The sequence below is a fragment of the Aquibacillus sediminis genome (assembly GCF_005870085.1).
Lineage (GTDB): Bacteria > Bacillota > Bacilli > Bacillales > Amphibacillaceae > Aquibacillus_E > Aquibacillus_E sediminis.
In genome coordinates, this window is sequence record NZ_SZNM01000016.1 from 1 (window position 1) to 57,671 (window position 57,671).

At 37.2% G+C, this 57,671-nt stretch carries 53 protein-coding genes and 1 rRNA gene (1 of these 54 running past the window's edge); 17 read left to right on the top strand and 37 right to left on the bottom strand.

Annotation, left to right across the window (positions count from 1 at the left end; genetic code table 11):
- From FCI53_RS14320 to FCI53_RS14335, 4 genes are all read right to left on the bottom strand, one after another.
- Nucleotides 1–204, bottom strand: a 16S ribosomal RNA gene (locus FCI53_RS14320); the annotation flags it as partial.
- Between the two features lie 408 nt (nt 205–612).
- A complete protein-coding gene (locus tag FCI53_RS14325) occupies nt 613–2,082 on the bottom strand; it encodes a DUF4153 domain-containing protein (protein ID WP_138419738.1) in 1,470 nt (489 codons plus the stop codon).
- 108 nt (nt 2,083–2,190) lie between these two features.
- The gene (locus FCI53_RS14330) at nt 2,191–2,826 is read right to left on the bottom strand and encodes an HAAS signaling domain-containing protein (RefSeq protein WP_138419739.1); all 636 of its coding nucleotides are present in this window, start codon (nt 2,824–2,826) and stop codon (nt 2,191–2,193) included.
- Nucleotides 2,823–3,155, bottom strand: coding sequence for a PadR family transcriptional regulator (locus FCI53_RS14335; RefSeq protein WP_138419740.1), 333 nt, complete (start codon nt 3,153–3,155; stop codon nt 2,823–2,825). Before FCI53_RS14335 ends, FCI53_RS14330 begins: the two co-directional genes overlap by 4 nt.
- Before the next feature lie 133 nt (nt 3,156–3,288).
- Between FCI53_RS14335 and FCI53_RS14340 the strand changes: the two genes are divergently transcribed.
- Complete coding sequence (locus FCI53_RS14340; RefSeq protein ID WP_138419741.1) at nt 3,289–3,621, top strand: hypothetical protein; 333 nt, start codon at nt 3,289–3,291, stop codon at nt 3,619–3,621.
- Between the two features lie 131 nt (nt 3,622–3,752).
- On the opposite strand, the gene FCI53_RS14345 is transcribed toward FCI53_RS14340, so the two are convergent.
- The 5 genes from FCI53_RS14345 to addB all read right to left on the bottom strand — a co-directional run bounded on the left by FCI53_RS14345 (nt 3,753) and on the right by addB (nt 12,564).
- On the bottom strand, nt 3,753–4,052 hold the full coding sequence (locus FCI53_RS14345) for a hypothetical protein (protein WP_138419742.1): 300 nt from the start codon (nt 4,050–4,052) through the stop codon (nt 3,753–3,755).
- Nucleotides 4,053–4,263: 211 nt separating this feature from the next.
- Entirely contained in the window at nt 4,264–4,575 is a 312-nt protein-coding gene (locus FCI53_RS14350; protein ID WP_138419743.1) for a DMT family transporter, read from the bottom strand.
- The gene (locus FCI53_RS14355) at nt 4,575–4,922 is read right to left on the bottom strand and encodes a DMT family transporter (RefSeq protein WP_138419744.1); all 348 of its coding nucleotides are present in this window, start codon (nt 4,920–4,922) and stop codon (nt 4,575–4,577) included. Before FCI53_RS14355 ends, FCI53_RS14350 begins: the two co-directional genes overlap by 1 nt.
- 413 nt (nt 4,923–5,335) lie before the next feature.
- Nucleotides 5,336–9,067 (bottom strand): helicase-exonuclease AddAB subunit AddA, encoded by a 3,732-nt coding sequence (gene addA / locus FCI53_RS14360; RefSeq protein WP_138419745.1) that lies wholly within the window; start codon nt 9,065–9,067, stop codon nt 5,336–5,338.
- Complete coding sequence (gene addB / locus FCI53_RS14365; protein WP_138419746.1) at nt 9,067–12,564, bottom strand: helicase-exonuclease AddAB subunit AddB; 3,498 nt, start codon at nt 12,562–12,564, stop codon at nt 9,067–9,069. The genes addA and addB overlap by 1 nt, the downstream gene beginning before the upstream one ends.
- A 78-nt stretch (nt 12,565–12,642) precedes the next feature.
- Here addB and FCI53_RS14370 point away from each other — a divergent pair, with 78 nt between their 5' ends.
- Entirely contained in the window at nt 12,643–13,782 is a 1,140-nt protein-coding gene (locus FCI53_RS14370) for an MFS transporter (protein WP_138419747.1), read from the top strand.
- 446 nt (nt 13,783–14,228) lie between these two features.
- On the opposite strand, the gene lepB is transcribed toward FCI53_RS14370, so the two are convergent.
- Complete coding sequence (gene lepB, locus FCI53_RS14375; protein ID WP_138419748.1) at nt 14,229–14,771, bottom strand: signal peptidase I; 543 nt, start codon at nt 14,769–14,771, stop codon at nt 14,229–14,231.
- Between the two features lie 403 nt (nt 14,772–15,174).
- On the bottom strand, nt 15,175–15,849 hold the full coding sequence (locus FCI53_RS14380) for a TVP38/TMEM64 family protein (RefSeq protein WP_138419749.1): 675 nt from the start codon (nt 15,847–15,849) through the stop codon (nt 15,175–15,177).
- A 501-nt stretch (nt 15,850–16,350) separates the two neighbouring features.
- Between FCI53_RS14380 and FCI53_RS14385 the strand changes: the two genes are divergently transcribed.
- Nucleotides 16,351–16,728 (top strand): YhjD family protein, encoded by a 378-nt coding sequence (locus FCI53_RS14385; RefSeq protein ID WP_138419750.1) that lies wholly within the window; start codon nt 16,351–16,353, stop codon nt 16,726–16,728.
- Between the two features lie 46 nt (nt 16,729–16,774).
- On the opposite strand, the gene FCI53_RS14390 is transcribed toward FCI53_RS14385, so the two are convergent.
- Nucleotides 16,775–17,203 carry a hypothetical protein gene (locus tag FCI53_RS14390; protein WP_138419751.1) on the bottom strand — a complete coding sequence of 143 codons (429 nt, stop codon included), beginning with the start codon at nt 17,201–17,203 and terminating at the stop codon, nt 16,775–16,777.
- 223 nt (nt 17,204–17,426) lie between these two features.
- Entirely contained in the window at nt 17,427–17,942 is a 516-nt protein-coding gene (locus FCI53_RS14395) for a competence protein ComK (RefSeq protein ID WP_138419752.1), read from the bottom strand.
- Nucleotides 17,943–18,232: 290 nt separating this feature from the next.
- On the opposite strand from FCI53_RS14395, the gene FCI53_RS14400 reads away from it, so the two are divergent.
- Complete coding sequence (locus FCI53_RS14400) at nt 18,233–18,700, top strand: DUF3939 domain-containing protein (protein WP_138419753.1); 468 nt, start codon at nt 18,233–18,235, stop codon at nt 18,698–18,700.
- A 148-nt stretch (nt 18,701–18,848) separates the two neighbouring features.
- On the opposite strand, the gene FCI53_RS14405 is transcribed toward FCI53_RS14400, so the two are convergent.
- The 3 genes from FCI53_RS14405 to FCI53_RS14415 form a co-directional block, all read right to left on the bottom strand.
- Nucleotides 18,849–20,060, bottom strand: a complete 1,212-nt coding sequence (locus tag FCI53_RS14405) for a M48 family metalloprotease (protein WP_171038194.1) — start codon at nt 20,058–20,060, stop codon at nt 18,849–18,851.
- A 780-nt stretch (nt 20,061–20,840) separates the two neighbouring features.
- The gene (gene lplA, locus FCI53_RS14410) at nt 20,841–21,836 is read right to left on the bottom strand and encodes a lipoate--protein ligase (RefSeq protein WP_138419755.1); all 996 of its coding nucleotides are present in this window, start codon (nt 21,834–21,836) and stop codon (nt 20,841–20,843) included.
- A 109-nt stretch (nt 21,837–21,945) separates the two neighbouring features.
- Nucleotides 21,946–22,683 carry an MBL fold metallo-hydrolase gene (locus tag FCI53_RS14415; RefSeq protein ID WP_138419756.1) on the bottom strand — a complete coding sequence of 246 codons (738 nt, stop codon included), beginning with the start codon at nt 22,681–22,683 and terminating at the stop codon, nt 21,946–21,948.
- Nucleotides 22,684–22,792: 109 nt separating this feature from the next.
- On the opposite strand from FCI53_RS14415, the gene yhfH reads away from it, so the two are divergent.
- Together yhfH and mnmH are read left to right on the top strand one after the other, a co-directional pair.
- Nucleotides 22,793–22,921, top strand: a complete 129-nt coding sequence (gene yhfH, locus FCI53_RS14420; RefSeq protein WP_138419757.1) for a protein YhfH — start codon at nt 22,793–22,795, stop codon at nt 22,919–22,921.
- Between the two features lie 211 nt (nt 22,922–23,132).
- Nucleotides 23,133–24,185: a tRNA 2-selenouridine(34) synthase MnmH gene (mnmH, locus tag FCI53_RS14425; RefSeq protein ID WP_138419758.1), complete on the top strand. Its 1,053-nt coding sequence runs from the start codon at nt 23,133–23,135 to the stop codon at nt 24,183–24,185.
- Between the two features lie 340 nt (nt 24,186–24,525).
- On the opposite strand, the gene hemH is transcribed toward mnmH, so the two are convergent.
- From hemH to FCI53_RS14440, 3 genes are all read right to left on the bottom strand, one after another.
- Nucleotides 24,526–25,458: a ferrochelatase gene (hemH, locus tag FCI53_RS14430; RefSeq protein ID WP_138419759.1), complete on the bottom strand. Its 933-nt coding sequence runs from the start codon at nt 25,456–25,458 to the stop codon at nt 24,526–24,528.
- A gap of 15 nt (nt 25,459–25,473) precedes the next feature.
- Nucleotides 25,474–26,511 (bottom strand): uroporphyrinogen decarboxylase, encoded by a 1,038-nt coding sequence (hemE, locus tag FCI53_RS14435; protein ID WP_138419760.1) that lies wholly within the window; start codon nt 26,509–26,511, stop codon nt 25,474–25,476.
- Between the two features lie 219 nt (nt 26,512–26,730).
- Nucleotides 26,731–28,908, bottom strand: coding sequence for a transglycosylase domain-containing protein (locus FCI53_RS14440; RefSeq protein WP_138419761.1), 2,178 nt, complete (start codon nt 28,906–28,908; stop codon nt 26,731–26,733).
- A 225-nt stretch (nt 28,909–29,133) separates the two neighbouring features.
- On the opposite strand from FCI53_RS14440, the gene FCI53_RS14445 reads away from it, so the two are divergent.
- Nucleotides 29,134–29,643: an antibiotic biosynthesis monooxygenase family protein gene (locus FCI53_RS14445; protein WP_138419762.1), complete on the top strand. Its 510-nt coding sequence runs from the start codon at nt 29,134–29,136 to the stop codon at nt 29,641–29,643.
- A 612-nt stretch (nt 29,644–30,255) separates the two neighbouring features.
- Here FCI53_RS14445 and FCI53_RS14450 read toward each other — a convergent pair.
- The gene (locus FCI53_RS14450) at nt 30,256–30,744 is read right to left on the bottom strand and encodes a thioredoxin family protein (RefSeq protein WP_138419763.1); all 489 of its coding nucleotides are present in this window, start codon (nt 30,742–30,744) and stop codon (nt 30,256–30,258) included.
- On the bottom strand, nt 30,741–31,172 hold the full coding sequence (locus tag FCI53_RS14455; RefSeq protein WP_138419764.1) for a disulfide oxidoreductase: 432 nt from the start codon (nt 31,170–31,172) through the stop codon (nt 30,741–30,743). The genes FCI53_RS14450 and FCI53_RS14455 overlap by 4 nt, the downstream gene beginning before the upstream one ends.
- A gap of 631 nt (nt 31,173–31,803) precedes the next feature.
- Between FCI53_RS14455 and FCI53_RS14460 the strand changes: the two genes are divergently transcribed.
- Complete coding sequence (locus FCI53_RS14460; protein WP_138419765.1) at nt 31,804–32,982, top strand: M20 metallopeptidase family protein; 1,179 nt, start codon at nt 31,804–31,806, stop codon at nt 32,980–32,982.
- Nucleotides 32,983–33,258: 276 nt separating this feature from the next.
- On the opposite strand, the gene FCI53_RS14465 is transcribed toward FCI53_RS14460, so the two are convergent.
- Together FCI53_RS14465 and FCI53_RS14470 are read right to left on the bottom strand one after the other, a co-directional pair.
- Nucleotides 33,259–34,446, bottom strand: a complete 1,188-nt coding sequence (locus tag FCI53_RS14465; RefSeq protein WP_138419766.1) for an MFS transporter — start codon at nt 34,444–34,446, stop codon at nt 33,259–33,261.
- Between the two features lie 63 nt (nt 34,447–34,509).
- On the bottom strand, nt 34,510–35,064 hold the full coding sequence (locus tag FCI53_RS14470) for a TetR/AcrR family transcriptional regulator (protein ID WP_138419767.1): 555 nt from the start codon (nt 35,062–35,064) through the stop codon (nt 34,510–34,512).
- Nucleotides 35,065–35,333: 269 nt separating this feature from the next.
- On the opposite strand from FCI53_RS14470, the gene FCI53_RS14475 reads away from it, so the two are divergent.
- Complete coding sequence (locus FCI53_RS14475; RefSeq protein ID WP_246050121.1) at nt 35,334–36,182, top strand: glycine betaine ABC transporter substrate-binding protein; 849 nt, start codon at nt 35,334–35,336, stop codon at nt 36,180–36,182.
- A gap of 107 nt (nt 36,183–36,289) precedes the next feature.
- Here FCI53_RS14475 and FCI53_RS14480 read toward each other — a convergent pair whose 3' ends face one another.
- The 3 genes from FCI53_RS14480 to FCI53_RS14490 are packed head-to-tail and all read right to left on the bottom strand — an operon-like array spanning nt 36,290 to nt 38,960.
- Nucleotides 36,290–37,000 (bottom strand): EcsC family protein, encoded by a 711-nt coding sequence (locus FCI53_RS14480; protein ID WP_138419768.1) that lies wholly within the window; start codon nt 36,998–37,000, stop codon nt 36,290–36,292.
- A gap of 12 nt (nt 37,001–37,012) precedes the next feature.
- Entirely contained in the window at nt 37,013–38,224 is a 1,212-nt protein-coding gene (locus FCI53_RS14485; protein WP_138419769.1) for an ABC transporter permease, read from the bottom strand.
- Complete coding sequence (locus FCI53_RS14490; RefSeq protein WP_138419770.1) at nt 38,217–38,960, bottom strand: ABC transporter ATP-binding protein; 744 nt, start codon at nt 38,958–38,960, stop codon at nt 38,217–38,219. The genes FCI53_RS14485 and FCI53_RS14490 overlap by 8 nt, the downstream gene beginning before the upstream one ends.
- Before the next feature lie 1,488 nt (nt 38,961–40,448).
- On the opposite strand from FCI53_RS14490, the gene FCI53_RS14500 reads away from it, so the two are divergent.
- From FCI53_RS14500 to FCI53_RS14510, 3 genes are all read left to right on the top strand, one after another.
- A complete protein-coding gene (locus tag FCI53_RS14500) occupies nt 40,449–40,883 on the top strand; it encodes an HIT family protein (RefSeq protein ID WP_138419772.1) in 435 nt (144 codons plus the stop codon).
- A 184-nt stretch (nt 40,884–41,067) separates the two neighbouring features.
- A complete protein-coding gene (locus FCI53_RS14505) occupies nt 41,068–41,583 on the top strand; it encodes a tryptophan transporter (protein WP_138419773.1) in 516 nt (171 codons plus the stop codon).
- 395 nt (nt 41,584–41,978) lie between these two features.
- Complete coding sequence (locus tag FCI53_RS14510) at nt 41,979–42,347, top strand: YtxH domain-containing protein (RefSeq protein WP_138419774.1); 369 nt, start codon at nt 41,979–41,981, stop codon at nt 42,345–42,347.
- Between the two features lie 178 nt (nt 42,348–42,525).
- Here FCI53_RS14510 and FCI53_RS14515 read toward each other — a convergent pair whose 3' ends face one another.
- From FCI53_RS14515 to FCI53_RS14530, 4 genes are all read right to left on the bottom strand, one after another.
- On the bottom strand, nt 42,526–43,464 hold the full coding sequence (locus FCI53_RS14515) for a glycine betaine ABC transporter substrate-binding protein (RefSeq protein WP_138419775.1): 939 nt from the start codon (nt 43,462–43,464) through the stop codon (nt 42,526–42,528).
- An 86-nt stretch (nt 43,465–43,550) separates the two neighbouring features.
- Entirely contained in the window at nt 43,551–44,489 is a 939-nt protein-coding gene (locus FCI53_RS14520) for a glycine betaine ABC transporter substrate-binding protein (protein ID WP_138419776.1), read from the bottom strand.
- A gap of 65 nt (nt 44,490–44,554) precedes the next feature.
- Nucleotides 44,555–45,400 carry an ABC transporter permease gene (locus FCI53_RS14525; protein ID WP_138419777.1) on the bottom strand — a complete coding sequence of 282 codons (846 nt, stop codon included), beginning with the start codon at nt 45,398–45,400 and terminating at the stop codon, nt 44,555–44,557.
- A complete protein-coding gene (locus FCI53_RS14530) occupies nt 45,393–46,592 on the bottom strand; it encodes a quaternary amine ABC transporter ATP-binding protein (protein WP_138419778.1) in 1,200 nt (399 codons plus the stop codon). The genes FCI53_RS14525 and FCI53_RS14530 overlap by 8 nt, the downstream gene beginning before the upstream one ends.
- 330 nt (nt 46,593–46,922) lie before the next feature.
- On the opposite strand from FCI53_RS14530, the gene FCI53_RS14535 reads away from it, so the two are divergent.
- Nucleotides 46,923–47,426 carry a GbsR/MarR family transcriptional regulator gene (locus FCI53_RS14535; RefSeq protein ID WP_138419779.1) on the top strand — a complete coding sequence of 168 codons (504 nt, stop codon included), beginning with the start codon at nt 46,923–46,925 and terminating at the stop codon, nt 47,424–47,426.
- 3 nt (nt 47,427–47,429) lie between these two features.
- Here the strand turns inward: FCI53_RS14535 and FCI53_RS14540 are convergent, their stop codons facing one another.
- Nucleotides 47,430–47,771, bottom strand: a complete 342-nt coding sequence (locus FCI53_RS14540) for a DUF1878 family protein (RefSeq protein WP_138419780.1) — start codon at nt 47,769–47,771, stop codon at nt 47,430–47,432.
- A gap of 188 nt (nt 47,772–47,959) precedes the next feature.
- Here FCI53_RS14540 and FCI53_RS14545 point away from each other — a divergent pair, with 188 nt between their 5' ends.
- Both FCI53_RS14545 and FCI53_RS14550 read left to right on the top strand, forming a co-directional pair.
- Nucleotides 47,960–48,496, top strand: a complete 537-nt coding sequence (locus FCI53_RS14545) for a DUF3267 domain-containing protein (RefSeq protein WP_246050122.1) — start codon at nt 47,960–47,962, stop codon at nt 48,494–48,496.
- 114 nt (nt 48,497–48,610) lie between these two features.
- Nucleotides 48,611–48,790 (top strand): hypothetical protein, encoded by a 180-nt coding sequence (locus FCI53_RS14550; RefSeq protein WP_138419782.1) that lies wholly within the window; start codon nt 48,611–48,613, stop codon nt 48,788–48,790.
- Between the two features lie 164 nt (nt 48,791–48,954).
- Here FCI53_RS14550 and FCI53_RS14555 read toward each other — a convergent pair whose 3' ends face one another.
- Nucleotides 48,955–49,038, bottom strand: a complete 84-nt coding sequence (locus FCI53_RS14555; RefSeq protein WP_138419820.1) for a YjcZ family sporulation protein — start codon at nt 49,036–49,038, stop codon at nt 48,955–48,957.
- 189 nt (nt 49,039–49,227) lie between these two features.
- Here FCI53_RS14555 and FCI53_RS14560 point away from each other — a divergent pair, with 189 nt between their 5' ends.
- Nucleotides 49,228–50,112, top strand: a complete 885-nt coding sequence (locus FCI53_RS14560) for a peptidylprolyl isomerase (RefSeq protein ID WP_138419783.1) — start codon at nt 49,228–49,230, stop codon at nt 50,110–50,112.
- Between the two features lie 55 nt (nt 50,113–50,167).
- On the opposite strand, the gene FCI53_RS14565 is transcribed toward FCI53_RS14560, so the two are convergent.
- Entirely contained in the window at nt 50,168–50,374 is a 207-nt protein-coding gene (locus FCI53_RS14565; RefSeq protein ID WP_138419784.1) for a sporulation YhaL family protein, read from the bottom strand.
- 170 nt (nt 50,375–50,544) lie between these two features.
- Between FCI53_RS14565 and FCI53_RS14570 the strand changes: the two genes are divergently transcribed.
- Nucleotides 50,545–51,774: an HD domain-containing protein gene (locus FCI53_RS14570; protein WP_138419785.1), complete on the top strand. Its 1,230-nt coding sequence runs from the start codon at nt 50,545–50,547 to the stop codon at nt 51,772–51,774.
- Between the two features lie 238 nt (nt 51,775–52,012).
- Here FCI53_RS14570 and FCI53_RS14575 read toward each other — a convergent pair whose 3' ends face one another.
- From FCI53_RS14575 to FCI53_RS14590, 4 genes are all read right to left on the bottom strand, one after another.
- Entirely contained in the window at nt 52,013–52,579 is a 567-nt protein-coding gene (locus FCI53_RS14575) for a GbsR/MarR family transcriptional regulator (protein ID WP_138419786.1), read from the bottom strand.
- Between the two features lie 88 nt (nt 52,580–52,667).
- Nucleotides 52,668–55,616 carry an ATP-binding protein gene (locus tag FCI53_RS14580; RefSeq protein WP_138419787.1) on the bottom strand — a complete coding sequence of 983 codons (2,949 nt, stop codon included), beginning with the start codon at nt 55,614–55,616 and terminating at the stop codon, nt 52,668–52,670.
- Entirely contained in the window at nt 55,613–56,851 is a 1,239-nt protein-coding gene (locus tag FCI53_RS14585; RefSeq protein ID WP_138419788.1) for a metallophosphoesterase family protein, read from the bottom strand. Before FCI53_RS14585 ends, FCI53_RS14580 begins: the two co-directional genes overlap by 4 nt.
- Before the next feature lie 202 nt (nt 56,852–57,053).
- Nucleotides 57,054–57,671, bottom strand: the 3' portion of a protein-coding gene (locus tag FCI53_RS14590) for an ABC transporter permease (RefSeq protein WP_138419789.1). Its footprint extends 654 nt past the window's final position; the window shows 618 of its 1,272 coding nt (coding positions 655–1,272); its start codon lies beyond the right edge, outside the window — the gene reads right to left on this strand; the stop codon is at nt 57,054–57,056.

Sequence of the window (57,671 nt, forward strand, 5' to 3'; positions counted from 1 at the left end):
ATAAAAGTATTATCCGGTATTAGCTCACGTTTCCGCGAGTTATCCCAATCTTACAGGCAGGTTGCCCACGTGTTACTCACCCGTCCGCCGCTCGTTCCACAAGCGCACACCCCGAAGGGTGATTGCTAGCTTCCCGCGCTCGACTTGCATGTATTAGGCACGCCGCCAGCGTTCGTCCTGAGCCAAGATCAAACTCTCCATAATAGAAAGAGTATCTTTCACTCATACAAAAACTAGCTTTCAAAAATTGATTCAAGGTTAATCGTTTCAATTAGATGAAACGTCTTACCCAATCTGTTTCATACTGGTTGTTTTGTTCAGTTTTCAAAGATCAAATCCCGCTGCCGTTTTGGCGACAGAATTAATTATACCAATTTGAGCATTACTTGTCAATAACTTTTTTCGATAATCATAATCCGCTTTGTCCTTGTCGTTTTAAGCAACTCTAATAATATATCGCATGATCAAAAAAATGTCAACAACTTTTTCGTTTTCTTTTTTTCATCAACGAAGGGATTAATAATATATCACCTATTTATATTTTTATCTAGGAAAAGCACTATCTACTTTTTGCCAGTCTAAAAAACATCCCCATTTACTCTTACACTTACTTTACTTATCGAATTGTAAATCCATAAGCCTTTCTTTTACTCTCTGTTCACTTATATTATAAGACTGCCAATTCGATTTTTGCTTTGTAAGAGATTGTTGCTGATGTTCTAACAGTTGTTTCAATCTTGGATAATCTGGCTTGTCGTGATACAAATCTATCAGACCATCGACACCCGCGTATGAAAGTCTGTTTAAATATTCAATGTCGATCCGCCCTGTTTGGTGATAGCGTTCCATATTATTCGTTACAATGATCCGCTCTAAAGGAATGACATTTAAAGCTGTATAAAACAACAGACTTGTTATGAAATAAAAATGTAGTAACGATAACTTTTCAAGCCATATTCGTATGAAAGTATACGCAAAAATCACTACTAAAAAGATCATAAAGGCATGTGCTAGAATTCGATCAAACGTAAACCCATAGGCAGTCTCATATAAACTCAACCTCTGATAAGCTGAAGCAAGCATGATCGTACTAACTATCACTAAAATAGAATACATTATGTTTAGTGTCCGTTTCAATCGTAGACCCTGCGTTCTCACTTTCGTCAAACATGTAATTAGTATTGCCCAATTCATCAACGTAACAACAATTAGCTCAAAGAACCCTTTCCGAGCATACTCTGCATAAGTATACCCTTCCTCTAATCCATCCCCAAAGAAATAGGTGAATTGTACAACAGTAAACAAGAGATATATCGTATTTAGAAGTAACAGAATAGTAAGGGTAACGACCCCATCAAAATTCTTTTGGTCATTTGCTTGTTCCGTCAACTGTTTGGCAGACTGTCTTGGCTCGGTCAGCACTTGAAATAAACCAAAGAAACCAAATAAATAGAAGATCACAATCATGGATCGAATTAGTTGTTCTTGAAAATCTAATTGTAAAATAAACCGTGGTACCGCCCCAATAAATTCCTCAAACACCGCATCAGCAGACATAAGTAAAGAAGTTACGACGATTAATAATGGTATACCAATCACTAATCCAATTAGTATTCGTTTTACCGTGTTCGCTACTTGTTCATCCATTTTCTTAAACACTTGCTTGAAACAACGATTCAAAAAAACTAAGTTATATCGAAATCCAGTAGCTATTTTTTCCAATAATAATTGGACCATCTTTGGCCGATACCATTGTAATTGTTTTGCTGAAGTTACTAGAATGATATGAAAGATGATAAGTGTTGGAATGACTAGAATATTTAACAGATTAAAAAACGTACTGTCATATATTAAATAGCTTGCAGATAATAACCATATTGATACCATCACTAACAAGCCAATCCGTCGATGTGTGAATGTTACCTTACGAAATCGTAAAAAGAACACAACATAAAACCCAGTAATAAACACTAAATAAGACACTCCTATTTCTCCGTGAAAGAAACTCCATTCAGCAAGCAGCGCTAAACCTAAGCAAACAATTAAAAACCACACTTCATTCTTCTTTACATATTGAACCATTTTAATCCTCCACCTTTAAAGAATATCTACGTACATAGTTTTTCTATGTATTTGATTAAAAAAATATTCACGGAGATACCACTTCAATTTTCAAACAGTATCTCCTCTTTAAACCGATAATTTCTTCCCCCATCGATATCCCAGTAAACAGACAGGATACAAAAAAGCTGTACAAACGATACACGCTAAAATAAATGGAATACTTAATAACGGCTGAAACCAAGAAGTTGGAATCAATTGAAAAACAGTTAAATTCATCAAAACAAGATTCGGTATAATCGAAATGAAGAAGGTCTTACGCAAAAACCTTTTTCCCTGCGATCCGAACTCCTTACCAATTTCATAGCCCAACAAGCCCCAGAACACGAAATAAACCATAATGATGAGGTTCGGAATGTCGGTCATGTTTACCCAAATAATTTCCACCCAGCTCCAATTAAAATAATTATATAAAAAAGTTAGCACAGCTCCGCCTATAAATAAACAGACATTGAACCCAACAAACAACCACTGCGTTCGTTTTGGTGTAATGGACACTTCCTGGGACCATACTTTCGCGATCTCTTCAGGTGAGCCAAGTCGCTGTTCAATTTGCTTATACTTTACCGAATCATCTTGTTTTCCGATTTCTAGGGAAATTTCATGGACATGCGTTTCATATTCCATCAATATTTCTTGTTTATTCGGATAATTGCCTAGCGATTGATCTAACTGTTTCAGAAAGTCGTGTTCCGCAACACTCATGATTCATTTCTCCTGATCAAGTTATTCATCACTTGAACATATCGGTGCCACTCACTCGTTTTTTCTTCTAAGATTTCTTGCCCCTCAGCCGTGATTCGATAGTATTTACGTGCAGGGCCTTTTGGTTGTTCCTGCCAATAAAATTCGATATACGCTTGTTTTTGTAACTTATGTAATGCTGGATAAAGGGTCCCTTCTTTAATTTGAAAATGATGGTCACTTCGTTTATCCATTTCTTTCACAAGTTCATATCCATACATATCTCGCTCATTCAATAATTGCAACACAAGTAACGAGGTACTGCCTTTGACTAATTCACGATTAAACAATATTTTCACCTACCTAGAATTAAAAGGTATAGTGTTAGCATATAGGATTTTCTTTTCGTTTGCAAGCACTGTCAATAATTTTCTGATAATATAAGGATTATAGGAAGAATTGTAAAGCAAAGGAGTGATACATATGTCAACTAACAAATCCGTCTATTGTGAGAAGTGCCACGGAGAAATAACTTTTCGTGGTGATTTAGTAACTGCCACGTTTTTATTAGAAGTTCTCCCCTATCATGTCGATTGTTATGCCAAGGATTTAAAAGGTGCAAAAACACTATTTTTAGATAACCAACCACTTAACGGGTTTTCTGGTACGTTTTTAGCAATCGTCAGTTTGCTCGTAGCGATTGGTTGGAGCATCGTTGCAGATGGGGCCTTTAAATGGGGTGCTTTGTTGGCGTTGATTCCTGTTGGATACCGACTATATTCCTATCTTACTTATGAAAGGTTTTTAGAAAGATAGGATTTTTCCAAAAAGAAAACGAAATTAAAGTTTATACGGACATGCTAAATTCTTAAAGAAACATCTAGCATAGCTAACCAAAAAAGCGTATGGTCATCATGATCATGTGCTTTTCTGTTGCTAATAAACAGTTATTTCACAAGGCGTTTGAATTGTGGTGCATGTTCCATTGCAAACCGAATGATTTGATTGTATGTTTCTGGTGCAAAGTCTTTTTTGGATGGCGTATAAATTTGCGCTGTTGCCTCGTCAATGATTTTCACAATTGCTCCACCACGTACATACAAGGTTACGTATAAAAATGGCTGCTCAAGTTGATTCTTTACTAAAAATTCTTTCGGAAAATCTGCGGTGAGTAGCAGACGGTCCTCTACATGGTTCAACGATAATTTACTAAAAAACTGTAGGTTCTTTACTTCGTTAATAAACAAAGCTAACACTCTCCTCATGGTCTAGTTTCTTATAAAAGGGGAACTTCATGCAGTGAATTTCACAACACTCCCTATCATCATTTCACTATAGCATATCCTCCACTTTTAGTTGAAGTGGAGGATTAACAAAAGGTAATTACTATTATAATTGATCATAACAAATCATACTCTTATTCCCGTGCTAATATGCATGATATTTGTTCGTTTCTTCTTACGTAATCAACCTCAACCCCACTGCCGAGGCAAGGATCATGGAAATAAACAACAATCTTTTCCAGTCTCTCGGTTCTCCGTAGAGCATCATTCCCATTATTGTTGATCCTGCTGTACCGATTCCAGTCCAAACACCATAGACAGTACCCATTGGCAACGTCTGCATCGCATATGATAGAAGGGCAAGACTTGATCCAAATGTAACAATCAGAATAACGAGGGCATCCCATTTTTTCATTGCCAACCGCTTAATATTCATAACACCAATCACTTCAAAAACACCCGCTACTAATACTGCTAACCAAGCCATTACGTCACTTCCTTACGTTCACTTTTAGCGGGTTCATTTGATACCATTTTTAATCCAATTACCCCAATTAAAAGTGTACTAATCAAAAATACTTTCATAAATTGAAACGGTTCACCATAAACAACAATTTCAACAATTACCGTTCCCGCTGTACCTAAACCGGCAAACACGGCATAAACTGTACCGATTGGAAGGTACTTTGCAGCAACAGGTAATAAGAAAAATGTAGCAGTGATCGCTACTATTGTTATGCCCCACTCTAGAATGCTCTCCGAGTGTTTCAAACCCGCAACCCAATAGATCTCAAATAATGCGGCCAATATAACATAAAACCAATACTTGTTCATATTACTCTCCTTTGATGAATTTCCATTATAAAGACTCATTTTTAAAAGATTGTTGCTGCACAGAAGCTTTATACTGTTCAGTATCTCTTGTTTACACTAATTGAAAAGAACGCTATGAAGTCACTTAGGCAGAACACTCCATCTCGTATGGGCCAAGGCCTAAGCCCCTGGATCTGCTCTGAATCGTGAAGGCAGTAAACGATTACGCTCTAAACATGCCCTGGATTTGCTCCAAACCATAAAACCAGAAGAAGTTACTGCGTAGTATATAGCTAATGCGTAATAAAAAACAACAAAGATTGCAAAAAGAGCGATTATAAAAACCCTTCAGATTTGTTGCAACAAATACACTTTATACATGTGTAAATAAACACATGACTTCCAACTGAAGCCATGTGCTTTTCACCTTATTTTTATTGCACTTCCACCATTAATGCTTGATCAAAGAAATATAAATACTTCTGTTTGATTGGTTGTTTCCAAATATCCTCTAACGCTCTAGTATATAAATCTAATTGTACTTGATACCTTTGTTTTAATTGTTGTTCAAGTTCAGGTGTCATGTCAGAAGGGACGGTGTCTGTCTTATAATCTAATAAAATCCAGCCGTTTTCTACCGGGATTAAACAATCTACTACCCCTTGAATAAATACTCTTTCGTCTGTCTCATCTTCCCAGTTTGTATATACCTCATTTGCTTCCAATGTAAAACTAAAAGGCACTTCGCGGTGGACCTCATTTGATTGAATCATGAGCTGACCTATTTCTGTCTCAAAAAATTGCGTAATTGCCGTTACATCCACCACATCTGCTTCTTCTTGCGTTAAAATTTCTTTGGTCACCATGTGTTGGACATGTTCGTTAATTTCCGTACTCGACCATTTTTTCGTTAATGGTAAATGTTGCATCACAGTGTGCATGACCGTCCCTTTTTCGGCTGCGGTCATTTTCTTTTCTTTTTGCATAAATGCCGGCCTTTTGACAATTGGTGCTTGATATGGTTGTACAAGCGTGAGATCACTATATTCATCTTTCACTTCTCGCTGACGTTTGATCTCGGTAACCGTTTGTTTGGCACGATAAATCGATGCATGATAGTGTGGATACGTATAATTTAGACGCTTTTCCACCTCTTCATCTAAAGTAGCATCTGCATTCTCCATTGGTGTCCACTCTTGAATCGTTTGTTGCATTGCTTGTTCTTCTCGTTCTTGTTCCTCATCCATATTCGTATAGTGACTGCCATGGATAAGCTGCACTCGCCACTTCGACGAATCTTCACGAATATCTTCAGGAACTTGCACATTAACATCAATCGTACGCAATGCATTATTTTGTTGATGTCGAATCAAAGCCGGTCCAACCCAATCTAAATACGTCTTCGCATCTAGACGGTGGTGTGGTGGTAACACCCAATCATGATGGTCAATTACTTGGTTCCACTTCTCCTGTTTCTTTTCAAATGAGGCAACATTTCCTACCATCACCAGTTTTTCTTTTGCTCGGGTCATCGCCACATATAGCACTCGCATTTCTTCTGCCCATAATTCTCGCTGCTTCGCCTGTTTTAATGCATGATAAGCAAGCGTTGGATACATGATCCGCTTGTTCGGGTCAATATATTTACTCCCAAACCCTAAATCCTTATGAAGTAAATATTTCTGGCGAAGATCTTGTTGGTTAAACTGTTTATCCATTGCTCCTAAAATGACAACAGGGAACTCAAGCCCTTTACTTTTGTGAATCGTCATAATCCGAACAACATCTTCTTGTTCACCAAGTGCTCTTGCTGCCCCAAGATCATCACCGTTTTCTTCCATCCGTTCAATAAAACGCAAGAAGCGGAACAAGCCACGGAATGAGGTTGCTTCATAACTACGCGCACGGTCATATAGTGCTCGCAGGTTCGCTTGGCGCTGTCTACCACCTGGAATGCCTCCGACAAAGTCGTAGTAACCTGTTTCCCGGTAAATATGCCAAATCAATTCCGACAGAGAACCTTGACGAGCTCGCAGGCGCCAGTCTTTTACTTGTGTTAAAAACTGTTCCACTTGTCGCTTCTTTTCTTCATTTTCTGTTTGCTTAGCAAAGGTTGTTAACGCTTCGTAATACGACGTACGTTTTTTAGCTAAACGAATTTGTGCTAAATCTTCTTCATCAAGACCAACAATTGGCGAGCGTAATACGGAAGCTAAGGCGATATCTTGCTTTGGATTGTCCAATACTTTCAATAAACTAATCATGATTTTAATTTCAATCGCCTCAAGGTAACCACTAGACAATTCCGCATACACAGGAATCCCTTGTTGCTTTAACTCTTCTGTGATCGTTGGTGCCCATGTCATCGAACGAAGCAAAATCACAATATCACGATACTGCAAGTCACGTTGTGTATCGGTTCCTTTATCGACTACTTGCATCGGTGCTTCTTGATCATGGCCAATCCACTTGCGAATCATCTTACTGTATGCACGAGCTTCAATTTGTGCTTTCTCTAAATCTTCAAAGCTTTCTTCACCACTTGCTTCTTCTTGTGACTCTTCCTCAGTTGTTTCCCGATCAATAATTAACAGCTCAGCATCAGTATCATCTAATGTTAATTGATCGTAAATCGTATTGGAATAAATAAGTTCCGCGTCTTTCTCATAATTCATTTCTCCAACTTCTTCATTTAAGAGCTGACGGAAAATGTAGTTGGTTGCAGAAAGCACCTGTTCACGACTTCTAAAATTACGAGCTAAATCAATTCGTTTAGCAGGAACATCCTCAGATGAGAATTGTTTGTATTTGTTTATAAATAATGATGGTTCGGCATGACGAAAACGATAAATACTTTGCTTCACATCCCCTACCATAAAACGATTGCCGTTTCCTTGCTGGTCTGCAAGTAATGAAATCAATGTCTCTTGCACAAGGTTGGTGTCTTGGTATTCATCCACTAAAATCTCCGAGAACCGTTTTTGCAATTCTTGCGCAACATCGGACGGAATCAGATTTGTATCAGTTGACTTATCATCTAGTAAAATCTCTAACGCATGGTGCTCTAAATCGGAAAAGTCAACTAACGCTTTTTCTTTTTTCTGCTGTCCATAACGTCGTTTAAACTCTTTTACGAGTATCGTTAATTGTTTAATCGTTGGATAAAGAGCGCGCATGTCTTCCAAATAAGAAGAAAGTTTTCTTGAGAACCAGTCTTTCGTTAGATCCTCCCAACGTTTTTTATATTTCTTACGCAAGTCTTTCACTTGTTCCTTTTTCGCTTCGTCACACTCCACTTTTTTACGAGACAATGCTTTAAATTTGCCATTTGTAAACACTTCTTGTACATCATCCCACGACATTGTTAACTTGGCACTCGCTTCATCTATCATGGCAAAATCAGCATCAATTGCCTCAGCATAGTGATACGGACCATCCGGCTCTCTTGTCACTTCAAGCGCTGCCTCTGCTTCTGCTCGAATTGCTTGTAATTGGCTGGTAACTTCCCGTTTTAAAAGCTTTAACCATTCAATCGATGATTCGTCAATATCTTCTGGGATTGCATACATGTCAGCCATTTGCTCTAACCATTGATTAGGCCAAGGATTTTGGGTGGCAAAATCATATAGTTGTAAAATGAGTTCTTCTACTTCCAGATCACTTCGGTCATTCGAAAACCGATCCACCACCGCAAAAAATGCTTGTTGTTCTTCCCCTTCTTTTCCGTACCATTCTTCAAATAAATCTTCTAACACTTCCTGACGAATCATATCGGCTTCAATGTCATCGGCAATTCGAAAGCCTGGGTCGATATCCAATAAATAAGCATACCTTCTTACTAAATCCATGCAAAACGAATGTAATGTAGAAATTGATGCGCGTTGCAATAAGGACAACTGTTTTTTCAAATGAGTGGAAGAAGGGTTCGCCTCTAACGCAGCCTCTAATGCTTGTCCAACACGATTTCGCATTTCTTGGGCTGCAGCATTGGTAAAGGTAACGACTAATAAGGAATCGATATCAACTGGATTATCTCGATTTAACAGTTTTTGAATAATTCGTTCAACCAAAACAGCCGTCTTACCTGATCCTGCCGCTGCCGCTACTAAAATGTCCGACCCACTTGTATAAATTGCCTGTTCTTGTTCTTTTGTCCACTGAGGCATCAGCCTTCCTCCTTTCTTCTTTTAATGGCATCTAACACGTCTTCATCTTTCATCGGTTGTAATTTACGATAATTATTTTCTTCTAGTGTTGGGTCAAACTGACAGACAGACCGGAACGGACAATACGTACATGCGACTTGTTGGTTCTGTTGATATGGATTCAAATGAACCGCACCACTTGTCATATCCATCCCCGCACGAACCATTAAGTCGCGGATATAGCCTTGCAATTCTGTAAATGTTTCTTGTCCTGCTGTTTTCGAGCTTTTCGTAAAGTCACCATCTCTTTTAAGTCCTGCTGGAATCATTTGACTGGTGCCAGTATCAAGACTTGTATCCATCATTTTCACAATTTGTTCATCTTCCATTAACAACCCTTGCATCTTGAACTTTTTAAACATTTCTTTTTCAATTTCTAAGTCATCAAGCTTTTTATTCTCAGAGATCATTGGGTTGTGCACATGGAAATAGAGCACCCCTGCTGGTGTTGCGTTCAACCCTAACCAACTCTCCGAATTGGATAAAACAACATCTAAATAAGCAAGCATTTGTAACGCTAGCCCATAATAGACTTCTACCAAGTTTAATCCTTTCGCACTAGACTTGTAATCAATGATTCGTAAAAATAGTTGGTCATCTGTCTGTGCTCGATCGACACGATCAATACGTCCTCGTAACATCAATTCAAAACCATTTGGAAGCTGTAGGGTTGTTGGTTTGAGTTCACCTTGACCAAAGCCAAACCCTAATTCTAACCCTACAGGTGAAAACTTACTTTTACGGGATTGTTCACTTAACACATACGCCGCTCGTGCAATGATTTCTTGTAGTTTTTGTTGAATATATTGATAACGATTCGAACTGTGCAAGATTTGATGCTGCAATACTGGTGCTAAGTTTTGAACCGCTCTCCCGGTATATTGTTGCGCATCTTGTTTATTCACATCAGCAAAATCTCTACCTTCTTGTTGAATCCATTCGGTAATTTGTTTTAATGCTTCATGGAACAATTGACCAATATCTGGTGCATCCAATTTATAGGTACGACGTTCTTCTAATCCTAAACTATAGCGCGCAAAATGTTGATAGGAACAACGATGGTACATTTCCAGTCGTGATACACTCGCTTTAATTTGTTTTGGATAAATTTGATCAACCGTATCCTCAGAAAGATCTTTTGGTTCATTTTTATAAAATAAACTTTGTAAAATTTTATTAGTCGTACCACGCTTCTCCTCATGGTGAATATACCAGTTTAGCACATTCCACCAAATGTCATCGACAGGATAATTCCGTAGTTTTCTTGCTAATTGTGAAGTTAGGGCTGATCTTGTTTTCGCTGGTGTCGTCACAAAACGTTTGGCATCGACCATTTCCTCTGGGTCTTGTAACAACAATTGATCCTTACAAGCAGGGAATAAATCTTCGATACGCTTAATGAGCTGTGAGGCCACTTTTGACTTTCCTGCTTCATCACTTAATGGGTAACTAATCCACAACCTATCTTGTGCTGATGTAAATGCTAAATAAATATAAAACCAATCATCAAGAAGTTGGCGCGTACTACCTTCTGCAAGCTTCATGCCATGTTCTGCCAACAATTCTCTTTCTTCTTCCGAAATTAAGCCATCAGCACCTGGTTTCATCGGCCATATACCTTCATTGACCCCTAACAAGAATGAACACTTAATCCCACTAATTCTCGAACGGTCAATCGTCGCCGTTACGACATGATCCATACTTGGAGGAACATGGGCAAAGGTTAACGATTCAAACCCTGTCTCGATGGTTGTTTGGAATACTTGCAAGGACATCCGCTCATCACCAGCAACTTCCACCATCTCATCAAGCAGTTGAATGACTGCATCCCATACTTGTTCTTGTTCACGGCCGCGTTCAATTCGCCCTTGTTCATCCAATAACGCACGCATGTCTTCTAGTTGTCCTGAAGCATTAATCGATTCAAGCCATTCAAATAGCACCGTTGCCTTGGCACGGATTGTTTCTGCTTGTCTAATGTCTTCATCAAAAGATTGTAAAGCACGAACCACTTGCGCGCGATAGCGATTGATTCGTTGTTGCATGTCTTTTTCTTGGTCGGTTTGGGAGGCTTGCTCAAAACCACGGAATCGCTGAAAAATCCATTGTTTTTCTCCAAACCAACGACTGCGACCACGAATCCCATATTCTAATACATAGTTTTCTAAATCATCAATCGCATCTTCATCAAGCGGAAAACGCGAATCACTAGTTGGGATAAAACCTGTTTTCAACAGACGAAAGACCGCGTCATAGCGCCAGTTTCCTTCGACTACATCTAAAGCAGACCGAATCAATTCGATCAATGGGTGGTTCATCATTGTCCGTTTTTCATCAATAAACACAGGAATCCCGTAATCACGAAAAACCGTATCGATCAAATCATGATACACATCTGTTTCTCGTATTAACACTGCGATGTCGCGATACCGATAATCTCTATCTCGTACTAACGAAAGAATCTCTTGAGCGACACCTTCCACCTCTGCTCTTGGGTGGACGGCTTGTGCAATTTGAATCGGTACATCGCCATCATAGGTTGGTGCTGGTCTTTTATCAAAATAAGTTTCGAGATGATGAAAATATGGTCGGTCATGAAAAATGCCATCAGCTGGATTGAGCACCTTTGTTTCATCGACTGGTACTTGATTGGCATCTGCTATGTCTAGAAGGCTTTGATACGTTTCTTTCGTTTGGTTAAATAAATCTAATTCCGATACTTCTCTTTGTTCTGGTTCATCAAGCGTTAATGTTACCGTTACTTGTTTCGTTTTGTTCATCAATGCCTCTACCACTAATAGTTCTTGTGGGGTGAAACGGTGGAAACCATCAAGGTAAATTTCTGCATCACTTAAAAAGTCCGCTTCCTCTATTTTATCTGCCAACTGTTGCAGTTGATCTTCACTATCAATGTAGTTATCTTTCAACTGGTCGACTAGTCGCTCATAGACATAACTTAAATCTTCTAACTTATTTTTTAGTGCAACTTCACCGTTGTATTTATGTTGAAACTGATCCATTTCCGTTATTTGTAAGGCTAGCATCTCAGGTGTTATCCGGTACCGTTTAAACTCGGTAATCATCGACTCTAATTGTTCCATAAAGCCCTGTTTCTCAATCGCCTTTTGAAATACATTCCAATCCGATTTTCGTTCTTCTGCTATTTTACGAAGCATCATTTGAATACCAGTTGAGCTAATAAACTTTCTTGTTCCCCCACCAGTTTCTTGCAATACACGCCAAGCTAGCCGTGAAAAACTAAACACTTGAGCACGAATTGTTCCATTTAACTGCTCATCTTGCAGTAACGCATATTCTTGTTGAAACGTCATTTGATCTGGCACGATATAAATAATCGGCGAACCTTGAGGGTTATCTATTAACTTTTGCTTCATTTCTTGTAAACATTGGTCCCCTTTATTCGTACCGGCTTTTCCTAGTAAAAATCGAATCCCCATAAGGCTCCTCCTTCTGATCTTTCACATCATTTTTTTCATTTCATATAGTACAATAGTTTACTATGTCGAGGTGAGTTGATGACAAAGCAAATCACTACCGCTAGCGTATTGGTTTATTGTTCAATCTTTGTTGCAAGCAGCATTTATGTGATGATCCCACTACAACCGTTGCTAGCTGATATCCATCAGGTCTCGCTAAACTATGTTTCCTTAGCAAGCACCCTGTTTGTGCTTCCATATGCGTTCGGTTTACTATTCTTTGGGATTCTAGCCGATCACTTTCCACCCCGAACGATTTTATTAGTCGGTATGACGATATTAACGGCTGTTACCGGCCTGCTAACTTTCGCGGATTCCATCAATAGCTTAATTGCTCTGCGTGTAGTCCAAGGAATTGTAGCGGCCAGTTTTGCTCCTGTATCGTATGCGTATTGTTTTGCCTATTTCAAAAGTTCTTTACAAGCACTTGTCATTGCCTTAATTAACACAGGTTTTTTATTTGCCGGTGTATTTGGGCAAATGATTGCAGCTTTTTTCGCTAATTCCTTTCACTATCAAGCTGTTTTTATCGCATTTTTTTGTTTTTATGTGACCTGTTTGATAGGTATGCTGTTACATTTGCGTCCAACAACGTTTCAATCACATACTCGCTCGAAAAACATATTCTCTTCTATTTTATCATGTTTTAAGCATCCCGCATTGCAAAAGCTTTATATTATTGCCTTTTTCCTATTATTAACCGTGATGGTTTTTTATGGCTCATTTGAAATTTTTATTTATAATAACTGGAACGACTTCCCTTTCTCTGTCCAATTATTTAGAATGATTAGCTTAATTGGTATCTTCCCTGCTTTTTTCTCCAAGCGATTGATCCAACGTTTTGGAGCGATTCAAGTCTTGAGGGTTCAGTTAGGGGTAATGGTGATTGGGTTTGGACCAACACTAATTTCGCTAAATGTTGCAACGATTTTGTTCGCTTCCTTTATGATGATTGTGTCGACCTCACTGACGATTCCAATGGTTGTGCTACTTGTAGGGCAGAACGCTGTGGGCACATATAAATCAACAGCTATTGCACTATATTCTTTTGTCCTATTAACTGGCGCTAGTTTCGGATCTACATTGGCAACTTACCTTCCGTTTACTACTGTACTTGTGATAATTCCAATTGGATTTCTTGCGCTATCACTTTTTACTAAATGGTTACCTAGTGAATGAGTGATGGCTTGTATCGATAGCTCATATTTGATAGAAACTCCGACGTAACTAATTTTTGTAAAATTACTTTTCCTGATTTTAATTGAGTGCTAAACGATCGCTTCGGTAGAATACTCCGCTGTAGTGGTGTTCTGATTAACGTCAGATAAGATACCTAAAGCAATAGCTGAGTCTGAGTACATTGTTACTTACGAGAAAATTGATTCTGTGTCATAAAATCAAGCAAAAAGCTATAAAATTACGATACACACACCAAAGCGTAGTGTATTTCAGCAGCGACAATAACACCACTCATTTTATTAAGAATAGAAGGAATCGTGATAAAGTTACGTCAGATTCTATAGTTATTACGACGCAAGCAGAAATCTCTAAATCAGACAAATAAAATGTGCTCACACCAAGGTAAACGCTTACAATTGTGCAGGCACATTTTTTTGTTTTCTTATTTAGTTAGGCAGTGCAATATTTGTTGCAGGCCAATAGATAACATCCACTTTCCCTACAACATTCTCTTCATCTATAAATCCAAAATATCTACTGTCCAAGCTTTTATTACGGTTATCACCTAGCACGAATAATTTCCCTTCAGGAACTTGATCCGTTCCATCTGTTACTTCTTCTAATGTAAAATCCTTCGTTAAGAGTTCACCTTCTGATCGGAATGGTTCTAGGTAATCTTCCTCTACTTTGTCCCCATTAATATATAGCTGATCGTCTTGATACGCAATATGATCTCCAGGTTCTCCGATCACTCTTTTTACATAGTCTTCTTGTTCATTAGCATGAAAAACAATTACATCAAACCGCTGAATGTCTGTAAAATCATAAATAACCTTATTAACCATTAACAAATTACCATCATGCAATGTTGGTTCCATCGATTTTCCATCAACTACATAACTAGCAAACAAATAGGAACGAAAAAATATCGCCAATACAAACGCAACAACAATTGCACGGACCACAAAACTTACTTTTAATTTTTTCATTCACTTTCCCCCAAAGTTCTATGTTAGAAAATTGCGAATTCTCCCGAAACAGGAGTTCAATACACGAACCCTCATTATAAAAACCCCTTCATGTACTTTACTTTACGCATTTTAAATACGTTCCTACATAAAGTAAAACTTCGCTCAGTGGGGACTTTTGCACTTCCTCCACTGAGTATTAGCATGCACCAATCGAATGTTGGTGTCCGTTAACTCCCGCGAAAACACCTTCGTTTCATTTCATGTTTTGAAGCGTGAATCTTACGAACGGTTGCCTCATGCTAAATGTTTAACAAACGAGCCTTCCCCCAAAGACTTCATTTGCGTATTATTATACTTATCCTATTCAAAAACTCAACAAATTAGCACTTCTCAGTATCATAATGCCCATATTTCTTTGCTTTTAATCATTTCCGCCATCTTCCGTTTCTTGACCATTTGTTTTATTTTGTAACCGTTGTTCTACATATTTTCCAATGATCCAAAACAAGGAGATCCCAACCCCCACGATAATTGTTTTCACCGGATTTTGTGCAAACGACACAATACTATCCCCAACAAAGGAAATGGTAAAAATCATTACTGTTTTTCCTAATAACACTGCCAGTACAAACTGTTGAAACTTGATCTTTGATAAGCCTGCAACAATATTAATGACTGCAGATGGTGAAAAAGGAAAACACATTAATAAAAATAAAGGACCAAACCCATGTCGTTCTAGCCATGCAGTTACACGTCTCACTTGTTTATTTTTTCGGATCCAACGAAAAAAACGTTTTTGCCCTAACCTTCTAATAATCCAAAATACACAAATCGCCCCCGCACTTGCTCCAATCCATGACAAAAGAAAACCCTCTAGTAAACCATATGCTGCTGCATTGGTCATTACAAAGACTACTAATGGCAAAAAAGGTAAAAATGCCTCAATCAACGGAAGCAACACACCCGGTAATGGCCCCAAGCTTTCATATGTTCGTAACAATTGTTCAATTAAATCATCAAAACGATTATGTTCAATTAACTCTCTAATTTCATCTATATCAATATTTTCTAAATTTTGCAGATTAAATATATACATCTATTTCCATACCCCTCATAAATAACCGACATATGACTATATATATATCTTTCCTAATTATATTTTAAAGTAAACAATCTAAAATTCCTAGAAATCAATTTTTTTAAGCAGATTTGGTAAAGTTCATATTCGAGCTTCTCGCCAAATCTTTATTAGATTAGTGCAAAAATAATGCTGTAAAAAAATTTTACACTTTCGCGGCTGATTCATGGTTTTAAATTTGCTCAGTCTACCCTGATAAGGCAGCTCTCGACAGTTACGAGACCTAATCTTTCCTCAAACTGTCGTGACAACGCCTCTCTCGACAGTTCGAACTCTTAATTCTGCTGTCCCCATTACATCCAATTCAGATGAGGGAAGGTACCTCATCTAAAACTTACGTCGGAGTTTATATTTATCACGACAAAAACAACAATATGAAAAAAATTTAAGTATTAATTGTTTTCAAATGGCATATACTTAGGGTACAATAGAACAAACGTTCGTGTTAGGAGGGGGAACATGCGTTATCTCAGCGAAAAAGAATTTGAGTTAGCATCACGTTTTTTATTCCTTTCCATGGCAATTGTGGTGATTCAGCAAGACATACAAAGCATCCAGAAAGGAACTACTTTTAAAATTAATGAGCCATATATCGAACTTTTAAAGCGGATGGAACAGAAAGCACTAACGGAACGTCAAGAGTTGCGTAAGCATATGGCAGACCAACAGTTACAAGTCGTATCACTAAATAAGAATGACTCTTTCTCTTCTTATCTATTTATTTGTAAGGGAAGAGAGGAAAAGCGAAATTACTTTAATCCCGCCATCCGTAAAAAGGTAGAAAACATCATAAGTGACCTTATGCCTAAAGCACTAGCAACATCAACTACAGAATAATCTTTATCATGTCTGAATACAAAAATAGAGCGCTTATTCATGCGCTCTATTCCCATTCTTCTACTAATTTTTTATCATCTTCATTTAATTGATCTAACAGTTCATTTAACTGTTCCTCATGTCCAACGCGGTCAAGTAATTCATCGAGCTTATATGTTTTATTATTTAATTCAACCACCGTATCACCATTTTCTTGTTGAATCAAAAAGTCGTCATCTAGTAATTGTTCAACTAAAAATGGTTTAACATTTTCCTCCAAAACTTCTGTTCCAATACCCGCTAAACTTTTTCCTTTATCCACCACTTCTTGGGATTCAAAGTCAAAAAAAACAACCATAACCAGTCCTATCACTGCAACTACCATTACAAGGCGAAGCAATGATTTTACTAAGCCAATAATAAAAAAAATGCCAATAGCAGCTATAGCTAAACTAACAAAAGAATGATCGCCTAAGAAATTTACCAGTGTATCCACAACTCTGCTCCTTTCTTGATCGTCTCCTTTATGTAGACTTCATTTTGTTAGTTTGCTTCGTTTGTGCCAGTTTTAAACAAAAAAATTGATCTCTCCCGCCTTAACTACTCCAATACATGATTTAAGATAAACGAAAAAGCGATCGTAGTCATAATAAACAGTTTACAAACTCAAGAATTCGGTCTTTTACTTCATTTTAGTGAAAAAAATCACAAAAAAATCATTAATTAGATTCTGCAACCATATCCGCATTATTGGTTTGCATTAAATACTTGATCCGTTTGTCAAGTAAATAACGATATTGAGCCGTTCGTTGAATTTGATTTAACAAAGAACCGTGAGAAATAGCTAAGACAATGGACTGTCCATTTTTAAACGTAATTTGAGTCGATTGGCTTCGTAACTTTTTAATTTGATCAATATGGGAATGAGCAACCCAGGAGCAATTTGCGTTTTGAGGCGATGATGTAGGAAAAAAATACATTCCACTTGAAGGATCAATACAGATAGGGACTTTATTAGAAAAGTTACACATATCCTTCACTCCGTCTTGTCTACCTTTTAAACTACTACCGAAAAATTTACATGCGAGATCCATTACTTTACTTGGAGACTTCTTAATATAATAATATTCACGATCTTCTAAAAGCTGTGTCACATACCTACCATCTATCTTATTGGATATTAAAGCAAGTGTATTTGGAGTCACTTCATACATTGAAAAATTTTCATTTACCATCTTCATCATCCCTTCAATTTAGGTAAAAACGTCATAATCCAGCCTTGCACATAAAAAATATTTACTATCACATAATGAAAGCAAAAGACCTATTATAAATGTATCAAAAAACCATTTTTTTTTATATAAAACGATGATTATTCCAAAAATTTGTCACAATTCGCCCTATCCGTAGATTAAATTTGGTATAATTATAATAAGAAAATATAATCATGTTCTACTTAGCTACTGATATCCTCACGAACCTTCACATTTATGAATTTAATAAAAGAACAGAAAGGAGGGTTAGTATGTGGGGGAAACTACTTTCTAAAAAAAAGAAACCAGAAAAAAAAGCACATTGTCCCATCAAAGACGTCTCCTTATCTGAACTAAAACAAGCGATACGTGAATACAGTTCTCAACTACCAAATGACATTCCGTTAAGTGTTCTAATCAACGATGATTTAAGTATTAATTATCAGTTATTATCTCCTATACTAAAAGCAATCCCAGAAAAAGACTATTACATGTCTCGTGAAACATATGAAGTGTTTGAAGAACAAGATTATCAACTCGCTATTGAGCTAGACAGAGTTCAAAAAGCAGTAGATCAATATGTTGAACAAAAAGGGGAATTACCCGTTATTTATGGCGACCCATATAAAAAGGTTAGCTTTCATAAGTTAGAACAACTCCAATTAATCGACGAACGACCAAAATATGAATTTTATATTACAGACGACGAATATTTAATTACCTATAAAAAACCTTCTTAACTACAAAGTTGTTCGCAAGCCTAATGACCTTTAATCAAATAAAGAAAAGTGGCTAGCGTTTACGTGTAAACACTAGCCACTTTTCTTTGTTGAACTTTAACAGGCGGTGACAACCACTTGTTTCTCATTAGTTAACTTTTTCTGTTTATCACGGACTGAATGGTGTCTTTTTTTCACGTTTTTCAATCTCATCTTTCACCATTTCAATCCTATCTTTCATTGGTGGATGACTAAAACGAAATGCCTTTACCCAAAAGACTGGATCAATATCGCCCTTCGACTGTTTCGCCATTCGTTGATAGCCTTCGATTGCTGGTTCCAAGTTTGCGGTATGTTCAATTGCATAGGCATCAGCGGATAATTCAATTTGTCTTGACACATACATTGAGACTGGTTGTGACAAAGTGAGCAGTAGCGAAAGTATGAGCAACAAGATAGGCACTGCCCGTAAATCATGAATGGAATGAAACTTCTGTTGAAATCGCTTTGTTTGCGTAATCCGTTTATAAATCTGTGCTGCTATAAACAACAATACAAAGCTCAATACTAGATAGCCCACTACCCCAAGGTATACATGATGTTTAACATAATGACCTATTTCATGTGCCAATATAAATAGAATTTCCTCTTGTTCCATCCCTTCTAATGTTGTATCCCACATAACAATCCGTGCATTCCCCATGATACCTGTCACATAAGCATTAAATGTTGTTACTTTTTCACTCATATTTACCTGTAGTAATGTTGCATCCTCTAATCCCACCGAGGTAGTAAAATCTTCAATAGCAGTTCGTAACGGCCCTTCTTCCATTTCTGTGAAATCTTCATACAATGGATCAATCCAAACTGGTTGAATATAGACGACAAATAATGCAATTGGTAAAGCCAATAGCCAGACAACGAACCACCACATTCGCTTAAATTTTGCAAGAATCATACGTCCTAGATAAATTCCAATCGAAAGAACGATCCAATAAAATAACAAATCCAACCCCATTTCAAACAACCAATCGTTTGCAGGTTGGTGGCTGGTACCTTCACTGTGCGTGATTCGGAACCAGAGCAGGTTAAATGGAAATCGAATTAGCCCGTAGAAAAATACTAACAAAAAGGCATAACAAGCTGTTCTGATCCATTCCCACTTGGTGAATTTTTCGATAAACCTCACCCAACGAGACGACCAGTCTTGTTTAATCAGAGCATAGAGAAGGATCCACTCCAATGGAAGTTTTGAAAAGTAAACGGCATGTGCAAGTGCCCCATAATTGGAATCCGCCAATGTTTCCAACGGATAAAAGTAGATGAAATAACCCCAAATAATGACAAGATAAATGAAATAAGAAATAATCACCTTTTTCATAGCACCCCTCCTTATGTACATTTTCTTACTCTTTTATGACGTATTTGCTGTATTATGTGACATAACGTTGCTTTCTTTCGCTCTGATTGAAACGAGTGTTGAATTCTCGCTACGGCAGAATACTACGCTTTCCACGGTAGAGTAGAGAACTGATTTCAAAGGGATAGTTTACACTATCTCTTTTACTTTCAGCTCCCCCTCATCAAACCGTTAACGGCTTGCTAGGCACGCGGCACGGCTTCAGCTAACTCAGAAAAAGATCGCTTCTGAGTGGATCTTCAGCTCGTGCTGTTCCCGTAGGAGTCTACGTATTCTGCCTTCGCTGGTATAATTTTTCTGATTAGTAATAGATGAAATACTTTATAAAAATAACAAATAACGGATCTAACGCAAGATTGTGTTACAACATGCCAACATAAAAAGCACATTTTATGATTTGTTATAAGCAATGTACTATAAAGCTTCAAAGTACTACAAAAAGCGGAGGAAATACACGGAGACTCCCGTGGGACTAGTGGCATCGGTGAGACCCCGCAATGAGGGACGAATGAGGAGGCTCACCAGCCCCCCACAGGAAAGCGTAGTGTATTTCCGCAGCGGCGACTTTTAGCACTCTTTCTTTAGAGGAAGCTGCAACGTTATGTCACATAATATAGCTTATATGCAAGTGAAAAACAGTCATTAAACATAAGAAATCTCCTTCAAAAAGCAATCCCTTGCCAGGAATAGCAAGGGATTATGTATATGTTCATATTTAAAGTATTAACTTTTATATCCTGATTAATAAAGCAATTGCACAAAATCTTCTTTTGATATTTTACCTAGATAATGAGGAACATCAATATCACTTAACGCATCATCAATTGCTTGACGTTCATAACGAATGCCTGTCAGTGCTTGTTCAATAATACTGACATCTCCAATCCCAAAGAAGTCCCCAAAAATCTTACAGTTTTCAATCATTCCTTTATTAACGTCCAATCGCACATCCACTAGACCGGCATCAAATTTATGGGATTGTTTAACATTAAACTTAGGTGATTTACCAAAATTCCAATCCCATTTTTGGTAGCGTTCTTTTGATAGCTGATGGATGTTTTCCCAATCTTGTTCCGTTAATTTATACTGGGGTACGTCACCTGCATCTTCCACATCAAAGATTGAACGTAAAATATAATCTTTAAATTCCGCCATCGTCATTTTTTCATCCATGAAGTCGATAATGTTTCCGACACGACTACGAATCGATTTGATTCCTTTTGATTTAATTTTCTCTTTATTCACATTTAATGCTGACACGACATGTTCAATTTCCGAATCAAACATTAATGTACCGTGACTAAACATACGGCCACGTGTAGTAAATTGAGCATTCCCTGAGATTTTCTTTCCATCAGCAGCTAGATCATTTCGTCCACTTAATTCAGCTGGAACCCCCAATTTATTCAAAGCATCCACAACTGGTTGTGTGAACTTAGCAAAATTTTGGAAACTTTTCCCATCATCTTTCGTAATAAAACTGAAATTCAAGTTTCCTTGGTCATGGTAAACAGCACCACCACCAGATAATCGACGAACAACATGAATTCCTTGTTCTTCTACATAGTCTGTATTAATTTCTTCTACAGAATTTTGGTTTTTTCCGATTATAATAGATGGTTCGTTAATATAAAATAACAAATAAGTATCTTCTTCACCAAAGTTATTTAAAATATATTCCTCTATCGCTAAATTAATGCGTGGATCTGTGATGCCTTCATTACTAATAAACTTCACGCTTGTTACACTCCTTTTATGTTCACGAAAATATATACAATAAATTTAACAACCCAACTTTTATTATAAAAGAAACAGAATTGAATGGCAATTTATGGCTACCTATTTCCTATTCTGCATGACCAAATGACAACCCCTCATGTGCTAAATGAATGTTACCTGTAAAGTATTTCTTTGCTTGTGTTTCAAGTAGATCACGATTGCCAAAATGTGGATGGTGGCTTAACACCAACTGTTTAACATTTGCTTTACTAGCTACTATCGCACCCTCTTTACTTGTCATGTGACCAGCTTTCGTACCATCTTGTTCTTCGTAAAAACTACAATCGGTAATCAACAAATCCGCATCCTGACTAAAGGCTACTAATTGTTCTGTATAACTAGTATCTGCTGTGTAAACAATGATTTTTTCCCCATCGGTAATCCGCATCGCGTAACAAGGAACAGGATGAGCTGTTTTTAAAAACGTTATCGTAAATGGGCCCAATTGTAATGGCTTTTGTGGATCGTAAGCAACCCCTTTTGTAAATCGGTGTGTTAATTTCGAGAAAGCTTCCCAGTCCTCGGAATGTCCATAAATTGGTAATACTTGTTCTGTGTTATGTAGTGTGTTTTGTACTAACCAACTGTATTGCAACACACCGAGGTCTGCGACATGATCATTATGATAATGGGATAATACTACCGCATTTAAATCCATCACATCTTTAAACCGTTGTAATCGAGATAATGCACCACTACCACAGTCTAACAAGCAAGTAAATCCATTCTTTTCCAATAAATACGTTGATGTTGCACTTTCTGGTTCAGGGTAAGCCCCCCAGTAACCAATGATCGTAATTTTCATACTTTCACTCCTTTTTAAACTTTTTACTTTGTTATATTACAGGGTGTTGATTTTAAATGTTTGTTGTAATACAATAGAGATACACTAAAACAATATGGAGGTTTTCAAAATGATTAATGTTCTTGAATTTTTCCGAAATCTACCACGAAAAAAGTGTTCCAAGTGCGGTGAAGAAATAAACGAGAAAGCGGACTGTTACCACAATATTTGTGACAACTGCGATCACCCAGCCCTATAAAATATGAACTCATCTCTAATCATTTATCTCTGGCAGCTTTTTCTATAAAAGCTGTTTTTTTTGTATTATAACAGAAAACGATAGACTGAGATAAATAGGAACAAGTGAAAGATTAGCTAATAAGCGTTAAAAAACGTATAATAGAAATGAAACAGTTTACATATTTAATATACATGTTTATTAGTGAAATGATACACAAGGAGATGAAACCATGTTTCATGATGTAAGTCTCGAGCAAGTATTAAAGTGGAGACAACAGCAACGATTAACATTTATTGATGTTCGTTCACCTTCTGAATTCAATCACTCAACTATCCCAGGTAGTATCAATATACCAGTTTTTACGGATGAAGAACGAGCAGAAGTCGGCACTATTTATAAACAGGTTAGCCAACAGGCTGCCAAAGATCGCGGGCTTGAAATTTTTTCAGCAAAATTACCTGTTTTTGTAAAGCAATTCGCAGCCATCGAGCAACCAATTATCACTTACTGTTGGCGTGGGGGAATGCGAAGCAAATCTGCTGCCACTATGGTTGAATTAATGGGTATTCCTGTTTACCGACTTGAAGGTGGCATCAGAAGCTATCGACAGTGGGTAGTGAATATGCTGGAATCCTACCAAATGAAGCAAACAACTTATGCGCTTAACGGATATACCGGAACTGGAAAGACTATGATTCTACACCAATTAGCACAGCAAGACTATCCTGTGATTGATTTAGAAGGAATTGCAGCACACCGTGGATCGATTTTTGGTCAAATTGGTCTTGAACCAAATAATCAAACAACATTTGATTATTTGCTTCTTGAAGATTTATTACGTTTACAATCCTCTGATTTTATCTTGATCGAGGCAGAAAGTAGACGAATTGGAAAAGTGCTTTTACCCGATTTCCTGTTAGAAAAGAAGCAAAATGGAATCCAAATTTTCATTGATATACCAATAGAAGAACGAGTTTTAAATATTCTTGAAGACTATCAACCATGGAAATATTATCAGGAGTTTTTGGAAGCATTTCGAATGATTAAACGCCGGATCCACACACCGATTGCGAAACAAATAGAGAAAGACTTAATAGCTGAGAATTATACTTCAGCATTCCACTTGTTACTAGAGTATTATTATGATCCAATGTATGAGTATTCACGTAGACAGTATCCTGAAGGACGCAGTTATACGATTTATGCTAGTAATGTGCAAGAAGCAACTTGGAAGTTGAAAACATTGCTTGAAACGACATCTGCAAAGCAAATGCAGGGTTAAGCTTATATATGAAATAACGGAATAAGGATCCGCTTCGATGTTTGGTGCGTTTCCTCATTCCGTTATTTTACAAAAAACACCTTTTTTGGCTTTGTTTCGGTTCCTCATTCCGCTATTGGCTATTTTTCTAGTGATTTCGAACACTTTTCACCCTAATAGCGAACTCACGAACCGCTTCCTTCCTATTTCAGGCACATTTTTACCAATTAGCGGAACCACGAACCCCTTCACCTTTCGAAACGGTCCCTCATTCCGTTATTGGTTGAATTCACTCGTTTTCATTGCTTATTTCACACAAAAAAGCCCATGTGCACACTCATCACATAGGCTATTTTTTATATTATTTTTTCCACGCATCTAATACAACATCAGCCAATGTTTCAATAAATTTAGGCTCTGCATTCGGCATTGGTGGACGATAGTAGTTAGCACCAAGTTCTTCACATACGACTTTACACTCATAGTCATTGTCGTAAAGAACTTCTAGGTGATCTGCTACAAACCCGACCGGCGCATAAATAAAGGAACGATACCCTTCCTTTTCATATAAATCCCTTGTCAGATCCTGCACGTCAGGTCCTAGCCATGGATCAGGCGTGTTTCCTTCACTTTGCCAACCTAGGGCAACATTTTTTATCCCAGTTGCTTCAGAAATAAGGTCAGCTGTTTTTTTCAATTGGTCTGGATATGGGTCACCATCTTTAAGAATCTTCTCCGGTAGACTGTGTGCTGAAACGACTAGACATGCTTTTTCTTGTTCTTGCTCGTCCATTTTTGCATATTCCCCTTTAATCGCTTCTGCCCAATAGTCAATAAACCCTGGTGCATCGTACCAACTTTCTACAGAAGTAATCGTTGGTTTGCCTTGCTTGTCCGCTTCTGCTTGAGCACGACCATTATAGGATTTAACACTAAATGTTGAGTAGTGTGGTGCTAATACTAGGGATACCGCTTCTTCAATGCCATCTTCTGCCATTTGTTTCACAGCATCTTCAATAAATGGTTCAATATGCTTTAAGCCTAAGTAATGAACAAATTCCACGTCGTCTTGCACACTGTTCAATTTATCTTCTAGCGCATTTGCTTGTTGTTGGGTGATCTTGGCTAACGGCGAAATCCCACCAATTGCTTTATATCGATCGGTTAGATCTTCGAGCATCTCTGGTGTAGGTTTGTGTCCGTGTCGAATATCTGTATAGTATCGTTCAATATCTTCTTCTTTATATGGTGTGCCATATGCCATCACAAGTAAACCAACTTTTTTCTTTGCCATGTCCTACATCTCCTTTTAAATAGTTCGTGAGTAAGTATGAATCAATTCTGTTAACTTCTTCAATGTGGCTGGTTTTATTTCAGGGGTTACCCCATGACCTAAATTGAAGATATGACTAGGGTTTGCTCTACCTTCATCAAGGATCTCTTTTGTCCGTGCTTCAATCGTTTGCCAGTCCGATAGTAATATGGCCGGATCTAAGTTTCCTTGCAATGTTTTCGTGATCCCTTTATTTCTTGCTTCTTTAATTGATATTCTCCAATCAAGCCCGATCACATCGACAGGCAAATCATTCCACTCCATCATTAAATGACGCGCACCGACACCAAATAAAATGAGTGGTACTTCTTCTTTCTTCAATTCTGTGAAAATTCGATTCATCACTGGTTTAATATAATAGCGGTAATCTGCTGCATTTAAGGCGCCAACCCATGAATCAAAAATTTGAATCGCCTTGGCACCAGCGTTCACTTGTGCCCTTACATAGGTTATTGTCATATCCGCAAGCTTGTCCATTAACGCAAACCAGGTAGTCGGATCGCTGTACATCATTGCTTTTGTTTTATGATAATTTTTCGAAGGTCCACCTTCAATCATATAACTTGCTAATGTAAACGGTGCTCCACTAAATCCAATTAACGGCACATCTAATTGTTCCTCTGTGAGCAAACGAATCGTATCTAGCACATAAGGAACATCAGATTCTGGATCAATCGTACCGAGCTTTTCTACATCGCGTAAACTTTGAATCGGTTGATCAATAACAGGGCCAATCCCCGATTTAATCTCCACATCGACACCAATTGCCGGTAATGGGGACATAATGTCTTTATATAATATTGCTGCATCCACACCATAATGTTCGACTGGTAATCTTGTCACGTAGGCACAAAGTTCAGGCTGATGCGTAATTTCAAATAAAGAGTATTTTTCTTTCAACTCTCGATATTCTTTTTGCGACCTACCAGCTTGTCGCATATACCAAACAGGGGTATAATCTGTTTTCTCCCCTTTAAATGCTTTTAAAATCGTATCATTTATTATTTTGGACATGTCACTTCACCCTTTTATATGAGATCAATCCTATTAAAGACAACTGAAGTCATCTGAATCCAAATAACCAATCACTTGATTGATTACTTGGATCCTTAGACAACATTCGCCATTATTCTAACTATACTACTACTATACCGATATCATGCTCATCTGTATAGCAAATCAATCCAACTGTCACTAATTTGTAATTATTATTAATAAATATATATTTTAATATCATCTTGACCGAAAATCAAATGTTAAGGTTGCTTGGTTCGACCGCTTCCCTTGCTGCTTTGTTACTGGATCATATGGAACAACATAAAAGTTTGTATCCGAAAATAGTTTAACACGATCTACAGAAAACTTGCCAACACCTTCTACTTCTCCAATTTTTCGATCACCATTCTCAGTTACTTGATACACTTGATAAATAATGCGAGAATCTTCGGAAGCGGTCCATGTTAGCTCACCTTGAACCAGTGACACCCCACCTAGCTTCAATTGCGCTTGTAGGTCATTGATTTGTGGCAATCGAATCGGCTCGGGTAATTCCTTTACATCGCTTGGTCTTTCAAATTTATTAGCCAATGGCTGTTCCTTATTTAACTCGGACAAAATACTTTTCGTTAGCACTGTTGGAGCAACACTTCCTTTGGTTAAATAGTGGTCCTCATCAGAATGGTCATAACCCATCCATAAACTTGTGACATATTCTGGCGTTACCCCGACAAACCATGCATCTTTCACTTGTCCGTCCGCTTGAGGATGCTGAGTCGAACCCGTTTTTCCTGCTAAAGCTTGTTCAAACTCTCCCGCGCTTGCTGTGCCGCTGTCGACAACTGCCTCCAACATCCGCACCATATCCCAGGCAACTTGCGGAGAAAATACGTCCTGTTTTATAACATCTGGTGCAGCAATCACTTCATCATCTTTATCATAAATTTTGTCAATCGTAGAAGATTCCATCCATTCTCCGCCATGAATAAACGTCCGATAGCCTTCAACAAGTTGAACCGGTGTAACTCCTTGCTCGAGGCCACCTAATGCAATGGCTAATCCATTATCAGAAATTGGCATATTCATTTTCTCTAAATAAGATTTGCTCTCCTTCACACCAATTTGGTCTAACAACCAAACGGCCGGAACATTTTTCGATTGATTAATGGCGTCATACATCGTTACTTCACCGCTATAGCTTCCATCTACATTCGAGACAGTATAACCGTCATAGCTATGTTTTTCATCAGATAGTAAGCTATAGGCATGATAATTGTCTGCATGCATCAGTGCCGGCCCATAAACAGCTAATGGCTTGAAGGTCGAGCCAGGTTGTCTGGGGATAAGAGCGCGATGAAGGTTACCTGCTTGATAATCGCGCCCACCAAGCACTGCTTCTATCTGTGCCTTTTCTTGATTCATCAACACAAACGATCCTTGTACATCTTCTGTAGAACCATAGAAATAGGAACCATCTTGAAAGTTTTCATATGCAATCCGTTGCGCTTCTTGATTAAGATGGACGACAATCGTATAGCCACCTCTACGAAGTTCTGATCGTGTTAATTGAAACTTTTCCTCTGCTTCTCGTATTACTAGATCAATATAATCATCATTCCATGGATGATTACTAGATTGGGGCTGGTTAATTCCTAACGTTTTGCCTTGCATGGCAAGCATTTCCTCTGTTTCAATCATATCTAAACGTTCCATTTGTTGTAAGACTACATCCCGTCTTTGCTTGGCTTTTTCAGGGTTATTTAACGGGGAATACGTATTTGGTGCCTTTGATAATGCTGCCAACATCGCACCTTCAATTACGGTTAGTTCTTCAACAGGTTTATTAAAATAAAACTGTGCTGCAGCCCCTACCCCATAAACACCATGGGCAAAATAAATTTCATTTAAATATAATTCCAATATGTTATTTTTACTAAAATTTCGTTCTAAATAAATCGATGCCATGACTTCCTTCGTCTTACGCATCCATGTCTTATCATTGTGTAAAAATAGATTTTTTGCTAATTGCTGGGTAATCGTACTTCCACCTTCGACCTTTTGTCTAGCAATAATATCACGATACACTGCTCGCATGACCGAAGTAAAATCAACTCCAGCATGACTAAAGAAACGTTGATCCTCTATCGCCACAAAGGCATCTTCCACATGGTCAGGTATCTGTTCAATCGAGACAAGTTTTCGATTTTCTTCATAAAGTTCTGTTATCGTCGTACCGTCTTTGGTTACAATGGTGGTAGTTGCCGGTAAAATTAAATCTTTTTCATCAACAACAAACCGACCACCAAATAATATAATTAAATATCCGACTATTCCTAATAAGATCGTTATACTAACGACAATAATGGGCCATTTTAAACGTACCGTCCAACTAGGGATTTGATTGCGTATGTTCATGGTGTATCACCTCTATATGATCTACATGATTAAAAGTTTTTGTGTTATAGCCACGTAAAGCTAAGACACTTCTGATTTTGCTAAAACACAATATTATAATTATACGATAGTTTACTAGCAACATAAAGAAAGTAACGAAACTGTAATAGAATGTTTGCTGTTCTCATTGTTTTGTGCTATGGATAGTGTAAGACAATTTAAGATTAGGTGGAAGGATGGATAAAAATGAACGCTTATATGACAAGTGGCACACTAGATTTCTTAACAAAAATCTGCGAAAAACACCCTCGTCTTTCTTTTTATTTCATGCATGATCAAGACACCACCCATGCCTACTATGAAGATACGGTGAAAACCGTTTTTGCTACAGCAAGAGAATTTGAAATTATCGTAGCAACTGGTAAATTACAAGAGGATGGTTTCGTTGTGATGAATAACATTCCTGTTACCGATGAAGGAAAACCTATTTTTGAAAGCCAATTCAAACAACGAGCAGGTATGATCAACGATACACCAGGCTTTTATGCACTCCGGGTATTGCGACCATTTCACGGAAACACCTATATCGTGATGGTGCAATGGGATAATCAAGAAAGCTATGAAAAATGGAAGAATTCGGAAGCATTTGCTAAATCACATAAGAAGCCTAAAGACGCCAAGGCAAAACCACCTTATGCCGCCGGCCCTTCCTATGTGACTACTTATCAGATGGTTGATTTTGAAGAAGAAGAATAAGCTGAACTATCCCAATAATTATAAGAGCATAGAAAAACACTCAGAATAAGATGTCTCTGAGCGTTTTTCTATGTTAAAGTTCGTTCAATTAAACCAAAAACGTTACCCCAAAGACATTCTTTCTATTTTACATATCCATTTATAGTACTTTAAAACAATAAATAGTAGAAATGGATAACAAATTGCTGAATACCCTATTTTCCACCATCCATAATTGAAATATCCCCAAGGCTCTGGTAGTAACGTAATGCCTTCATATAGTAGGATTAAAATAGTCCAATAAAAAACATACAATAAACGTTTTGATAATGAAGCATAAAGTGGATACCAATTTAAAAATAGTATATTTACTGGTGGAATTAAGACAGTAACTGCAGGAAGTGTTAACCAATCAGCTTCCTTATAGAAATACCAATAACCTTGGTATTTTAAGTCAAGATAAAACTTTGCTTAACATTACCTTGTCAAAACGAGTGTTATTATTGTTGCAAGTTTTCTAACTTATTTACTATAGAGCTGTTAAAGCAAAATAATAAGCAGTCCACTCTATATGGACTGCTTATTTTTTGCTTTTATTATTTTATAAGCTTTTACCAAACTTGAAAAGTGATCCTACTCCTCTAGTACATTATCTTCAAAAAAAGCTTCAAACTCAGCTTGTCTTTCTAAGTCAGCACCTATTCCACCACGAATTCTTGCTGCTTCTTGTCCATCTTCAAAATGAACAATCGTTGGGGTTGCTTCAATTTGATACGTATTCCAAGCATCTTCAAATTCTAATACATTTAATTTTTTCAACTCAACCCCTAAATCGTCCGTCATTGGTACCACTTCAGGTGTCGTTTGTTGACAGTGTGGACATGTAGGATCATAAAAATAAACAGTTATCGCTTCTCCACTTGCAATTTTTTCATCGAGCTCATCAGGTAAAATTTGATTTTGATAATTCGGATCATCCAACTGGTCAATCGTAGCAGAATGTAAGGAATCTTTTCCATATGGATTTCCCTCAGATTGTTGCTGGTTTTGATAGTTGACAACAAAGCCAAGCGCCCCAAACAGTACGATCAATATAACTGCAAAAATAATCATTTTTTTCACTTCATTCGTCTCCTTTGCTGGAAAAGTAGTAACATATGCAATGTAAATATAATAATAAATGCCGTTAACGCCATCAATGGTATCGTAATGAAACCAAAGTAGTTCACATATTCTGTCGTACATGGTACAAGCCCACACGAATCGCCTGCGTTAGGAAATAGGTTTGTTTTCTGAATGAGATAGTGATATAAAGATACAAACACACCAATTCCACTCAGTATTAGACCTGGAAGAGACATATTCCAATCCTTTTTAACAAGGGAGACCCCATAAATAATCACTAACGGATACATGAGAATACGCTGATACCAACATAATTCACATGGAGTAAATCTCATCACCTCAGAAAAAAATAAGCTACCGAGCGTAGCAACAACACTTTGAGCCCAAATGACAAACATGATTTGTTCTTTCGTTTGTTTTGACATACAGCATACCTCTCTATTGTTCTTTAGCCTATACTTTGTTTAACACAAAATGAACTACTAGTCTAGTATTTAATATTAACCTTTTGTGCATAGTTGCTGTATTATACGACATAACTGCATATGTCTTCTATCCATCCTTAATAAGATGAGAGGTGATCGGCGCTGCGGAAATACACCTACGCTTAATTATAGTACTCTGAAGTTTTTTAATACTTGGCATGTTATAACACAACATTGCAGTAAATTCTTATTTTTTATTTGAAAAGTATTACATCTACCACTAATCAGAAAACTTATATCAGCGAAGGCAGAATACGGAGACTATGGGAACAGCACGAGCTGAAGATCCACTTGGTAAAGGAACGTAGGCTAAGATCTTCACGTCCTGTGACAACGCCTGCGTGACCAACATCCTGTTGGCCCGAGGCCGTGCCCATGGAAAGCGTAGTATTCTGCCGTAGCGATGGGATATCACTTATTTAAATCAGAATAGTTGAGAGTACAATCACGAAGGTTATGTCGTATAATATAGCTTCTACGCAACAACATTTCTTTTAAAAAGGCTTTTTATCAAGAGTGTAACTGATCGATATGATATACTGGTGAAAACAAATTTGGGAGAGGATTTCATTTGTGGACTGATTTAATCAACTTTATTGATCACCATTATGAGGAAATGGTTGACTTACGCAGATACTTACATCAACACCCAGAACTATCCTTTCAAGAGGAACACACAGCTAGATTAATTGCCGATACATATGAACAACTAGGAATACCTTACCAATCAAAAGTAGGAGGTAATGGTGTTGTTGCAACATTACAAGGAGGAAAACCCGGTAAAAAGATTGCCTTGAGAGCAGACTTCGACGCACTGCCAATTCAAGATGAAAAAGAGGTTCCATATAAATCAAAAGTAGATGGGGTGATGCATGCCTGTGCTCATGACGGCCATACAACAACCTTATTAACCGTTGCTAAAGCAATGAAACAATTCCAAGAACAGATTCCTGGAACAGTGGTCTTTGTTCATCAACATGCGGAAGAGTTAACTCCAGGTGGAGCAAAATCAATTGTAGAATCGGGTGTGCTAGACGATGTTGATGCGGTTTTTGGGACACATTTATGGACAAGTACGCCATACGGTCACGTCCAAACTGCACCAAAGGAATTTATGGCAGGAGCTGATCAGTTCTCCCTTACGATTAAAGGGAAAGGTGGACACGGCGCAATGCCGCATCAAACGAAGGATGCGATTGCCATTGGATCACAGCTAGTAGCTAACTTACAACAAATTGTTAGTCGTAGAGTGGATCCGCTTGGTACAGCGGTCATTACCATTGGCACATTTCATGCAGGATCGACCTTTAATATTATTGCTGATACCGCAACGATTACTGGAACCGTCCGTACCTTTGAACCAGCGCTTCAAGATTTTATCATTGGTGAGATGGAAAAAATTATTAAAGGAACATGTATCTCCTATGGTGCGGACTATGATTTTAACTACGTTAAAGGCTATCCGCCAGTGGTGAATCACCCTGATGAAGCCGCTCTTGTCCTGCAAGCAGCAAACCAAGTGGAAGATGTGGAGCGTGTTGAAGAAGTTGTACCAAGTATGACTGGGGAAGATTTCTCTTACTACTTACTTAAAAAACCTGGTGCTTTCTTCTTCACTGGTGCACAGAAACAAACAGATAATTACCCGCACCATCACCCTAAATTTGATATTGATGAACGGGCAATGGCTGTTGCTGCTAAAACATTTATTACAATCGTTAAAGAATACAACAATGAAACAAGTTGTTAAGATTTAACGAAACGAAACGATACGAACGTACAGTGAAACTATAATCAGTGGGGTTTTTGCTCATTCTCCACTGATTGTTTGCTGAACTAATCGTGTGAAAAAATATTACTCCTGCCTAATCATCTCGGTATGATTTCATGCTTTAAAATGGGAGCCTTACAGATAGTTTATCGGGATCAAATATACATCATTTCGTTCAAGCAATTTAACTGGAATCTGTCAAAGTCCCTCTTACGTTTTATAGTTTATGCTACAAGTTACACAAACACTTCTTTTTCACTGCATATTATTCATTATTTCTTGGTTCATATTAATAGGAGCTTCACTGATTTTCCTACTTTTTTTCGGACCTATAAGAGTAGCCGTTATACCAACTATTCCGTAAAGGATGAATGTGGCAGCATATCCCCAAGTACTAATAAACATTCCAGCTAGCGATGCGCCTATCACTTGCCCCATTGCCAAAAGCAAAAATGGAATACCTATACCTAATGATGCATTCGTAATAAAGACACGAATTCCCCACACAAGCAGCACTCCGGTCAAAAATATATAAGAACTACCGAACAGCCCAGCCGATACGTAAGACAAGAACCAACTTCCAGATGTAATAGAAAGAATAATGGATGCTGAGGCAATTGACAAACTTCCTAATTTATAAGTAAAAGATAGCCCCCACCTGTCAATTAAAGAGCCAGAAAAGCCTCCTAACACACCAAAGAGCCCAATGACAACCCAAAATCCAGAAAGTTGCCACTCACTATAATTACCGACTACTTCAATAAAGGATCTAGAAAATGTCCAAAAAGGAGCTGTGGAGATACCTAAAATTAGTGATGCCAAAATTAGTGGGACCGACCCTTTTATACCTCTTATTGAAAGATTCCCTTTATCAAATTGCACGTTGGAATTCATCCCATCTCTTGGAATTGCTCGAAAATTCCACACCAATACCAAAAATGTCAAGACAGCATAAATCAAATAGGTCATTCTCCAATCACTTGTTAAAAAATGTGCTCCAACACCAGACAAGACGATACCAAAACTTGTTCCAGAATTAATCCATGTATTTGCCTTCCCTTGTTTCGTTTCTTTTATCCAAAGGGCTATCGCTGCGCCATAAGGCGGAGATACCAATCCCGTGCTCCCACCAGCCAATAACACTCCTAACGCAAGTATCCACACATTTGGAGTACTACTCATTAACAGCAAGCCAACAGAAGCTGACAATCCGGCTAGGAGGATCATACTTCTTGGTCCTTCTTTAGTAGTGATTACAGTGGATACAATGATCGTGATGCAATAAGCTAAATAAAATAATGAAGAAATCATCCCTGAAACCGTCTCGGACATTTGAAGTGATTGATTGATGTCAGGAAGAAGCAAGCCAAAACTAAACCTCGCCAATCCATAAGTAACAGCAATTAGACTAACCCCTGGCAAAACTATTTTAGAAAATTTCATGATTTTTTCCCTCCTGACCGTTAAATTATATAGAACGACCTTTCTATTTTATCTGTAAAAAAATTACGATGTATGTTGGACAATTGTCCGCGCCATCGCAATAGAGTATTCCGTTGCCTTCTCTGCACCGATCAATGTCGTCATGGAAGTAGTTCCTTCCAGCAACAATGTAAATTGATTAGCCAAGTTTAATTCGTTATCTTTCCCTTTCCTTTGAGCTAATAATTGAAAATAGGTAAGCAATTTAGCTTTATGTCCTCTAGCAATGTTTTCAATTTCATTATCCGTACCTGCATAATCTTCAATCGCTCTTAAAAACATATCGCCTTTGTAAGATTGTTCTTTTAACCAACGGCCATGAGCTTCGACAGCAAGGATGAAAGGGGAATCTGAATCCATTTCTACATGGGAATCCAAATAGGACCAATAGCGTTCTTCCCGCTGCTTCAGCACCTCTTCGACCAAATTATCTTTGGAAGAAAAATGATTATAAAGCGTCATTGTTGCTACATTTGCTTCACTGATAATTTGCTTCAATCCAACCCCACGAAATCCATGCTCATAAAACAACTGTTCCGCTACTTCTAGTAATGTATCTTTTTTCTTAGAACGACTCATATAAAATTACTTCTCCTTAATTATATAGAACACTCTTTATATCTATTTTCAGAGTATCAATTTAGTGCTTCTGCTGTCAACTTGAAATTGAAAGAAGAACAATTGTTTCACTCGTGGATTGAAACTGGTAGGCTTATTGTCAGTTTCATGCGTGGTACAAGGTTAAATATCCTTCACAGTTGATTATTAAATAATTCTATGATAAAAATTAGAATGAACGTTCTATACAAAAAGTGAAAGAAATTATTATTCTAAAGGAGTGCATAAGGATGATTATTGTGAAAAAATTAGGGCTAATGGCTAGTTTATTTATAATTCTTCTTTTAACAGTTGGTTGCGGACAAGATAACCGAAGTGATGCTTCTGAGAATTCTACAAATGTGAGTGAAGCAGTCGAGCACACAATTATCGGAATTGAGCCTGGAGCCGGAATTACGCAAGCAACTGAAAACGCTTTGTCTGACTACGAAAACCTCAACAACTGGGAACTTGAAACGTCCTCAGCGGCTGCCATTTTAACAGAGTTAGGTAATGCTATTGACAATCAAGAGCCAATTGTTGTTACGGGTTGGTCTCCTCATTATAAATTTGCAAAATGGGATCTTAAGTACTTAGATGATCCAAATGGTGTATATGGTGAAGAGGAATACATTACAACAATCGCAAGAGAAGGTTTAAAAGAAGAAAAGCCTAATGCTTATACGATTCTTAATAAAATTCAATTAGAACTATCAGACATGGAAGAAGCATTGCTAAATGCTCAAGAAATGGAACTTGATGAGGTAGCTCAACAATGGGTGGAACAACATTCAGAAGTAGTTGCTAAATGGACAGAAGGAGTAGAACATGCAGATGGAACTCAATTAGAGTTAGCATTAACTTCTTGGGATGATGTGCGTTTTTTAACAAATGTCGCTCGAATTGTCCTAGATCAACAAGGTTTTGATGTTACGCTAACCCCAGTTGATCCAGCTATATTGTTTGAGGCTATATCAGCTGGGGATGCTGATGCTTCCCTTGCTCCTTGGATGCCATCAACACATGGTGCCTTTTATGAAGAGCACGAAGGACAATTTGAAGATTTAGGACCGAACTTAGAAGGGCTAGAATCGGATTAGCTGTCCCCACCTATATGGACATCGATTCGATAGAGGATCTTGAACCTACACAGTAATAGGAAAGAGGGACAGGTCCACCGTCCCTCTTTCCCATCACCAATCAAAAATTACGTCAGCCTCCGCAGCCGATACATATTCATTGACGTCTCGCCAAGTTGTTCGAGAAACTGCTTATTCGCTAGTGCCCCAACAATTGCTCCAAAACCTGGAACAAGTTGCAGCATCTTCGCAAAATCAATCGTATCCCGATACTCTAACTGTAATGATTTCCAATCGACTTCTTGCCACACACGTTTTTGATGATCCCAGTCCTCCAAAGTCTTCCACACATTTTTTCTTTTTTCATCACTAGAAAAAGCCAACATAAACACATGAAGTAAATACATGCGCTCTTCATACTTTTTTACATCATAGCCATATATTTGACCAACATCAAATAAAAATTTCATTTTAATGCTTAACAATAGCGGAAAATCAGCCATCCCTAATAAAATACCACCAGCACCAGTGCCAGCCCCTTCAATCATCGCCGTTTGTTTGTATTGTTTTAATCGCTGTTTAATAAAGTTTTCCCGTTCCACCAAGGTCCACGACTCATCTACCTTAATTGGATAAATATACTCAGAAGACGTTAAAGCTAACTTCACCATTGTCTTAATACTTTCGGTCACCACTCCATGAACCTTATCAGGAATTTTATCATTTATTTGTGTCTGGACTTTTTTAGATGTGCGTTGAATAATGGAAGACTTCTTTTCTAGCGATCGCACATAACGTTGTGCTTCTTTAATCGCTCGTTGTTCATACACGTCGGACATTCGTCTACTCCTTTACGTCAATCGTTTATTTACGTAACCGTATATAAACAGATAGTTAAATAACATACCACCAATCAATACGATGAACACTCCAGTAAGGTTTCCTAACCAAACAAAAATCGCTGTGAAAATAATTGTCTGTGCGATCATTAACTGCATCAACCACTTTGTTAATGCCTTCCGACGCCATTCTTTTTTTGTCGGATATAAATCTAACCAAGCAACGGTGCGATGATGTTGCCATAGAGTCATCATCTGGAAAGCACTTAAGTAAAGAAATAAGAAACTAAAAGCTACCTTCACCCACAGGTTTGGCACAAAGTAAATCGCCACAGCCCCTATGATCAATAAACGGAGATACATACCTAAATAGTCTCCACTACGAATCGTGGTAATACGGTATAAATAATCAAACGTTTTTTCTTGCTTAAATGGCACACCACTTGTCAACCATCGCACAAGCCAATGTCTCTTCTTTATTTGTGTCTTCAAGTGCGGGACATCTGTAAACAAGTTAGCAAATCGATAAAACGTGTGCATTCTTTGCCGATCTTTTTCCACTAATAAATCCCATACAATCGCACGATGTTGTTTGGATAAATAATAATCATAAACAAAAATGACAAATAATAAAACCGTCGTTAAGCCTGCAAATATCCATTCTCCTTTAATGACGAAATAAAAGATAAAGAAATTGAGCAGAAAACGAATGGCATGATCGATTTGTCGACTTCTTGGGTCACGAACTTTTAACATCCACCAGTTCGCGAGTAAATTCCATACTTTAAGAATGAGCAACACAATCATAATCCATATATAAGGATTGCCTGTTTCTGCATAGGTAGCTGCATAAAGTGGCCCAAGTGCAGCTGCAACAAGTAAGATTAGGTATAATTGAACAACAAAACTATAGATTAACGTGCTACGAAAGTACGGTCCCATTTTACTTTCTGCTGGTAATAAAAATACTAAGTCAGGTTCTTTTAACAGTGTTCTCACAGGGCTATAACTAGCAACAATACCGAATAATCCCGCTATAACTATGGCGGTAGGAAATTCGTCCGGAATGGTTGCTAACCATTGTTGATAGTAGTAAGCTAGTGCCGAAACAAAAAACAGTAACGCGATCACAATGTGTCCTGTTAAAATATAGCGTAAATAACGGCTTGTCTCCTTCATATGGGAAGAAAAACGTTCCTTAAAAAACTCCCTTGCATCAAACATGGCTATCTTCCTTTGTTAATTGCACATACAGATCATCCAATGTCGCTTCAGGCATGTTAAAATCTTTTCTTAGTTCTGCTAACGTCCCCTTAGCTTTTACTTTTCCATCATGTAAGATAACAAACCGATCACAGTACCTTTCAGCTGTGGCTAATATATGGGTCGACATTAACACACCCGCCCCTTTTTCTTTCATATCATTCATCCACTGTAAATAAGATTGAATACCTAATGGGTCCAATCCAACAAATGGTTCATCGACAATATAAAGTGATGGTTCAATTAAAAAGGCACACATAATCATTACTTTTTGGCGCATTCCTTTGGAAAAATGAATCGGAAACCACTTTAACTTTTTTTCTAGTCTAAATTCCTTTAACAATGGATCTAACCGCTGTTTAAACGTTTCCTCCGGGATGTTATATGCTTGGGCCGTTAACCGCAAATGTTCATACAATGTTAATTCATCATATAAAAGTGGCATCTCAGGTATATAGGCAAAATGACTGCGATAGGTTTCAGGTGATTGTTGAAATGTGTTACCTTGAACTTCTACTTTTCCTTGTTTGGCTTGCATAAGACCGATAATATGTTTGATTGTTGTACTTTTGCCAGCACCATTTAAACCAATAAGGCCAACAATTTCATTTGGATAAACATCGAAGGAGATGCCGTGTAACACATTTTTATGTGTGTAGCCTCCCTCCAATTGATCAATATGTAATAAAGGATTCATTAAATTGCCTCCTAGTTATTCAACGTTTGTTACTGTTAAAAATTTTACCATTTTACTGCTCAATTGCCAAAATATCACTCCCTGCATTAATTATGGTGATAAAATGACTGTCGTTAAATAGGATTGTTGTTAATGCATATAAGCTGTATTATACGACATAATATTGCAGCTTCCTCTAAAGAAAGAGTGCTAAAAGTCGCCGCTGCGGAAATACACTACGCTTTCCTGTGGGGGGCTGGTGAGCTCGGGCCAACACGATGTTGGTCACGTAGGCGTTGCCACAGGACGTGGCGATCTTAGCCTTCGCTCCTTACCAATCATTGCGGGGTCTCACCGATGGTTCTTAAGGATTACAGGCTAAAACCGTCCTTGTCGGACAACGCCTGCATAACCCTTGCCGGGCCTCGGGAGTCTCCGTGTATTTCCTCCGCTATTTCCAGTGTTCTGAAGTTTTATAGTGCTTTACTTAATACAATAAATACTTTTTTATGTAGATTAGCATCTTGTAACATAACATTGCAGTAAATTCTTTATTTTATTAATTTATAAAGTATTACATCTATCACTAATCAGAAAACTTATAACAGTGGAGGCAGAATACGGAGACTCCTCGAAAATAAAGACCGATTTTCTTCGTGCGAAGTATCGCTGCCGAAGCCTTCCTTGTCCTATGGGAATAGCACGAGCTGAAGATCCCATGTGTAAAGGATCGTAGGCTAAGATCGCCACGTCCTGTGGCAACGCCTGCGTGACCAACATCCTGTTGGCCCGAGGCCGTGCCCATGGAAAGCGGAGTATTCTGCCGGAACGTGGTATATCACTTATTTCAATCAGAATGGTTGAGAGCAAAATTGCGAAGGTTATGTCGCATAATACAGCTTATGCGCATTAAAACAAGCAATGAACTTTAGCAAAAGTGTTTATCAAACAATTTAAATTTTATTTACTCCTCTTTGCAATACGATTGATTACATAAAGATAAGCAAAAAAAATAAAAAAACAGGTATATGACCACAGCATCCTGTCCACAATATGTAGTGAAGGAGTTGGATGACTTCACGGCAACAATGAGTGGGTAATACCACGAAATGAGGTGTCGGTGAAAGACAATTAGGCAGAAACGAACCTTTTCCATGAGGCAACAACTCTATAAGACAAATGAGGTGTTGACGAAAGGTTTATAACTTGGTAATTCACGAATCATTCCCCTGGTTCCTTAAAAATTACAAGTGACACTGGTTAATATAGGATCCTTCTCCTTCAAACAACGGGTTGTCCCTCACAGAAAAGTCCCCCAATGACTAAAACTGTGACGGGATCAACCCGTTTGTTTTTTGTACATAAAGATCCTCTTACTTTACATATCCTAACCCCCATCGCTACAATATAATAAAGTGAAATCTCCATCAGGCCTACACTGATGGTTAGCTTAAACGAATGGACATCTGCCTGTTAGGTGGATCAAAGTATGAATAAAGGAGTGTTTTCATGAGTCAAACGAAAGATGATTGCTTATTCTGTAAAATTGCTGCTGGAGAAATTCCATCTGCTAAAGTTTATGAGGATGAGGATGTATATGCATTCTTGGACATTAGCCAAGTAACAAAAGGTCACACTTTAGTAATTCCTAAAACACATGCTAAAAACATTTATGAAACACCTGATGATGTTGCGGAAAAATTATTTAAGCAAGTACCAAAGCTAGCTCAAGCTATTAAGGATACATATCAACCAGAAGGGTTAAACATTTTAAATAACAACGAAGAACCAGCAGGACAGTCTGTCTTCCATTTACACTTACACTTAATCCCTCGATATGGTAAAGGAGATGGATTTGGAGCCGTTTGGAAAACACACGAAGACAAGTACAACCAAGATGATCTACAAACAATTGCAACGGAAATTAATCAACAAATCAAGTAATACATGTACTCTCGTTCCTTTCTATAATGGAACGAGTTTTATTTGTTTGAAAATTCCAATTACTATAACCTCTACCTTTTTCTATAAGACATTATCTGTTATAATAATTACAACCTTCGCAGTCGGCACGAGCGCACGTCTGGAGGGGGAAGTTTAGTATAGCTTAGAAGAGGAGAGATTAGGTATGAAGACTAGAGTTTTAATTATTTTGGCATTGTTTATTGGGATTGGAGCAGTACTGCATGCCATTGCACCACCAATTTTATTTGGAATGCGACCAGATATTATGTTACCAATGATGTTTTTAGGTATCTTGTTGTTCCCAAAAGCATCTTACGTATTAGTGTTATCTATTGCGACAGGTGCAATTTCTGCTTTAACTACTACAATGCCCGGCGGTCAAATTTCTAACATGATTGATAAACCGATTACTGCATTTATCTTTTTTGGATTATTTCTACTGGTACGCAACTTGATGAACCAGAACATTTCTGCGCCAATACTAGCAGCAATAGGCACGATTGTAAGTGGATCAGTTTTCTTAGGTATGGTAAATGTACTTGGCCTGTTACCTGACGCTTTCGCCGTACTATTTATTGGTGTTGTATTGCCTGCAACATTGTTCAACGTTGTTTTCATCATCGTGCTGTACCCAATCCTGCAAAATATCATGAAAAGATCCCAGCCGATCGCCTTATAAACGTGAAAAAGATGCCCTCCGACATAGGAGACGGCATCTTTTTTAGTTTAAGACCAGTACGTCGTAGTTGTAGAAATTCCTTCGTAACCTGAAGAAATGGCTGGTGCATCTAAGACCGCTGTGGGATATACACACCTCAAGCTTCGGTGATACTTGACTTAACTGCCACTGCCATGCGCTGATCAATTGTACGATTGAGGATAATTATGAGATCGGACATGTCGAAAGAGCCCCTGTCATGCCAGGTTTAGCACCATTTTGAACTCGAATGTATTGCGACGAAACTATTTTAAAAATACTCTCAAATAAAAAACAAATTATTTTTATTTTTTCCATGTTTTATCCCAACGCAATACGATAAAATAGTATAATAAGGGAAGAAGGGAGTGTAAGCAATGACAAATGGTAAATCATTACTACTTGGTTTTTTAGTTGGTGGAGTGATTAGTTCAGCTGCAACATTACTTAGTACTCCAAAGTCAGGTAAAGAACTTCGCAATCAAGCAAAATTACGTGGAGAAGATGTCATTCAAACATTTGATAAACTAAAAGAAGAAGGTTCACAGTTAACCACACAAATTGCTCAAACCTCCAAGGAAGGTGCATCCTTAATCAAAGATTTATCTTTTGAAATGAAAGATTCCATTGAGAGCTGGAAAAAAACAATTGAACCACATCAAAAAAATATCCAAAAGTATCTAACTCAAATCGAAGAAAGTTTAAAAGAACTTGAGGAAAAAACACAAAATAAAGATATAAGTTAAACTAGGATCTCTATCACAAGAAATGGATCATTACTTATATTTGAATATTTCATATGTGTAACCAGCTTGTATTCAAACATTTGTTTTTCTATTCAGAAAAATGCAATCCCACAATTTCTTAATCAAATATAAAAGGCTCGGTGATATACCGAGCCTTTTATATTTGATCTTTATTAACTTATCCTGCTGGTTCTAAATCCTCAATGGAATCAATGTCCATATATTCAGGAACAACAACACCTATTTTAGCCCCATCAAGGTTTTGTCCTAAATCATCCACTTCATCTTTGTACTCTTCATAAAAATCACCATGTGTTAATGGTAACCATGGTGCAACTGTTGCATCTGCATCACCAGTAGCAATCGCTTCAAATAATGGTGCAGGATCGACTGGAGTCATGGTTACATCGTATCCTTTTGATTCAAGAACAAGTTTTACGACATTTCCAGAAGCACGTTCTGAATCCCATGGTGTTAATGCCAATTCAATCGATTGACCATCAACATCTTCTACACCTTCTGTCCACTCTGCAACTTTATCTGAATTGTTATCAATCCAATCTTGAGCAGCTTGGTCAAATTCAACACTATCATCCAATGCATCTAACATCACTGATTGCATATCTTCTGGTCCCCAATTAAATCTGTCTAAAATAGTATATGCTCCTGGCATTTCTTCTTCTAACCCTTGACGAACTAAGGTACTCATTCCCTCAGTCTCACCATAAACACCTTCAGGATCTTCTAAAAATTTCAAATCATACTGTGCAAATTTCCAGTGTGGTATCCAACCTGTCACTACGATGGGCTCTTCATTATCAATTGCTTTGCCTAACTCAGTAGCCATTGCTGCTGTTGATGAAAATTCAGCATTCCATCCTGCAAGGTTTTCATACTCTTCTAGTGCTTTTTCTGTTGCAACCGAGATACCTGCACCTGGTTCAATACCAGTAATGGTATACTCAGTTGCTTCACCAACATTAACAGATTCTGTTTCCTCATTATTGTTTGCTGTATCATTTTCTTCATTTCCATCATCTGTTCCACAACCAGCTACTATCAATGATAGAGATAAACCTGTTGCAACAGTTAACTTTTTCCAAAATTTATTCTGCACTACGAAATGCACTCCTTTTGCCCTAATAATATTTAAAAAATAACTGCCATTAGGTGAACCAATGGCAGTTATTTTTTCTTATTAAATTATTCTAGACCTGATACCCATTCATCCACAACATCTTGGTTTTCTTCAATCCACTCTGCTGCAGCTTCTTCAGGATCTGCACCTTCAGAAATTTCAAGCATTACTTCGTTCATTTGATCTTCTGTCCAATTGAAGTTGTCTAGGATTTGGTATGCTGCTGGAGCATCTTCTTCCAACCCTTGACGTACCATTGTTTCAATTGTTTCAGCACCACCAAATGAACCTTCTGGATCTTCTAGATATTTAAGGTCATAAGCAGCGAATTTCCAGTGTGGAGACCAACCAGTAACAACGACTGGTTCTTCATTTTCATACGCTTCACCTAATACAGTTGCCATTGCACCACTTGAAGAAGTTGCTACTTCCCAACCTTCAAGACCATAGTCTTCAACGGATTGTTCTGAAGCTTGTACAACACCTGCACCTGGCTCAATACCAGTGATTTCTTGATCTAACTCATCAGCATAGTTTTCTAAATCACCAACTGTTGTTGCATCTTCCATATATGTTGGAACAACTAAACCAATTTTTGCACCTTCTAGATTTGGACCTAATTCAACAACATCATCCTTATGTTCTTCATAAAGATCACCGTGAGTTGCTGGTAACCATGCAGCCACCATACCATCTGCATCACCATTAGCTACTGACTCCCACATGATTGCATTATCGATTGGTCTTACATTCACATCATAACCATAATCTTCAAGTACTTTACCAATTACGTGAGTAGAAGCAACCTCTGTATCCCACTCCACATAAACAAGTTCAAGATCTTCATCACCTAAAGCTACACCTTCATCAGTGCCTTCTTCACCAGTGTTGTCACCAGTGTCTTCTGTTGTATCTTCTTCTTCTCCGCCGCCACAAGCAGCTAGGAATAAGGATAACACTAGTACAGCTACTAGGCCGAAGTGTTTCCATGTTAATTTAAACATAAGATAGAACTCCCCTTTACTATTTTTTATATATGGTTAACTTTTCAAAAGAAAAGTATCCACCATTAATCAGCTTTCTTAGTGTTTATATTTTGCGTAAATCGGTCAATAATGATTGCTAAGATAACAATCCCTAAACCAGCAACGAAACCAGTACCAGCATTCGCACGTTGCAACGCGGAGAGTACGTCTCTTCCAAGACCAGGTGAACCGATCATCGACGCAATAACCACCATCGACAACGATAACATAACTGTTTGGTTAATACCAGCCATGATGGTTCCTTTTGCCATTGGTAGTTCTACTTTAAATAATTTCTGTGAACCAGTACTACCAAATGCTTCGGATGCTTCAACCAATTCTGTAGAGACTTGGCGAATTCCTAAGTTCGTAAATCTTACTGTTGGTGGCATCGCAAAGATAATCGATGCGAAAATACCAGGTACCATCCCAATACCGAAGAAAGCAACGGCTGGAATTAAATAAACGAACGCCGGCATCGTCTGCATGAAGTCAAGTATTGGTGTAATAATGGATTCGGCAATCTTACTTTTAGACATTAAGATCCCTACTGGCACCCCAATTATTACTGCTAAAATACTGGCTATTAATACAAGTGCGAAAGTAGACATCAGTTCTTCCCATAGTCCTTGGTTATAAATAAACCAAAGTCCCACAAGAGAAAAGACTGGCAGTCCAAATCGCTTGCCACTGATAAAGAATGCAAGCACAATGACAATTAGTATAACAATGATTGGTGGAATTGCTGCTAACATATCCGCAGTCCAATCCATAAAGTCACCGAAATCATCTTTTATCGGTTGAAAAATAAATGAAAAAGCATCTGTAATCCAATCCGTAGCATTTTCAATTGCTTCTGCTACTGGAATTTTAGGCATAAAATCAAGCATTTTCAAGGTTCACCTCACCTTCACCGGCTAACGCACCAATTACGGCACCTCGTACAAGAATACCAAGCAATTTCCCATCTTCAACAACCGCAATCGGAACGTGGGAATCATGAATAATTTCAAAAATATCATGCATTGGCGTATCTTTGGTAACTGTCGGTACATCTGTTTTTAAAATTTCACTAAGGTCACTAATGTTATTTTTTCGCGCTTCTGATACATCATCTGCTAACACATAACCTTTTAAGTTACGTTTTCGGTCTGTTACATAAATACTGGATAGACCTTCATCTTTCATACGTTCAAGTGCAACTCTAGGTCCATGTTTTTCAATATTAATGGTCTCTGGACGTTTCATAATATTTTCTGCTGTCAATACTTTTGAACGATCAACATCTTCAACGAATTTCTCAACATAATCGTTAGCTGGATTGACAAGTATTTCTTCTGGTGAACCAATTTGCACGATTGAACCATCTTTCATTAATGCAATGCGGTCACCAATTCGTAGTGCTTCATCTAAATCGTGTGTGATGAAAATGATGGTTTTCTGCATTGATTCTTGAAGATCGAGTAGTTCATCCTGCATATCTTTACGAATCAATGGATCCAATGCTGAGAATGCTTCATCCATCAACAAGACATCTGGATCATTAGCTAAAGCTCTTGCCAAACCAACACGTTGTTGCATACCACCAGATAATTGTTCAGGATATTGGTGGATATAGTTGCCAAGTCCAACAAGTTCAAGGGATTCCTTGGATTTTTTACTTCTCGTTTCTTTATCTACCCCTTGGATCTCTAATCCAAACTCCGTATTTTCTAAAATAGTACGGTGTGGAAATAATGCGAACTTCTGAAATACCATACTCATTTTTTCACGTCGAACGCGACGGAGCGTTTCTTTATCAACGGTAGCTAAATCTTCTTTATCAACAATAACACTACCCTCAGTAGGCTCAATTAAACGATTTAACAAGCGAACTAATGTTGATTTTCCACTACCGGATAAACCCATAATAACAAAAACTTCACCAGCTTCTACCTCAAACGAAGCCCGATTGACCCCTACGGTACAACCCGTTTCTTTTAAAATTTCTTCTTTTGACTTACCTTGATCTAGAAGCTTAAGTGCCTCTTTCGTGTTTTTACCAAACACTTTTGATAAGCCATCTACTTTAATTACTGGCACTAACTTCACCTCTCTTATACTTTAATTATTTTACTTTACCTTTAATATCAATCAGATACCATTTTAATATACGCAATTCATGTAAAAGCCAAAACCATGAACAATAACATCACCTTACATACTATAGCTCTTTTTCAAGATAAATTTCAAACAAAGTGATCGTTTAATTTTGGACATATTTTACGTACAGTTTATTCTGTACAAAGTTATACGCTCATTTTCTCACATTTCCTCCTATTTCCTGCAAAAAACGACATAAATTACCATTTTTATTTTTTTATTACTTGATGTAACCTTGTGATACAACGGTTTTTCAGGGGGAATATGCTTATGTCCGAGAACCATTTAGAAGAAATTAATAATTTAATTGTCACAGAATTTTCTAAAACCGCAGAAATGTTTGGCCTCTCCCCGTCTGAAGCTAGGTTATTTGCCATTCTTTATTTAGAAGGCTCTGCGATGACATTAGATCAAATGAGTGAGGCATTGGGGAAAAGTAAAACTTCTATAAGTACTGGAATTCGAAGCTTATTGGAACTAAATTTAGTTGAACGTGTTTGGAAAAAAGGGGTACGTAAAGACTTATACATGGCTGATGAAAACTTGTACAAAAAATTTATGAATTCTTACATTCATAAATGGTTAAACGCAACAACAAGACAAGAACATTCTTTATTAGAAATTCAAGACAAACTTAATAAAGAGAGTAAGTTTTTTAAGGATGATGCAAAGATTGATGAAGCTTCTGAATTATACGATAAATTAAAGGTTATGATAGCGTTTCATCAATTAATTGAAAAATCCTTCAAAGAAATACATGCCAACTATTTCTAAATGCTAGGTGCTATATTTATTATGTATACTTACCAACTTTTTTAATAGGGAGGGATAATACCCTTCCTTTTTTAATGCTCGCATTGTCTCTAATGGATGAAGTTTTTCATTTAACATACCAACGAAGTGTATTAATAAGGATTGAAAATCTAACAACCCCTCCTCTGCTTGCTGACGATACATATGATCTAATTGTTCTAATAATTGTAACACTTCATTATATTCCTGTTTTGTTAACTGATTTTCAATCACTAATTTGGTAAAAGGATAATCTTCCATCACCTTCATTTCCATTAGTAAATCAAGATAAAATAGAAGATTTTTATTATTTCCACTAGAGCCCATCCAAACCTCACCTCTACAACATATAATTCCATTAAATCGTCATTATTAAATTTCCTTAAAAACTATTGATTTTTAACCCAAAACATACTATAGTCATTGAAGAATTGAAAATGAAACTAAAACAACTTAAACGAAATACCCCACATTTAATTTAACAATCACTTTTATAAATAAAGGGGGAATTGATGATGAATTGCTGGAAAACAATTAATCTCACCAGGGAATTCGGGATCAATCGTATTTATTTAATTTCTTCAATATTAGGTTTATTGTCGTTTGTATTTCTTTATTTGCCTTTTTCAATCATTCATCAATCAGCTGAGTTAAAAGATCACGGGCTGCTCCCTTTATTAGTGGGACTAATCTTATTACCTATGATTCACAAATTGATGCACATTCTACCGCTTATTTTAGCTCATAAAAGCATAAAATTAAAATGCCAAATGTCGAAAGGGATTTTTCCAATCCTTACGATCTTAAAGAAAACTAAGATGTCAAAAAAAACATCAATCTTTACTTTGTTGGGGCCGACTTTGTTTATTACAGTTCCCGGGCTAATTTCAAGCTATCTGTTTGTTGAGTATTACGCTTATTTTATTTTGTTTATCTCTGTTAATATTGGATTATCCTTTACCGATTTTATTTATATAGGAAAATTATGTAAAGCACCAAAAAAATGTGTGATAGAAAATGCAAAAGATGGATATGATATATTAGTTAAGTAAAATTATACACCCTTTGTATCAAGAGGGTGTATAATTTTACTCAAATATACTGTTCAACCTCATTTTTTTTTGATAAAGTAGTTTCATAGTTGTATGAAGGAGGTCACTTTATTTATGGCAATAATTTTTGCTATTTTCGCCTTATTTGTGTTATTTATATTCAACTCTTTGACCTATCGGCTTTGTTTACGAACTGAAATGTCACAAGAACGACAACCAAATGTATTTCGTACGATCAACATACTGATTACTATTTTACTAATATCTTCCTATGTAGAAGTTTTATACACTTAATCAATTGAAAATCGATCTTCATGCACGTATGAGTTAATTTGGACAAGTCTTATTATGATCAACGTAGCATATGTATATGTTAAAATTTAAAATGTCCTCGCTAACTAAAAAAGGATGATAACATGAGACATGTTATCATCCTTTTTGCATTCCTTTTATGAATATTATAGCCATGCAGCTCCAACAATAATTAATAGAATAAACAATACAACGATAAGCGCGAATCCGCTATGGTATCCTGCACCCATGAGAGCACCTCCTTTGGTTGTTATCTACAATCATGCTATGCAAACCGAGATGTTTGTGGATAGGCGTTTGTCCCTAAGTTATGGAAAAAATGTATAAATTGGTATTGTGCTACCTTTTTTTATGGAAAGTATGATATATTTATCATTGGCTTGTACTTAATAATTATCAAGATTAGGAGTGTTTTATAAATGAAGAAAATTGTCATTGCAACAACTTTATCTGTCGGGGTTTTAGCACTTTCTGCATGCTCCAATGATTCAGAAGCGGTCGATTCTGAAACAGTTGTTGAATCTGATGCTGGTAATGTAACAAAAGAAGAGTTTTATCAAGAACTTAAAAATAGCGAACAAGGTCCACAAATCCTTCAGCAATTAGTAATTGAAAAAGTCTTAGAAAATAATTATGATGTATCTGATGAAGAGGTTGATCAACAACTAGATGATTTAAAAGATCAATATGGTGAACAATTTAGTTTGGTACTTCAACAATATGGTAATGATGAAGATCAATTAAAAGAAGATCTACGTTTCGGGTTACTTCAAGAGAAATTCATGACGGAAGATGTTGAAATTAGTGACGAAGAAGTACAAGAACGTTATGACCGTATGAAGATAGGCAACCTTGATGCTCGTCATATTTTAGTCGAGGATGAAGAAACTGCTAATGAGGTAAAACAAAAGTTAGATGATGGCGAAGACTTCGCCACACTTGCTGAAGAATACTCAATCGATGGATCTGCACAAAATGGCGGTGATTTAGGTGAACCATTTGGTCCAGGGCAAATGGTAAAACCTTTTGAAGATGCTGCCTATGCATTAGAAGTTGGCGAGATTAGTGAACCAGTGGAGTCAGAACATGGCTGGCATATTATTGAAGTACAGGACATCGTAGAACCCGAACAAGAACTTGAATCATTTGAAGATATGAAAGAAAACTTAGAAACTCAAATGACTATGGAAGAAGGGCAAAAAGATGCTCAGTCTAAACTACAAAACCTTATTGATGATTCTAACGTAGATGTGAAAGTTGAAGGTTTTGAAAATTTATTTGAAGCACAACCTATGCCTCAATAACAAAATAAGTTTTAAAGCAAAAAAAATGTCCTACTTATAAAAGTAGGGCATTTTTTTAACTTGATGTTATTTGGTGATGATCGTCTCCCTCATTACGCTTACTTTTTTCTTCTTGTATTCTTTCCATATAAAATTTCCCTTCTTGTTCAATAAATTGCTGTTCTATCTTTTTCTCAGCAATCATTGATCGAAAAGCCATATATCCACTTATAAATATTAGAACAATACATAGAAAAACCCACCACGGAACACCGAAAATCATATGCGTTACCTCCTTGTCCAACTTATTACAAATATATGCACCATTTCGCCAAATATGTTTGCCTACTTGATATTATCGTTTTAACTTTCCACATTAGGTGTATCTAAGGTACAATTAACACAGCATCTTAAAACTTCTGCGCTTATTTTTTCATTGGAGTGATACACATAATGACTGAAAAAAAATCCTATTTTTTTGATTTTATACCGATTGAAATAAATGTTACGGAACAAGAACGTATGCAAATTTTACATAATTATCCGATTCCTACTTTACCAGATGGCGAGGAATACTTTGACATCCAACAGCAAACGAAAGGAACCGATGTACGTATTCGTGTCGTTCTAAATGAGTTTACTGTCCAATTGACGAAAACAAATAAACAATTTTTGAAGATGCAATTTGGTAATAACGCTGGTACCATTCAAGCCAAAATGTGGGACAACCAAGGATCAATTGAAAAGTGCCAACCATTGCTGGAACAGTATTCCGTTTTTGATATCGAAGGAAAAGTAGATGAATTTCTTGGGCACAAATCTATTACAATTCATCAATTATATCCTTGTAAGGAAGATGTGAATCCTTTTTCTCTACTAGCTTACACCAATCAAAGTTTAGAAGATTTAACAACGGAGCTTTTCACTTATATATATGAACTTAATTCTCCCTATAAAGATATTGCTTTAGCTGCAATGAACCGATTCTGGGATCAATTTCGAATTCGACCAGCTGCAAAAGGATATCATCACAATTATTTAGGTGGCCTTCTAAAGCATACTGTCGGTTTAATGCGTTTTGCTCGTTATATTCTTAAATTAGAAGAAGATCATTTTAAGGCTACGTTAAAACTAATTAGTGTTGTTGAAAAAGCGCACAAAAACGAACTATGGGCACAACTAACTAATCCAAATACAACAAAACCATTAGTTTGGAAAGATACGATTGATCATCTGTATTCCATGTTCTATCGAATGATGCAATACAACGAATCAACTCCAAACTATGACTTATTAATGACTAGTATTCTGTTTCATGATATTGGTAAACTATTAGAGTATGATCATACCGGAAAAACATTTGAAGATTTCCAATTTTTATTCCCAACAGCAACTAGCAGTAGTTTGATGAATCGAAAACAGGCTGGCATAACAATGGACGAACTTGGTGTGATGGTTGGACATATTCCATATGGGGTGCTGATCTTGACAAAAATCGTTGAATCAGAAAATATCGAAATCTCATTAGAAGAAATCCATCAGATGGCACATTGTATCCTCTGTCACCACGGATTACCTGAATGGGGTGCAGCCATTCGCAATCCTCAAACAATCGAAGGGTATTTGATTCATATTGTCGATTATCTGGATAGTAGATATGAGAATACGGAGAGTGTGAAATAAGGTGAAATACCTTATAATGTGCACGTTTCTTGCGTTTTCGTGTACATTTGGAGCTATTATTTACCTAGACGTACACGTTTAACTCCTTTTCGTCTACATTAGAAGTAAAATCCACTTCTAATGTGCACGTTTCTTGCGTTTTATCAACTATGAAGCTCTTGTACAACAACGTACAATCCAAAGAAAAAAAGACCAAACCTTTGCGATTTGATCTTGGACGTCCTGACCGACTTATAACTTATTCGGTTGGCGATTCCGGTTTTGGAATATAGTTAAAGATTTCTCCTGACTCGACGACGCGAATAAATTGCATTAACCAACGATAATAATTTTGTGCATAACGAAGACGTTCAATATCTAAGTCAATTTTATCTATTAATTGTTGGTCATTTGTCGATTGTTGGATTGTTTTTAACTCTTTAATGGCTTCTTCGGCTTCATCAATATTCGTTTCTGTGTGTTGCCTCCATCTATTACCAAAAAGGGACGTAAAAGATTTATACCAATCTTCTTCTGATTGATACAAATCTTTTCGCACCCCTTTTTTAAAAGTAGGTTGAACCATTTTCATTTCTGATAGTGCTCTCACCCCTGTTGACATACTTGTCTTGCTCATTTCCAGGGCATCTCTCATATCATCTAATGTCATTGGTCCATCATGAAAGTAAAGTGCACCATAAAGTCTTCCTACTGAAGGTGTGATGCCATACAAGTTCATATTTTTAGCGATGATTTGTACAAATTTATCAAGAATATATTCGTATCTTGCCCATTCATTATGCTGATTACTGCCCGAAACTGACAATGCCGACCCTCCAACTAATAGAATAACTGACTTGTTCAATTATTTAATATATCTTAATATCCGATCATGTTCAATATGAAAAATACGATTATGAAAGAAATTGAATGTCCATCGAACTTTTATCTATATCCTTCAGTTGTGATGTGTGACACGTAAACAGAATAATTTGCTGTTCAGTAGAAATCTCTTGTAAGATCGCAAACATTTCAGCTGACCTTGCTGCATCAAAATGTACAAACGCATCATCCATAAAAAAAGGAAACGTATAGGTTTGATTCAATAATCGACTTAGTGCTAGCCTTAGAGCAATATATAATTGATCGTTAGTTCCTTGAGATAATTCAGAAACGTCAAATCTTATTCCTTTATTATCTTCTACTTGAATTCCCTTTCCATTCGTTGGTGGCCACACTTTTATATAATTTCTACTGGTTAGTCGTGCTAAATAAATCGACGTCTGTTTAAATACTTGTGGTAAATAATTATCTTGATACAATTGTTTCGTTTTCCCTAACATTTCCTTTGCCACTTGATAGACAGCCCACTGTTTGGCTTGATCTTTCAATGTATCCACTTCATTATTAAATCGATGCTTCAAATCAGAATAAGTCTCAGATTGTTCCATTTGGTTAACCAATGACTTCACATCCGATAGTGTTTGACGCTTTTCTTCTAAACTTACTTCTAATCCTTCAAGCTGTTCATCAGTAACCGACAATGCCTCCTCTAATTCTTCTTTACTCTTAAACTGGCCTTTGGCAACCTGTACTAATTCTTCCTCATGAACAAATGTCCGCAGTTGATAATAAAGCTCTGTAAGCTTATTTTCTAACTGTTGTCTCTGTTGGTCAATTTCAGCCTTCTGAATAAAAGCCTCTTCATCGAGCACACCTGCTCTTTCCAACAAAGCTGACAGTTCTTCTTGGAAAGGTTTCATTTGCTGATCAATTTGTTTCTTCTGATCTTTTATTTGTTGCTGCCACTGCATTTGGTATGTTAATTGTTGTTGATTAGCTTGTTGTTGCTCAACGAAATCTGTTAAATCTGAAATTGGATCCTCTGACCGATTCACATTCAGCTCTTTTAGGAGTTCATATAGTTCAGCTTCAAAATCTAATACTTCTTGTTGCCAGTTTGTTAATTCTGATCTCTCATCCACTAACTGGTGATGTACAGCTAATAATTGTTGTAGTCGATGGTATAATTTTGGCCAGAAACTTACTTCAACCTCTGTTAAGAAAGGATAGTTTTGCATCTGGTTTGCAACTTGTTCATCCAATCTTCTCGAACGCTGGTTAAGTAATCGTTGCCTTTCCTCAAGACGTTGTTCTTGCATTGTTAACTGATTCAATTGACTAGTTAAGTTTTCTAATTCCTGCAAACTTTTTTGCTGGTCACTTAGTTGCTTTGCGATTCTTGTCGCTTCTTCCTCACTAAGGTCAGACACAGTGGGACTTTCCTCCGTGAGCATCTCCTTCATCAAACGGACCGATTGCTTCACCAATACATACTGCCCCATTGCGATAACAAGGAAGAAACCAGCAAGCCAAACCAATGGTGATGTCGTAGAAATAATACCGATCACAAGAAACAATAGGCTTAGTAACACTCCAACTATTAATCCATTCTTTGATTGTTTTTCACGAACATTCCAGTTGTTTCTCCATTTCTTTGCCTGTTTCGATTGTTGCTCGTTCAGCGATTGAACTTGATCATAATGTCTCTTTTCCTCTAACTTGTTTTTTAATTGGTCATACGTTTCTTTGTCCAATAGATGATCACGCACATTTTTAACTTTTTCCTGCAAGGGACGTTTTTGATTAGTTAGTGCTTCTCGTTCATCATTTAATTTGTCACTTTCAAGTTTTAGATGATCCATATCCTGTTTGATGGCATTCCACTGCTCTTCAATGTGGAATGGAAAGGATAGATTTTCCAAATCATCTTTTTGTAACCCTACATGTAGCTCGTCCAAGTCTTTCTGTATACGTTGTTCAATTTGACCAACTTGACTCTGTTTTTCTTCCACGTGATTTTTTGCTTGTTGATAGAATGGCACCTTGTCTGCTAAGCGACCCGCTTGCTCTAACATAGCTTGTGGCAATTGTTGCTGTTGTAATTTACTGATCTGTTGTTCTGTTGTTTGTTGATTTTCTTTTAAAACGGACTGCTCACTTCTTAACGGCATCAGTTGGTCTTTCAGGTGTTGGTAACGTTCTAAGCCATTTTTAGGAAAACCACTTGTATCTGGAAGGTCTTGTAATTGGATCGTTGTCTTATAATAATCCGCCATTAACGAGGTAGCTTGGATTCGTTTTTCAAGATCTGACTTATTATTCTTTACATCTTTTATTTTGGTTTGTATTGTTGTTACTTCTTTGGATAAATCATATATTTTCTGCTTTTGCTCACCATAAGTATGCTCTTTACTTTCTGCTTCGTTTAATAGCGCATTTATTTGTTCTAGTTCAGCTAACTGTTTATTGATCTCTGGATTTTTTCCTTGTACTTTAAATTGTTGGTCTAATTGTTTGGATAACTGCTTCTCGGCGGCATAAATTTTGTCTGTACCAGTCATTCCAATACCTAACAAGACATCTCCTAGCTCTTGATCTCCAATCGTATGCAATTTGCTTAGGTCATTGGAGTCAAAAGAATAAATCGATCTAAAGGTTTCTAAGTCCACACCATTAAGTATGTTTTTTAAGGCTTGTTGATCATGCTCGTTTCCGATCGAATCATATACAGTGGCCTCACCATTATTACGATCGTGAATACGCTCAATACTTAATTCACCGTATTGCTCCGTAACAATAGTTAAACTCCCTCCCATTCTTCCGCCTGTCTTCGGTAAGAATGCTTGTCTTTTCCTTGGTGGAAGGCCAAACAGCATAAATAATAGAAACTGCCTGATTGTGGACTTACCTGATTCATTGTCTCCTGCTATTACGGTAAAAGGATGGTCACTAGTAGAAAACTCGATTGTGTGGTTTTGCCATTTACCAAATCCGTATATATAGGCACGTTTTATATTCATTTTTCCCCATCCTTTAATAAATGGTGTAATAGTAAGTTCTCTGCTTCTGTTTTTATTTCTTGCTGTTCTTGTATGGTTAAAGTTTGTAAATACTTTCGAGCTCGTCGATGGTTATATAATGGCTGCAAACTGTCCGATACATCTTCTTGTTGATCGAAAGAACGAACAAGTTCTCCAATAAAATGGTTTCCTTGCTTCAATTGTTCTCGATCCCAAGTAACGGAATGCTGTAGGCGGATTTTTTGGATAAATACCCATATCGATTCCTTTTCACTACTTTCATTATAGTAATCAATTAATTCGTCGATGAATCCTGCTTGCTTCCAATCTTGTAACTGTTTGGCTTCACCTTTTAACTCAACAGTTACAATCGTTTTGCCACATAGTTTCTTTACTTCTGATAGTTGTTGTTCAAATAATTGTTCAAGGTCTTGGATTTGTACACAGTTAGAAGCATCCATTTCGATCGTTTCAAAACGGATAGCTTGTAACGGTTGAAAATGAACGGTACAGTGATTGCGATCCATCTCCACATAGTAACAACCTTTTTCTCCATCCTCTTTTCTAGATCTCCCTTGGGTATTCCCTGGATAGATAATTGGAGGGTGTTCTTTTAAGATTTGACGTTTATGTATATGCCCTAACGCCCAATAATCAAGATCTTTATCAGTCAAGTCTGAAAGCTGAAATGGCGCATAGACATCATGTTCCGTATTGCTCGAAATGCTTCCATGTAACATCCCAATATGAAAAGGCGCCTCTCCTGATTTTACATATTCAGCGGTTTTGTTTTCATCTACAGCTCGTTCAAGGTAGCTAAATCCATAAATTGTAGCCAAGGCATCATCATTTTTTTTATAAGTTATTGGTATAACGTTGTCTTGGTCAAAAACATACACATTATCGGGATAATCAAAATCAAAAATCCGTCCATTGATATGATCATGGTTCCCGTATGAAACAAACACATCGATGTTATATGCTTTTAATTGAACAAACGCATCCCGCAGGCGGCTTTGTGCCTTTAAACTTTGCTGTTCTTGATCGAATAAGTCACCAACCATTAACACAAAATCAACTTGCTTTTCGATTGCATAATCTACTAAATTTTTTAATGCTTGATAAGTACTTTCCTTTACCTCATCAAAAAGGCGTGGTGGTAGATGGCTTAAGCCCACAAATGGACTGTCTATGTGTAAATCAGCACAATGAATGAACGATATGGTTTTATTCATCAATATTGGTCCCTTCCGTATTCTTCTATTTATTTCATAGTGTAACAAAACAAAAAAACGAATGCACGTTCGCAACGCGATTGTTACTTTTTAATTGTCATTTTTGTGCATACCACTCCGTTCCAGTAAACCATCACTAAACTACCAAACACATACTACACAACAAAGGCCCGCTCAACCATCGAACGGACCTATATTGTAGCTATTCTTTTTTTGACAATTGGATTGCTTGTTTGAAATCTTTTAGCGAGGTGGAACGACCATACATAAGTACACCACCACGGTAAATTCTTGCACCAATCAATGCCAAAATATAAATCGTGATGACCATGATCACGATGCTCAGCCCTGTTTCCCAAAACGGAATATCTAACATCCCCACTCGTAAGAACATAAGCATTGGTGTAAAGAAAGGAATATAGGATGTTACCTTGACAAAAGTTGATTCTGGTGCATTCAATCCAAACATAGCTACCATAAACGCAATAATAATTAGAAAAATAATTGGCAACATTAGTTGGTTCACATCTTCTACTCTACTTACTAGTGATCCAACCATTGCTGCAAGTGTTGCATACAGTAAGTAACCGAGTAAGAAAAAGACTAAGGCATAGACAAAAGTAGATGCTGTAACATCTTGTAAACCAAAATAGTCAAATACGCCACCAGTTAATTCATTCCGTTTTTGATTTAACATAATAAATCCGACTAAAATAAATAAACCAATTTGCGTCAACCCCACTAATGCCACTCCTATGATTTTCGCAAACATTTGTTGAACTGGTGATGCACTTGAAATGAGAATCTCCATCACACGGGA

Excerpts from the sequence above, each read along its gene's own strand:
- FCI53_RS14570 (WP_138419785.1), top strand. The coding sequence starts at position 50,545 with ATGACTGAAAAAAAATCCTATTTTTTTGATTTTATACCGATTGAAATA.
- FCI53_RS14585 (WP_138419788.1), bottom strand. The coding sequence starts at position 56,851 with ATGAATAAAACCATATCGTTCATTCATTGTGCTGATTTACACATAGAC.
- FCI53_RS14540 (WP_138419780.1), bottom strand. The coding sequence starts at position 47,771 with ATGGGCTCTAGTGGAAATAATAAAAATCTTCTATTTTATCTTGATTTA.
- FCI53_RS14555 (WP_138419820.1), bottom strand. The coding sequence starts at position 49,038 with ATGGGTGCAGGATACCATAGCGGATTCGCGCTTATCGTTGTATTGTTT.
- hemH (WP_138419759.1), bottom strand. The coding sequence starts at position 25,458 with ATGGCAAAGAAAAAAGTTGGTTTACTTGTGATGGCATATGGCACACCA.
- FCI53_RS14415 (WP_138419756.1), bottom strand. The coding sequence starts at position 22,683 with ATGAAAATTACGATCATTGGTTACTGGGGGGCTTACCCTGAACCAGAA.
- FCI53_RS14485 (WP_138419769.1), bottom strand. The coding sequence starts at position 38,224 with ATGTTTGATGCAAGGGAGTTTTTTAAGGAACGTTTTTCTTCCCATATG.
- mnmH (WP_138419758.1), top strand. The coding sequence starts at position 23,133 with ATGTTTCATGATGTAAGTCTCGAGCAAGTATTAAAGTGGAGACAACAG.
- addB (WP_138419746.1), bottom strand. The coding sequence starts at position 12,564 with ATGGGGATTCGATTTTTACTAGGAAAAGCCGGTACGAATAAAGGGGAC.
- FCI53_RS14490 (WP_138419770.1), bottom strand. The coding sequence starts at position 38,960 with ATGAATCCTTTATTACATATTGATCAATTGGAGGGAGGCTACACACAT.
- FCI53_RS14480 (WP_138419768.1), bottom strand. The coding sequence starts at position 37,000 with ATGTCCGACGTGTATGAACAACGAGCGATTAAAGAAGCACAACGTTAT.
- FCI53_RS14325 (WP_138419738.1), bottom strand. The coding sequence starts at position 2,082 with ATGGTTCAATATGTAAAGAAGAATGAAGTGTGGTTTTTAATTGTTTGC.
- FCI53_RS14475 (WP_246050121.1), top strand. The coding sequence starts at position 35,334 with ATGATTATTGTGAAAAAATTAGGGCTAATGGCTAGTTTATTTATAATT.
- FCI53_RS14330 (WP_138419739.1), bottom strand. The coding sequence starts at position 2,826 with ATGAGTGTTGCGGAACACGACTTTCTGAAACAGTTAGATCAATCGCTA.
- FCI53_RS14370 (WP_138419747.1), top strand. The coding sequence starts at position 12,643 with ATGACAAAGCAAATCACTACCGCTAGCGTATTGGTTTATTGTTCAATC.
- FCI53_RS14580 (WP_138419787.1), bottom strand. The coding sequence starts at position 55,616 with ATGAATATAAAACGTGCCTATATATACGGATTTGGTAAATGGCAAAAC.
- FCI53_RS14545 (WP_246050122.1), top strand. The coding sequence starts at position 47,960 with ATGAATTGCTGGAAAACAATTAATCTCACCAGGGAATTCGGGATCAAT.
- FCI53_RS14470 (WP_138419767.1), bottom strand. The coding sequence starts at position 35,064 with ATGAGTCGTTCTAAGAAAAAAGATACATTACTAGAAGTAGCGGAACAG.
- lepB (WP_138419748.1), bottom strand. The coding sequence starts at position 14,771 with ATGAAAAAATTAAAAGTAAGTTTTGTGGTCCGTGCAATTGTTGTTGCG.
- FCI53_RS14400 (WP_138419753.1), top strand. The coding sequence starts at position 18,233 with ATGTGGGGGAAACTACTTTCTAAAAAAAAGAAACCAGAAAAAAAAGCA.
- FCI53_RS14350 (WP_138419743.1), bottom strand. The coding sequence starts at position 4,575 with ATGGCTTGGTTAGCAGTATTAGTAGCGGGTGTTTTTGAAGTGATTGGT.
- FCI53_RS14510 (WP_138419774.1), top strand. The coding sequence starts at position 41,979 with ATGACAAATGGTAAATCATTACTACTTGGTTTTTTAGTTGGTGGAGTG.
- FCI53_RS14535 (WP_138419779.1), top strand. The coding sequence starts at position 46,923 with ATGTCCGAGAACCATTTAGAAGAAATTAATAATTTAATTGTCACAGAA.
- FCI53_RS14565 (WP_138419784.1), bottom strand. The coding sequence starts at position 50,374 with ATGATTTTCGGTGTTCCGTGGTGGGTTTTTCTATGTATTGTTCTAATA.
- FCI53_RS14525 (WP_138419777.1), bottom strand. The coding sequence starts at position 45,400 with ATGCTTGATTTTATGCCTAAAATTCCAGTAGCAGAAGCAATTGAAAAT.
- FCI53_RS14500 (WP_138419772.1), top strand. The coding sequence starts at position 40,449 with ATGAGTCAAACGAAAGATGATTGCTTATTCTGTAAAATTGCTGCTGGA.
- addA (WP_138419745.1), bottom strand. The coding sequence starts at position 9,067 with ATGCCTCAGTGGACAAAAGAACAAGAACAGGCAATTTATACAAGTGGG.
- FCI53_RS14405 (WP_171038194.1), bottom strand. The coding sequence starts at position 20,060 with ATGAAAAAGGTGATTATTTCTTATTTCATTTATCTTGTCATTATTTGG.
- FCI53_RS14465 (WP_138419766.1), bottom strand. The coding sequence starts at position 34,446 with ATGAAATTTTCTAAAATAGTTTTGCCAGGGGTTAGTCTAATTGCTGTT.
- FCI53_RS14445 (WP_138419762.1), top strand. The coding sequence starts at position 29,134 with ATGAACGCTTATATGACAAGTGGCACACTAGATTTCTTAACAAAAATC.
- FCI53_RS14560 (WP_138419783.1), top strand. The coding sequence starts at position 49,228 with ATGAAGAAAATTGTCATTGCAACAACTTTATCTGTCGGGGTTTTAGCA.
- FCI53_RS14340 (WP_138419741.1), top strand. The coding sequence starts at position 3,289 with ATGTCAACTAACAAATCCGTCTATTGTGAGAAGTGCCACGGAGAAATA.
- FCI53_RS14520 (WP_138419776.1), bottom strand. The coding sequence starts at position 44,489 with ATGTTTAAATTAACATGGAAACACTTCGGCCTAGTAGCTGTACTAGTG.
- hemE (WP_138419760.1), bottom strand. The coding sequence starts at position 26,511 with ATGTCCAAAATAATAAATGATACGATTTTAAAAGCATTTAAAGGGGAG.
- FCI53_RS14385 (WP_138419750.1), top strand. The coding sequence starts at position 16,351 with ATGCGTTATCTCAGCGAAAAAGAATTTGAGTTAGCATCACGTTTTTTA.
- FCI53_RS14380 (WP_138419749.1), bottom strand. The coding sequence starts at position 15,849 with ATGTATATATTTAATCTGCAAAATTTAGAAAATATTGATATAGATGAA.
- FCI53_RS14550 (WP_138419782.1), top strand. The coding sequence starts at position 48,611 with ATGGCAATAATTTTTGCTATTTTCGCCTTATTTGTGTTATTTATATTC.
- yhfH (WP_138419757.1), top strand. The coding sequence starts at position 22,793 with ATGATTAATGTTCTTGAATTTTTCCGAAATCTACCACGAAAAAAGTGT.
- FCI53_RS14355 (WP_138419744.1), bottom strand. The coding sequence starts at position 4,922 with ATGAACAAGTATTGGTTTTATGTTATATTGGCCGCATTATTTGAGATC.
- FCI53_RS14505 (WP_138419773.1), top strand. The coding sequence starts at position 41,068 with ATGAAGACTAGAGTTTTAATTATTTTGGCATTGTTTATTGGGATTGGA.
- FCI53_RS14440 (WP_138419761.1), bottom strand. The coding sequence starts at position 28,908 with ATGAACATACGCAATCAAATCCCTAGTTGGACGGTACGTTTAAAATGG.
- FCI53_RS14455 (WP_138419764.1), bottom strand. The coding sequence starts at position 31,172 with ATGTCAAAACAAACGAAAGAACAAATCATGTTTGTCATTTGGGCTCAA.
- FCI53_RS14395 (WP_138419752.1), bottom strand. The coding sequence starts at position 17,942 with ATGGTAAATGAAAATTTTTCAATGTATGAAGTGACTCCAAATACACTT.